Below are 49903 nucleotides of genomic sequence, written 5' to 3'. Positions count from 1 at the left end.
GTTTGATGGTTGCTCGACACTTCCATTTTACCAAGTTTTGGTTTCTTTTTGTTTGAATAAATTATGACAAAGGGGCTTCCCTAAGGTCTATTGACCTTTTGGGACAGCCCCATTTTTGTGTTTTCAGCAACAGAGCGCACTGAGCCTGAGACTCCTCACGGGATGCTACTGGAAGGGATGCTGGAGGTCATATCCGAGTTTTACAATGTCAATCTGTCCTTTGAGACACGGAAAGGAATGCGTGAGAACGCTGAACAAGGCTTCCATTGTGGCGGCCGTGCACCATTCGGTTATCGTCTTTTAAGGACAGGTAGCAAGGTGAACTATGTACTAGGGCCTGGAGAGGAAGTGAAGATTATCAAGCAGATATTTAGCATGGCGGCAGAAGGGATGGGCGGAAAGCGAATTGCTCGGATACTTAACGAACAAGGGATTCCTGTTGGCCGCAAATGGACGCCATCGACTGTCCTTTCCATCTTGGGTAATCATGCTTACCTAGGGCATCGAACGTGGAATAAAAAATCGGAGGTGAACGGCCGCAAAAACCCTCAGGCTGAATGGATAGTCACGAAAGACTGTCACTCAGCAGTGATAGAGGCGCAGCTGTGGCACCGAGCTCAAGCCCAGCTCAGTAATAGAAGAAAAAACGTGTAAGTTACATTTGCGCATCAAAACACCATTGTTTAGTCCCCCCTCTCATTCTAAGATAGAGTCATCAGGAGGGGATTTGGGATGAACCGCAAGCAGCTATTAGCTAGAGCTATAGAAGAGGGTATACCAATTACAGAGAGCAAATTACGTAGGTATATACATCTCGGCTTAATTGTTTCTGAGATTAAAGGCCGAGGACGTGCAAGAGGAACATCTGCTTTCTATACTGAGCGCACGTTAGACACACTTAAGGAAATCCATCGCTTATCAGGTATCAAACAAGAATCACTGATTTTCACTTTGTTCTGGAATGGTTACCCTGTAGCGTGGGACAAGCTTAAAGAGGCTTTACGAAGCTTTGTTTCAACAATAGAATCGACCTTTGTAGATGCTGTGACAGCGGTATCTGACCCTGATATTACTGAGTACGCTATTCGTGAACTTGCAAAAGAAGCCCTTCCTCCAAAAAGACCTGGTAGACCATCAAAAGAAAATGAGTCTGAAATGGAGCAGATCTATCTTCAACAACTGAAACATACAGAAGGAATGCTTAAGTTTGTTACTGACCTCGGCACACATAGGATGCTAACATTAGGCAACCTCATTAGTTTCTTTGATATTAATGAAGTTGCTGTACCTGCTGACCCACAAACTCTATTTAGCGAGTCGATTAAATGGACAAATCTAGATCGTATGTTCACATCCGTACTTCAAACAGAGGAACGGGATTTCATTGAGGTGACAGAAATCATCCATACTTTGAGATGGTATTGGAATGAATTAAAGGGAACGATCAATGATTCTGCAGCAAATCCTTATTTCACGCAACTTTTTGATTTGTTGGACGAGCACTATCCTGGAGGATTCGTTGCTGAAAACACTTCGTTGATAAAGTACATATTACTTGTCCTATTAGTACTGAAACAGCAGATGCCAATCAAGGACTTTCTTCAGTCAGAACAGTCTAAAGTGATATTCAGTTTAATTTGCCAACAACTTGATTCAGTTGAATTAACTCTTACTGAAGGGAGGTGATCACAGTGAGCAAAATCGGAATTGCAATAGGTGGAGGGGAAGCATTCAGCTTGCCAAGTGTTTTTGTCGGACTCATCATCGCCCTAGCAATAATCGGCTTTAAGACTGTCTATAAAAGCGTTAGATAATCTTATACTGGAACTCAATAAACCAAGCATTATGCAGGTACGCCTTAACGGTGTACCTGCTTTTTTTATGCCCAAAAACCACTATACAAGGAGCTGTTATCAATGAAAGTAGCCATTTATGTCCGAGTATCTTCAGACCGTCAAGCCGAGAAGGAACTATCCATTCCTGCACAAATCAAAGCCATCCAACGATACTGCCAGGAGCACGGGCACATTATCACTAATGAGTTTATAGAGAAAGGAAAGTCAGCCAAGACAGATGATCGCGAAGAGTTCCAAAAGATGATCGCTATTGCCAAACGTAGCAATCGACCATTCGACGCTATCCTAGTTCATAAGTTTGACCGTTTCTCCCGTAAGAGAGACGATCACGTAATATACAAGGCTCTACTGTCTCAAGTCGGCGTCAAAGTCATATCCATTACCGAGCGAACAGAAGCAGAAACGCCGCAGGACAGGCTCCTAGAGGGCATGTTAGAGGTTATGTCGGAATTCTTCAACGCCAACCTCGCTAAAGAAGTAACTAAAGGAATGACGCAGAACGCAAAACAAGGATATAGCAATGGCGGTACACCTCCCTATGGCTATAGGACGGAGCATGTAGCGTTCGGCAACCAAAAGACCAAGGCAGTATGGGTACTTGGCCCGCGGGAAGAAATCGACATAATACGTTGGATCTTCAATCAATACGCTTACGAGAACACAGGGTACAAGAAGATTTCAAACTTGCTCAATGAGAAAGGAGTGCCCACGCAGAAAGGTGGTCAGTGGTCGGCAAGTACCATCCGTGCCATCATCTTCAACGAAGCATATATTGGACGGCGATGCTGGAATAAGCAGGAGTATCAAACGAAAGGAGTTAAATGGAGGGATCGCTCTGAATGGGTTATAACGGAAAATGCGCATCCTGCAACCATTACAAAGGAGCTATTTGAACTATGCCAGACTAAGGCTAAGGATCGTCATAAAGGCGGCGGACAAACCCATAATCCTTTTCAAACCAAGCCTCACTCCCCTTTTTGGATGAGAGGCTTTTTATATTGCGATAAATGCGGTTCAAGAATGGTCGGTAACTCAACATCTACCACAAAGGTTCATGGTGGGCAGAAGTATTACCTATGTGGTGGATATATGCGTAAAGGGAAAGCATTCTGTCAGTATGTAGGTTGGAGGAAGGAGACACTGGAGAACCTTGTATCGAACAAACTACGCACCACACTTGTTCGATTGATTCTGAATGACCAGTTTGAAGAGACAATATTGCAATACCGTAGAGAATACCAGGAGAATGCCTCAACAGACGCTCTCGAAGCGGAAATCCATTTCCTTGAGAAGCGCATCAAGCAAATGGAACAAGAACTAGCCTATGGCCGCGGCAAAGCTTACTACTTAGATGCTGTTGCTGAAATGAAGCAAGAACTGCAACTTAAGGAATCTGAACTTGCCGCACTAAGCCAGTCAGTAAAATCAGAGAACTTACCAGAACACCACATGCTTACTTTGAAGGAAGACATCAGAAGGCTCATTAGCTTGCTGGATGACGATTCTCCGAGTCCACAGTCTTTACATGAATCTGCTCCCAAGTTCATAACAAGCGTCGTAGTTCATCGGGAGACGAAAATCGTCCATATCATGTTCCAGATTAAGTCGGATGAAGAGGTTTTGTATCAAAAGATATTAGTTACCGAATGGCCTAACAAGTAACCGTAGAACACGAGATGAGAGCTGTCTCTTGCATGACGGCTCTCACAAAAAGCTACTCTTCATTTAATGTTGTTGTTTCTTGGAATATAATAATATGGAGTTAACATTCTGATATTAGGGGACTGTAGGTATGAGAAAAATTAAATTTATAGTTTATGTAAAAGAAATCCCTAGTTTTGTTAAAGGTGCCACAGTGGTATCGCTTTTATCACTTCTTATTTTGAAACTGTGGTTATTTAAGATACCTGCTATTTTCCCAGGGGCTGATGACCTCGGAGATTTATATTATGAACTTTGTCTGGCAACCGCGGGTGCTGTTATCTTCTATATTGGCGTCAACCATATACCAAGTATACAAAAAAAGAAAAAACTATATGTATATATCAATAACATGATAGTTGGAAGTGTCAGCAAAACATTAATTCGTCTTTCATCTGTAATTACAGGGGATTATGGGCATGACCTAACATTAGAAAGCATATTAGCTGCTTGTAGAGTCATTGACCCGCGCAAGGAATGTACTATAGACCAAATTAAATACCCAAACTGGTATGTAGCAATTGATCGTTACTATGATGAAATGCACGAACATATCCGAGACTTACTGTTGCTTAGTGAAACACTTAGCTCTGAGATGCTTGAAGCTATCACAAATTTAGAAAACCAGTCTAATATATTTAATATTGCACGTGGAAAGTATGCAGGAAATGATTCTCTAGAAATGTGGGGACACTCGCTCCATTCTTGTCATTTGGCTTATAACAAACTATACGGTCAACTTCGCAAGGATTTCAACGGCTACTGATCGCCCTGTAACTCGTATTACATTGTGCCCTTTTACGGCACTTAATATAGTATGAGAGACTTGATAGGATTCATCGTTATGAGAGCCACTAAAGCCGATTACAGCAAGCTATACAGCCACCATGAATAGTACGAAACTGCCGATAAAATGAAAAAGAGAGAGCCCAAAAGCGAGCTCTCTCAAAATCTGTATGGAGGTGAGGGGAGTCGAACCCCTGTCCGAAAATATTGCCACACAGGCATCTACGGGTGTAGTCACAGTTTTGATGTCACCCGAGCATCGCCCCGTAACCGGCTATGCGTTGGGTCAGCCTGATTGTCTTCCTACGTCCGACCCCAGGCGGAGACCAAACGTCGTATCCCACTATAGTTGAGCCCCTATCCCAGTCACATGGGCGATGCTGAGTAGAAGCACGCTAACAGGTTATTAAGCTGCTAAAGCGTAGTTGTTTTGTGTTTTGCCATTTAATAGGCTTTAGCGTTTTAAAGTGGACGCGGCCCCACTACCCGCAACCCGCGCTCAAACTATCCCCGTCGAATCCAAGAACACCCCCGGATTGCCTTCGTAACCGCCATAGCGGTGAAGGTTAAAAGGACAAGCTGTAGAGCCAAGTTACACTTGAAATCTCTTCGTTACATTTACTAGTATACCATATGCATCGGCAAAATGAACACTATGTTCATGGAAGACAAGGTGTTACCTTCCAATACAACCAAGTTATCTAGCAATCTTCTGCTTCTCACGCAATGCGCGTTGAATATCGCGTTGTGCGTCTTTCTTAGCAGCGGACTCACGCTTGTCGTATTGTTTCTTCCCTTTACCAATACCGATGAGCAGCTTGGCGTAGCCGTTACGGATATACACCTTCAAAGGAACGACGGTGTAACCTTCTTGCTTCGCTTGGCCTAGTATTTTGGCGATTTGCACCTTTTTCAAAAGCAGTTTTCGCGTCCGAGTTGGATCCTCCGGATTGCTGCGATTGCCTTGATCGAAAGGACTAATATGCATATTGTGTACAAAAGCTTCGCCGTTCCGAATCGTCGAAAAGCTGTCGCCAATGTTGGCTTTACCTGCCCGTAAGGATTTGATCTCCGTGCCGGTCAGGACAAGACCGCATTCATATGTATCTTCAATGAAATAGTCGTGTGAAGCCTTTTTATTCTGGGCGAGTAATTTGCCATCAGCCTTTTTAGTTGCCACGTGAGATCCTCCTCCCGCACGCTAAAATGCAGGTAAATCTTGCTACAATGTGCAACCTATTGTAGCAAGATCAAGCCCGAAAAGCAAGAACCGGCGACTATCTCCGCCGCTTCTTGCTACCATCGCCGTCGTCACTCCGACGACGTCCACCCTTGGCGAGCGCGTTCACGCCGCTCGCCCAATCCATGCCGCTGCGCTCCGCAGCAGCGCCACCGCCACCGCCCGCTTGGGCTTCGCCACCAAGCGAAACCCCACGGCCACGCTCGCCGCCGCGGCCAACCCCACTGTCAGTCCGCCCTGCGCCGACTGCCTGCAACCGCTGGCTCAAGCTGCCGCCTTCGCCAATCTTACCGCCTCGGCCGCCACGTTTGTCACTCCAAGGCGTGCTTCCACCTTTACCACGGCGCGACTTTCCTTGACCTGCCGCATTCCCTTGGAAGGCCCCGCCTTGGCCTTCTCCAATCCCTGCAATGCTCTCCGCTTTGCCATCTCCGCTTCCAGAAAAGCCCTCTGCTCTTCCTTGACCTTGACCTTGACCTTGACCTCTTCCTTGTCCTTGTCCTTGTCCTCGTCCTTGACCTTGACCTTGACCTTGACCTCTTCCTTGTCCTTGTCCTTGGCCTCCGCCTTGCCCTCTGCCTCTGGATCTTCTACGACCTTGCTCTGTTCCTGCGGTTCCTTCTGTTCCACCAGCACCCTCAGACTTCCCGCGAGCCGCCATCTCAATCCGACGAGCAGCGCCATTGTCGGCACGTCCACGCTTCTTCCCTTGACCTGTCCCTGAGTCTCCTCGGTTTCCTTGATCTACTGCACCTGAGTCTCCACGTTCTTGCCCTGGAACTACCTCGCCTTGCCCAACCACAGGCTGCGTCTTAGCAAAGCCGCCTTTCCCTTTGTATCCGCCTTTGCCCTTTACTGGTCTGCCATCAGTTCCGCCCTTGCCCTTTTCTGACCTGCCGCCTGTTCCACCTTTACCTGTTTCGGGTCTACCGTCCGTTCTACCCCTGCCTCTATCGGATCCGTTCTTATCTTTTCCTCCAGCACCAGGTTTACCACGGAAGCCTTTAAACCCGCCTGCGCCATTGAACTTCCCACCACCGCCGCCACCGCGGTTATATCCGCCCTCTTTACGAGGCTTCATATCCAGCAATTCAAAATCAATCGTATGCTCATCCATATTCACACGCGCGACCCGCACCTTAATGCTGTCACCAAGACGATAAATTTTGGATGTACGTTCACCGATTAATGCATGCTGCTTCTCATGATGATTATAGTAATCATCGGTCAAATCACTCAAGCGGATTAAACCTTCAACCGTGTTATCCAGCTCAATAAACATTCCAAAGCCCGTCACGCTCGAGATAATACCCTCGAACTCTTCACCAACTTTATCCAGCATGTACTGGGCTTTCTTCAATGCTTCCGTATCACGTTCTGCGTCTACAGCAATGCGCTCCCGCTCGGAGGACTGCTGTGCAATATCATTCATACGCGAAGCTAAATAATCATGGCGCTGATCCGTTAACGTGCCACCGTTCTCCAGCACTTCACGAATAACACGATGAATAACCAAATCCGGATAACGACGAATCGGTGACGTAAAATGAGAATAGAACTCCGCTGCTAGGCCAAAATGCCCCAAACTCTGCGCATCATACTTAGCCTGCTTCATCGAGCGCAGCATCACTTTACTAATCACGGTCTCTTCCGGAGATCCCTTGATATCTTCTAATAACGCCTGCAAGGAACGCGCATGGATCGCTCCACCCTTACCTCCTCGCATCGCATAGCCAAACGTCGTGACAAACTCCATAAAGTTCATCAGCTTCTCAGGATCCGGATCTTCATGGATCCGATACAAGAACGGCACTTTCAACCATGAGAAATGCTCCGCAACGGTCTCATTCGCGGCTAGCATGAACTCTTCGATCATCATTTCAGCGACGGAGCGCTCTCTTTTGACAATATCAGTAGGCTTACCGTCAGCATCGACAAGGATCTTGGACTCTTCGAAGTCAAAATCAATCGCTCCACGCTTCATCCGCCTGGAACGCAGTCTAGCCGCGAGTTCTTCCATCCGTTTGAAGTCTTCCATTAAATACGCGTATTTCTCCACGATTTCTGGCTCTGCTTCACCGGTCAGCAGCTTGCGTACATTCGTATAGGTCATCCGTTCACTTGTTTTGATCACACTGGTAAAAATCTCATGGTTAACGACCTTCAAATCCTGGTCAAATTCCATCTCACAAGACATCGTCAACCGGTCTACACGAGGATTCAAGGAACAAATCCCGTTCGATAAACGGTGCGGCAACATTGGAATAACACGATCGGTCAAATACACGGAGCATCCGCGATTGTAGGCCTCAATATCAAGCGCAGTACCTTCCCGCACGTAGTAACTGACATCCGCAATATGCACGCCTAGGCGAACATTCCCATTTTCCAAAAGCTCCACATTAACCGCATCATCCAAATCCTTCGCATCTTCGCCATCGATAGTTACAATGGTTTTCGCACGAAGATCACGACGGCCTTGACCGATGATTTCTTCTTCCGTAATCGAATCTGGTGCTGCATCTGCTTCCGCCAAAACTTCCGCTTGGAATGCCTCAGGCAGTTGGTGTTTACGTATTATGGCCAAAATATCAACACCTGGATCATCCTTATGACCAAGGATTTCGATAACTTCACCTTCTGCCGCGGACCGTCCCTCTGGATAGTTCACAATCTTCACAACGACCTTCTGGCCCGAGACGGCCCCCATAAAAGCATGCTGCGGGATGAAAATATCCCGTGACACCCGCTTGTCATCCGCAATGACGAAGGCATACGTTTCTTGGCTTTGAAAAACACCCACAATTTGCGAATTCGCCCGCGTAATAACCCGTACGACTTCACCTTCCAGACGACCCCCGCCTTGGCTCCGCGCTGTTACTTTCACGAAAACAACATCGCCGTTCATCGCCGTATTCAGGTCGTGCGCATTGATGTATACGTCCGGGTGCTCGCGATCTTCAGGAATGAGGAATGCAAAGCCTTTCGCATGAGCCTGCAGCTTACCTCGCACCAAATTCATCCGTTCCGGGACGCCATAACGATCATTGGGGCTCCTTACGATATGACCGCTTTCTTCTAATTGATTGAGCTTTTTAATAAAATCTTTAAACTCATTCGCGCTTACAATCCCAAAATGCTTCTCAAGCTCTTTATAAGACATAGGCTTATACGCCTCTTCTTGCATCAAACTAATAATCTCTTTGTCTGTTATCATTCTCATATCACCTTCTTGTTGTTGTTGAACAAGCTTTCTCTATCGCCGTATCCGTTTCCTTCACTCCATAGTATGTCACTTCCAAGGAAACGATAAACCCAGATATATCAGCATAGACGCTCTCTCTCTTTGATCTAGCAGTAAGCCGTGAGAGGACTCCTCACTTGCTTCAACAGCTTACGTAAACTGACTACGCAGCGAATCGGCGTTTTGGTATAAGCACATGACTCATCTAACAGTGTGGAGTTCGGTTTAGGTTTTTTGGCTATGTAAGGTTTAAAATATTGCAAAAGAACGGCAAGCGCTGATTTCCTTGAAGTTAAGTATATTGGCGTTGCCAGCGAAATAATTCCTGCTGTGCGACGTTCTACCGCTAGTTTCAACGCAAGCAATCCACCCATAGAATGCCCCATAACAATCACGTTTTTGCATTTCCCTGCAAGCCCGTCAAAACTCTCCAGCACATGCCCATACCAATCCGTCCATCCGGTACGCTTCATATCCTCTGGTGTCGTGCCGTGTCCCGGCAGTCTAATCGCTTGAAACGTATATCCGTCTTCTCTCGACTGCCAACTCCAATACGAAGCACTCGCTTAAAATGAAAAAACAGCAGGAGTATAGTTCCCCTGCTGTTATCGTTTTATGTGTTTTAGCTCTTCACTACGTATGCTACGACAATGGAAAGAATGAAGAATGCAGCAGCAAGCCCCATCGTTGCGCGTGACAAAAATAGTTCCAAACCACGTGCTTTTTGTTTGCCAAATAAGTGCTCTGCGCCACCAGAAATGGCACCGGACAAGCCTGCGCTTTTCCCTTTTTGTAAAAGGACAATCGCGATTAATCCAACCGAAGCTATGATTAACAAAATTTTCATAAAGATTAACATATTAGCACCCCAATTGCCTATTCTTTGCCTTATACAACTAGCATAAGTATTTTAACATAGTTCGTCCAAGAACACAACTAAAAGCCCAATCGCAGCTTTCTCTCTAATAATCCCGATACGAGGACATCGTCGCAGGACGACTCAGCCGTCTAGCTCCCTTATTTCGTCCAAGAAAAGCACTCACCGCTTGCTTCGCACACCACAACGCGAATAACGTAAACCCGATCGCCCACACGATGGCAGGCATCCCCGTATGATTGGCTAAATTAGTCGCATCACCTGCGCTCCGGCTGTTTTGCAACGCATATACGATTAGAGAAGCTGGTCCGAACACTGACTCCTCCAAGCACAAGAACGCGAGCAGCAGGTAATAGAAGTCACGCAGCCACTTTGGCGTAAGCGCCAGCACAACAATAGTCAGGATGATAAAACCGACCAAGAACATGACACCATACCCATTACGCACGAATAAGACGAGAGACAGGATCGATAATGCTGCCGTCACTTGCAACCCAAGTCGCTGCTTCCCTCTTGCGTAGGCGGAGAACAGAAACCACGCGAACACCGAGGCCGTCATATAACCTGCCAGTGACACAGGAATGATCGCCCAAGACTTCGTGATCGTTGATAAAGTAACACCGCTTTGATTACTGTATAGTTCGATATACATAACCTTCCCCGAAAGCGCCAAAGTTACCGCTGCGTGCCCGAACTCATGTACCATCGTGTCCAGGTTCCGAAAAAAGGAAGAAGGGAGCCAGTGCGTGAGCACCGCGGAACCTATCAAAAATAAAATAGTTTTTACCCAGTTGCTCATACAGACGACGCCCCCCTGATTACATAAACGAGCAGGTGACTAGATCACCTGCTCGTTATAGTTCTATTCAGTTATCTACGAAGTAGAATTACTTGAAGTTTCTCAAGTTGTAAAATGCTTTTTTACCAGCGTATTGTGCGACAGTGAACAACTCGTCTTCGATACGAAGAAGTTGGTTGTATTTCGCTACACGGTCCGTACGGGACGGAGCACCTGTTTTGATTTGACCAGCGTTAGTAGCAACCGCGATATCAGCGATTGTGCTGTCTTCACTCTCACCAGAACGGTGGGAGATAACTGCTGTGTAACCAGCGCGTTTTGCCATTTCGATTGCATCAAAAGTCTCAGTAAGCGTACCGATTTGGTTAACTTTAACCAAGATGGAGTTACCGATGTTTTCTTCGATCCCTCTGGATAGACGCTCAGTGTTCGTAACGAACAGATCGTCACCAACCAGTTGAACTTTGTTACCCAATTTCTCAGTAAGCAATTTCCAACCTTCCCAGTCGTCTTCGGAACAACCGTCTTCAACGGTGATGATTGGGTATTTATCAACCCATGCAGCCAAGAAGTCAACCCACTCAGCGGATGTGAAGGATTTGCCTTCGCCTTCAAGGTGGTATTTACCATCTTTGAAGAACTCCGTGGAAGCAACGTCCATACCCAAGAATACGTCAACACCTGGTTTGTAACCAGCGTTTTCGATTGCTACAAGGATCGTTGTGATTGCTTCTTCGTTGGATGCGAAGTTAGGAGCGAAGCCGCCTTCGTCGCCAACAGCTGTGTTAAGGCCTTTTTCTTTCAATACGGATTTCAAGCTATGGAAAATCTCAGCGCCGATGCGAAGAGCTTCTTTGAAAGTTGGCGCGCCAACAGGCAGAACCATGAACTCTTGAACGTCAACATTGTTGTCGGCATGTGCCCCACCGTTGATGATGTTCATCATTGGAACTGGAAGTGTTTTCGCGTTGAATCCACCAAGGTAGACGTACAATGGCACGTCCAAAGCGTCAGCAGCTGCGCGAGCAACAGCCATGGAAACCGCTAGAATTGCGTTAGCGCCTAATTTAGCTTTGTTAGGTGTACCGTCAAGCTCGATCATTTTGTTGTCGATGCCAACTTGATCAAGAGCGTCTAGACCGATGATTTCAGGAGCGATGATTTCATTTACGTTCTCAACAGCTTTCAGAACGCCTTTACCAAGGTAACGACCTTTGTCACCATCACGAAGCTCAACAGCCTCGTATGCGCCTGTGGAAGCGCCTGAAGGGACGATAGCACGGCCGAATGCGCCGGACTCTAAGTATACTTCTACTTCAACCGTTGGGTTACCGCGGGAATCCAATACTTCGCGTGCGTAAACATCAGAAATAATTGTCATTGTGATAAAACACTCCTTCAATAATATAAAATAGTTTTACTTGTTTAGAATTGTTGCTCCGGTCATTTGCTCCGGCTGCTTAACTTCTAAGAAGTCTAGCATCGTTGGTGCAATATCTGCCAGAATTCCGCCATCTCTTAGTGTAACAGATTTGTCCGTCACAATAAAAGGCACCGGATTCGTTGTGTGTGCTGTGTTACGTGAGCCGTCTGCATTCGTAACGACATCGGCATTTCCGTGATCCGCTGTGATGCAGACTACGCCGCCTTTAGCTAGGACTGCTTCAACAACTTTACCTAGACACTCGTCTGTCGCTTCGATCGCTTTAACCGTTGGCTCCAGCAATCCAGAGTGACCTACCATGTCAGGGTTCGCGAAGTTCAAGATGATTACATCATGACGCTCAGCTTCTACTTCTTTAACCACTGCATCCGCTAATTCATAAGCGCTCATTTCCGGCTGCAAATCGTACGTCGCAACCTTCGGTGAAGGAATCAATAAGCGAGTTTCGCCTGGTAATTCAGCATCACGACCGCCGCTGAAGAAGAATGTTACGTGCGGATACTTCTCAGTTTCCGCTGCGCGAAGCTGTTTCAGACCGTTCTGAGCCAATACCTCGCCCAGCGTGTTATCGAGATTCTTCGGTTTGTACGCTACGAAACCGTCTACGGACTCGCTGAACAGTGTCAGACACACGTAGTAGAGGTTCTTAGCCACTTTAGGACCACGATCAAAGCCACGGAAGTCTTCATTCGTGAAGACTTGAGAAAGCTGAATCGCCCGGTCAGGACGGAAGTTAAAGAAGATAACCGCATCGCCTGATTCCACTAGTCCAACCGGCTTCTCATCTTTACCAACGATAACCGTTGGCATAACGAACTCGTCATACACCGATTTCTCATAGGATTCTACGATCGCTTTCATCGGATCTGTGTAAGTAGGGCCATCGCCATACACCATGGCGCGGTAGGATTTCTCCGTACGCTCCCAGCGTTTATCGCGGTCCATCGCATAGTAACGACCTTGTACAGTCGCAATTTTGCCTACGCCGACTTCCTCGATTTTGTTCAAAAGCTCTTCCATATACCCCTTCGCAGAATCTGGAGCCACGTCGCGGCCGTCCAGGAATGCGTGGATGTAAACTTCGCTGAACTCTTCTTTTTTCGCCAAGTCCAATAGAGCAAATAAATGCTGAATGTGACTATGTACACCGCCGTCAGAAAGCAATCCGTACAGGTGAAGCTTCTTGCCGTTTTCTTTGGCATGACGAACAGCGCCTAGAATTGTTTCATTGTCGTAAAATTCACCATCACGAATCGATTTCGAAATCCGTGTCAGATCCTGATACACAGTACGGCCTGCGCCGATGTTCAGGTGTCCTACTTCAGAATTCCCCATCTGACCTTCTGGCAAACCTACAGCCTCACCGCAAGCGGTGAGGGTTGTATGAGGGAACGTCGACCAGTAACGGTCGTAGTTCGGCTTTTTGGCATGAGCAACCGCATTCCCCTGCTCTTCCGAGCGGAGTCCGAAGCCATCGAGAATGATGAGTGCTACCGGTTTCGGTCTGGACATGTTACTTCGCCCCCTGGACGAGTTGGATGTAGGAAGCGGACTCTAAGCTCGCTCCACCTACAAGTGCGCCGTCGATGTCAGGCTGTGCCATGTACTCAGCAATGTTGTTCGGTTTTACGCTGCCGCCGTATTGGATACGAACAACATCTGCAACTACTGAGCCGTAAAGACCGCTCACCAATGTACGGATGTAACCGATCACGTCTTGTGCATCTTCAGCTGTTGAAGATTTACCCGTACCGATCGCCCAGATTGGCTCGTACGCGATAACCACTTGTGCAGCTTGCTCTGCGCTAAGACCAGCAAAAGCTGCTTCTGTTTGTACTTTACAAACTTCTTTCGTTTGACCCGCTTCACGCTCTTCCAACTTCTCGCCTACGCAAAGAATTGGTTTCAAGCCGTGTTTGAAAGCTGCAACCACTTTCTTGTTCACGATTTCGTCGGACTCAGCGAAGTAAGCTCTACGCTCGGAGTGACCGATGATCACATACTCAACGCCAAGGTCTTTCAGCATTACGCCGCTGATTTCACCTGTGAATGCACCGTTATCTTCAAAGTGAAGGTTTTGTGCGCCAACGTGAACGTCAGTACCTTTTGTAGCTTCAACAAGTGCTGGCAAGTTTGTAAAAGGGGAACAAATTACGCTCTCCACGCCTTCTACTGTGCTGCCTTTCACTTCGTTCACGAAGCTGATGGCTTCGGAAACGGTTTTGAACATTTTCCAGTTACCCGCGATAATCGGTGTTCTACTCATCGTAAGTCTCCTTTTATAGAAAAATAATTTCTTATTTGTCGTTAAGTGCTACTACGCCTGGCAATGCTTTACCTTCCATAAACTCCAAGGAAGCGCCGCCGCCTGTGGACATATGGTTCATTTGCTCAGCTAAGTGGAATTTCTCTGTTGCTGCAGCGGAATCGCCACCGCCGATAACGGTGTAACCCTCAGTTGTTGCACAAGCTTGCGCTACTGCACGTGTACCGTGGGAGAAAGGCTCGATTTCAAATACGCCCATCGGTCCGTTCCAAACAACAAGTTTGGACTTCGCGATAACATCTGCGTAAAGCTCACGCGTTTTCGGTCCGATGTCAATGCCTTCCCAATCAGCAGGAATGCCGTCAATGTCAACGATTTGCGTGTTCGCATCTGCGCTGAATTTATCCGTAACAACGATATCTACAGGAAGTAGGAAGTTTACACCCTTTTCCTTGGCTTTCTCGATAAAGCTAAGCGCTAAATCCAGCTTCGAATTGTCCAGAAGCGATTTACCGATTTCATAGCCTTGTGCTTTCAAGAATGTATAGGACAGACCGCCACCAATCAGGACGTTATCTGCAATGTTCAGGAGGTTTTCAATGACAGCGATTTTGTCTTTTACTTTGGATCCACCAACGATGGCTGTGAAAGGACGCTCTGGGTTGTTCAGCGCTTTGCCTAGAACATCAAGCTCTTTCTCCATCAATAGACCGGAAACAGCTGGAATATAAGCTGCAATGCCTGCCGTCGACGCATGTGCACGGTGAGCAGCACCGAAAGCATCATTCACGAACAAATCAGCTAGATCAGCGAAAGCTTTGGCGAGCTCAGGATCATTCTTCTCTTCACCTTCGTTGAAACGAACGTTTTCAAGCAAAAGTACGTCGCCATTTTCAAGCGCATCGACTTGTGCTTTCACGATTTCACCAACAGATACATCCGCTTTAATCACGGATTGACCAAGAAGCTCAGCCAATTTTGCAGCAACTGGCGTTAAACGAAGCTCTTCAACCACTTGTCCGTTTGGACGACCAAAATGGGCAGCAAGAATAACTTTAGCGCCTTGCTCTACTAAGAATTTAATCGTAGGAAGCGTTTCTCTGATGCGCGTATCGTCGGTGATTTGACCGTTTTCTACAGGTACGTTGAAATCAACGCGAACAAATACTCTTTTACCAGCTACTTCAACATCGCGAACACTTTTCTTATTCATCGTAAAAGCCTCCTTAAAGTTTTGCTTTAGCAAAATCTATCTTCGTAAGCATAAGCTCTGGCGTGTATGGTTTTCTTCCGGGTCTAACTTTTTCTATGTGTAAATCGCACATAAAGAGGAGAATCGCTTCTCCCCTTCATGTGGTTTTTCAGTTGAATGAAGGATATTACTTATCCTTCATTCAACCTGGATAAACGCTCTCGTCCATAGTGGACGAAGGATTCGTTTATCTTGGATGATTTATGAAATTACAGACCTTTTTTCGCGATGAAAGCTACCAAGTCAACAACGCGGTTGGAGTAGCCCCACTCGTTATCGTACCAAGAAACAACTTTCAACATGTTGTCGCCAACTACCATCGTGGACAAAGCGTCGATTGTGGAAGAAGCTGGGTCACCATTGAAGTCGCTGGATACAAGTGCATCTTCTGTGTAGTTCAGAATGCCTTTAAGAGGGCCTTCGGAAGCTGCTTTCAAAGCTGCGTTTACTTCGTCAACAGTTACGTTAACTTTAAGCTCAACAACCAAATCAGTTACGGATACGTTTGGTGTAGGAACACGCATAGCCATACCGTTCAATTTGCCTTTAAGCTCAGGAAGAACTAGACCGATTGCTTTTGCTGCACCAGTGCTGGAAGGAATGATGTTCTCAGCTGCTGCACGAGCACGACGAAGGTCTTTATGTGGAACGTCAAGAACGGATTGGTCATTTGTGTACGAGTGAACAGTTGTCATCATACCTTTTACGATTCCGAAGCTATCGTTGATAACTTTCGCGAAAGGAGCTAGACAGTTCGTTGTACATGAAGCGTTGGAGATGATTGTGTGTGCAGCTGGATCGTATTTGTCTTCGTTAACACCAAGTACGATTGTGATATCTTCGTCGGAAGCAGGAGCGGAAATGATAACTTTCTTAGCTCCACCTTTCAAGTGAAGAGCTGCTTTTTCTTTTGCTGTGAAAATACCAGTGGACTCGATTACGATTTCAGCGCCTACAGATGCCCAAGGCAGGTTCCCAGGGTCACGCTCAGCAAAAACTTTGATGGAACGACCGTTAACGATCAATTCGCCTTCTCCAGCTTCAACCGTAGCGTCTAGTTTACCGTGAGTAGTGTCATATTTAAGCAAGTGAGCCAAAGTTTTAACGTCTGTCAAATCGTTTACTGCCACGATTTGTACATCATTGCTGTTCAATGCTGCGCGGAATACGTTACGACCAATACGTCCGAAACCGTTAATACCTACTTTTGTTGTCATAGTGATTTCCTCCTAATATTACATAAATATTATATTTCAAAACGCAGCCAAGGGCATACGTTATGATGTCAACTTCTCTGCTAAACATGCTTCATAATTTCTAGGGCTGCTGCTTCGTCTGTGACAAGCACATCTTCTTGCCCATGCCGCAGTACAGAAGCGATCGCTTCACCCTTGCTCTTCCCGCCGGCAACACCAATCACAACCTCAACACGCTGCAGATCTTCCAGCCGCAGTCCGACTGTCGGCATCTTATGAACCACATTTCCTTGGCGGTCAAAATAATATCCGAGCGCCTCAGCAAGCGCCCCATCCGCTCTCAGACTGCCCGTAGTCTCAGCATCTACTTTACGTCTGCGTGCCATGACCATAGCATCTCCGATACCATGTACAACAATGCGACAACTCCGCACTGCGTTCACAACTTCCTGGATCTGCGGATCTTGAATGAGAGATTGATACGCTTCTTCTCCAAGATGATCTGGGACATGCAGCAGTCTGTATTTCCCACCTGTTTTCTTGGCCATAATGGAAGCAATCGTGTTCGCTTGCATATCCACACTTTCGCCAAGTCCACCGCGTGCAGGAACGAACCAACTGCCCTTCATTGAAGAAGATATCGCTAGGTTATTAGCGATCTGCGCCATCGTCGATCCACCGGTTACTGCGATGATATCATCTTTGGCCACATATTTACGCAGGGCGGCCGCACCAGCGCGTCCAAGCTCCTTCTTCGTAAATACCGAAGTGTCAGAATCTCCTGGGACAATGATCACGTTGGAAATGTGAAAGGCTTTGGCAATGCTGTCTTCCAAATCCGTCAGGCCAAACGCCATCTTAATGATCGGCTGCATATCCTCCAGCAGCTGACGACCAGACTCGCTGATCTTCATACCGCTTGCGTCAGATTCCAGAAGCCCTAGCTCCTTCAGGAAATCCACTTCACCGCGAAGTACGCGCTCCGTCATATCGAGTGAGGACGCTAACGTCCTTCGTCCGACAACGCCAGAAACCAAGATGTGTTGCAGAATCGAGTAGCGTTTCTTCATGATGTCCATAAGATCCGGCATGAGCTGTTTCTGAATGTCTAGAATCTCTCTCATAGGACGACTCCTAACGCTCCGATCCATTCCAGGACATTTTATGTCCCGGGTATACATTTTCTGTCCCACCCGGACGAAAAAAAAGTTCCTTGCACGATTCATATTTCGTTTCTCATTTACATTTCTTATTATAACCAATCTCAGAGCAATATTCAACATTTGTTCAAACATTTTTCGTAAGTTAGGCCTGTAAGGGCTTACCTCCTTGCTTTTTCTGGATACCTGCCTTATAATTACCCTTGCTTCTCTTTTTCTAAACTATGCGCCCGTGGTCCAATGGATATGACGTAGGCCTCCGAAGCCTGAGATAAAGGTTCGATTCCTTTCGGGCGCGTCCACTAAAAACAATAACTATGCATAAGCAGTAACCCCGAATCAGCTCCGAAGCTGATTTTTTTTGCGTTTAGTTTGACCTTTCTTGACCTTCAGACGTTTTTTCGTTATCATACTTGTAGATACTGTAAATAGTATGTAACCCAACCCCAAGGAGGTCATTCTCATGAGTTTTATTCCTATGGTCGTCGAACAGGACGCGCGCGGTGAAAGAGGATATGACATCTACTCTCGCTTGCTGAAGGACCGCATTATATTCTTAGGCACGGGTGTCAACGATGTTGTGGCGAATTCCATCATTGCTCAGTTGCTCTTCTTGGCCGCTCAAGATCCTGATAAAGATATCTCGCTTTACATTAACAGTCCAGGCGGCTCGATCACGGCCGGTATGGCCATCTTCGACACGATGCAGTTCATCAAACCAGACGTATCCACGATCTGTGTAGGTATGGCCGCTTCGATGGGCGCATTCTTGCTTACAGCTGGTGCCAAAGGCAAGCGTTATGCGCTTCCGAACAGCGAAGTCATGATTCACCAACCGCTTGGCGGCGCAGAAGGTCAAGCCTCAGACATCGAAATTCGTGCAAAGCGCATTTTGAAAATGAGAGATAACCTGAACACCATCCTAGCTGAGCGCACAGGACAAACCTTCGAGCGTATCGAGAAGGATACCGACCGCGATAATTTCATGAGTGCTAAGGAAGCAGCCGAATACGGACTCATCGATAAAGTCATCGAGCGCGTCTAATTTTATACAGATAAACAGCCTAACATCATTGCTCACCCGAGCGTTGAAGTTAGGCTGTTTTTTTCTACTTTTTATCTTCCAATGGATAGAAAATCAAATCAATCGGAAACGCTGAGCCTGCTGGAGGCGTGAACTCAATATCTAACGCATCTTCTGTACCCGTCGTACGTGCCAGTACTTCCAAGCCATCGAATGCCGTAATGACACCGGAATACGGCACAGGAATGATTTCACCATTGATCTTAAACGGCCCTTTGAACACGCCGCCTCTAGCCATGATCATCACTGCCATTTTGCGCGGCTTATCCGCATGGATTTTGTAGACCACGCCATAATTCCCGCCATTCACAACATCCATCTTCCGCATGACGTCATAGCCTTTGACGAACGGATCCGTCTTATTATCACCGATCGTTAATACGGAGGCTTTCGTGAAGCTCGAGGCATCAACCTTCCACTGAATCTCCGAAACTGGGAAGGTGCCGCGAACATGGCCGTTAAAGGAGAGTAAAGGTAACTCCTTCACCGTCGTTGTTGTCAGCATTTGATCCGTTGCGATAAAAGACATCTGCAACTCACCGTTTGTTTCGACATCATAGAACAAGTTCACGCCTTGTCCAGGGTAGAATTCAGGCAGCTTCGCATACACATAACTTGCGTGAGGCAGAACCGTCATTTCATCCGTGTACACATTATTAAGAAGGAAATCAACCGACGCTTCGCTGCCGATCAAGTTCGCATATACGGAAGGATATACTTCACCTTTATTCGTCGTTTTGATCGTAACCGGTTTATCCGTATTGTTCGTTGCAAAGATCGCCATTGTCATCTTCTTTTGCGTGCCATTGATATGATCAGCGTATAAGCGCGCTTTGCCGTTAATATTGTCCTGATACAAAATACCGCTAGTTGTAAACTCTTCCGGACTGTCGCTCACAAGCAACGTGCGCCCTTGCACTTCTTTTACTTCCTTCGGAAGCAGCGGTAATTCATTAAAATGCGACCAAATCGTCGACCAATTCGTTTTAATGAACCCACCAACCGGCTTCAAATAAATCGGGTACTCTACTTCTGATAAGTACGATTCGTTAACGACAGTCACGTAGCTTTTGAACAATTTACTCACATGGTCATGTCGATCCTTGACCGTTAAGGTTACTGGGTATTGACCTGGTTTGAAGAAAGCCTCTTGTTTACCTGTCCAATCGTAGGACGCGATACCTTCTGCATCTGGATCATAGCTCAGATCTAAATATTTAACAGGCTCACCAAGTCTGTAGGTAGGCTTCGCAGTAGCAAACTTAGCTACAGGACGAGAATTACTATCTTGATCAATATAGATACCCTCAGGCGCTTTAAAATGTACAATCTCTACGCGTCTCAGTTCACTGTTATACGTGTATTTTGCACCCATGTAATCAGCTAACCATGTCAGCTTCACGAGCAACTTGCCATTCACGATAGCGGCTACTGAATTAAAGGGTACATCTACTCCATTCGTTGTCACCGTCTTGTGATCGGAATCAAGCACAATGTTGAAGCCTGGAGGTGCCATTTGAATCGTCCGAGATAAATCATTCCACTCCACTTGAAAGCCTAATGTATCACCTAAGAATTTGGCTGGAACGAAGGTGCTTCCATCAATAATGGTAGATGGGGATTCGAGATGAATTTGCTCCTGATTCACGAATGCTTCTGACTTATCAATATAAAGTAAAATAAAGGACGAGCTTGTTGATACCGCATGTGCGGCTGGTGTTGTAATCGTACTGACTAGAAATACGAGTACAGCCAATAGGGCAATCATTTCTTTCTTTACTACATTCATTTCACTTCGGCTCCTTCTTCAAGCTTGGGATAGGCACGCCACAATAAAATATAAATAGCCTTATCCATCATGACCACGTTTATTAGACGTAGCCAAGCGAAAAAGGTTGCTTTTTCCATTAATTGTTAACAAATTTGACACTTTTCGAGCGATAGAAATGCACTCCAATAATGCAAAAAAGCCCCCTCGAAAGGTAGGCTTTTATAGGATTATTGGTTTTCCAATTCTTCCTTACTAACTAATGTGACTAAAGCGTTTACAGCCTGCTCTGCATCCGAACCTTCTGCACTTATGAAGACTTCGGTCCCTGTGCTGATCGCGAGACTCATAATTCCCATGATGCTTTTCGCATTCACTTTCTTCTCATCTTTCTCAACAAAGATCTCCGATGAAAACTTATTCGCCTCTTGAACAAACAATGCCGCAGGTCTGGCATGAAGTCCTGTTCTCAACTTCACAACGACTGGACGTCTGGACATGGAACTAATTCCCCCTAGTGTGGAGCTTATATGGATTACTATTAATAACAGCGTTACCTTATGTTTTAATATTATAGCATTTTTCCTTCAAGTACACTAGAAAAAATGCGAAAAACTTATACATACGTTGTGCAGCCCGGGCATATCTACGAATTTCGGTGTTTTTCTGCCAATTCGTCTATTTTCCGCAAGCGATGATTTACGCCTGACTTGCTGACACTGCCCGAAAGCATGTCCCCAACTTCCTTTAAATTCAAATCGGGATGCTGAAGTCTAATTTCTGCAACCTCTCTTAGCTTCTCAGGTAAGCTGTCAAGACCGATCTCCCGTTGCAGCAATCGAATATTTTCGATTTGTCTAACGGCTGCCCCGATCGTTTTGTTCAAGTTCGCTGTTTCACAGTTCACGATGCGATTCACCGAATTCCGCATATCCTTCATAATCCGGACATCCTCGAAGCGCAGCAGCGCTTGATGAGCCCCAATGATATTGAGAAACTCGATAATTTTCTCACCTTCCTTGATGTACAGCACGAACCCTTTCTTACGTTCAATGAATCGGGCGTTCAAGTCGAACTTGTTCGCAAGCTGTGTTAATGCTTTACAGTGTTCTTCATAAATCGAAGCGATTTCCAAATGATAGGAAGATCCCTCCGGATTATTGACGGAGCCGCCAGCCATGAAGGCCCCCCGAAGATAAGCTCGCTTGCAGCAATTGCCGCGAATAATGTCCTTATTAATACCCGTCGTGAAAATAAAACCCTCAGAGACGATTTTCAAATCACTGAGTAACTCCTGTACTTGACCGGGCACCCTAACAATGTACACATTATTCTTCTTTAGACGCATTTTCTTACGCACGAGTAACTCCGTGTGTGTATTATACGTCTTCTTGATCAGCGAGTAAATCCGCCGCGCAATAGCTGCGTTCTCCGTGGATACATCCAACACGACACGCTGACTCGTTAACTGAACAGCACCATTCATTCGAATAAGGGCTGATAGCTCCGCTTTTTCACAACACGGTTCCGAATCATTGATTAAGGTTAATTCTTTTTTGGTTGTTGCCGCAAAGGACAAGGGACTCACTTCTTCCTTAACAGCCAGCTTTCGACGAGCTGATAGATATGGTCACTCAATTTCTCTGCATCATGACGAAGATAGGTTCGGAATAAGACAAGACGATCTGCAATGACCCGATATCCCCTTTTCGTCACTTCATCCAAATCTAAATGGACCGCTTTCGAACCTTTTTCCGCGTATTTGGCTTGCACCTGCGGTGGTATTTCACCATTATTCACGATCACATAATCAAACAAATGCTGACCTAAATGATCATAAATCGCATCCAGATGGTCACTGACAGAATAATCATCGGTTTCACCTGGCTGTGTCATAACATTACAGATGAACAATTTTACAGCATGAGACGCAACAATTTCCTTAGCAATTCCTGGAACAAGCAAATTCGGAAGCAAGCTTGTATATAAACTGCCCGGGCCGCAAAGAATCGCATCTGCCTCGCGTATGGCTTGAACCGCTTCTGTGAGCGGTGTCACACCGGCTGGTTCAATGAATACTTTCTTGATCCGTCCATCGGCCTTCGGTATTTTGGATTCCCCAACAACTAAAGTCCCGTCCTCCATAATGGCTTTCAACACAATGGCTTGATTCGAAGCCGGAAGTACTCTCCCCCGAACAGCGAATACGCGATTCATTTCTTGTACGGCGGTAACAAAATCACCTGTAATATCTGTCAGTGCCGCTAGTATTAGATTTCCCAGACTGTGTCCAGCTAAACCCGTACCGTTTTGAAATCGATATTGAAGCATCAAAGACAATAAGGGCTCGACATCAGCTAACGATGTTAACACATTTCGAATATCTCCCGGAGGGGGCATCTGCAGCTCATTTCGCAAGATGCCGGAACTTCCTCCGTCGTCTGCGACGGTCACGATAGCTGTGATATCAACTGGCTTTTCTTTAAGTCCTCTCAGCATGACCGAGAGCCCTGTTCCACCGCCAATAACGACTATTCTGGGCTTACGCTGTAATTGTCCAAGCTCCATACTTCTTTCACCCTCTTAATTGAGAAAACCCCTATTGAAGCCATTCCAAGATGAGCGACTATAAGCGGTCTCGTTCGGCATCCCGATGACTTAGACGCACGGTCTCGGTCTCGCTGTTTCCCATGACCTTACCTAGATATTCCGTAATCGCAACCGATCTATGTTTACCTCCTGTACAACCAATGCCAACAACAACCTGACTCTTGCCTTCCTTCTTATACTGAGGCATTAAGAAATTCAGCATATCCAGAAGCTTCGTCAGGAATTCTTGTGTCTCCGACCATTTCATCACATAATCATATACATCTGGATCTTGACCCGTTTGCGGACGAAGCTGATCAACATAATGGGGATTTGGCAAGAAACGCACATCAAAGATTAAATCAGCATCAATAGGGACACCATACTTGAATCCGAAAGAGATGACATTTATAGCTATGCGATTCGTTTCTAGATTGGTGAACCGGGAAATAATTCTTTCTTTCAATTGCACTGGCTTCAAGCTGCCGGTATCAATTACCTGCGTGGCCAAACCTTTGAGTTCTTCAAGCAGCTTGCGTTCAAGACCTATTCCCTCAAGCGGCGCCCCGTCCGGTGCTAATGGATGGCGGCGACGACTCTCCTTGTAACGCTGTACGAGTGTTGCATCCGTAGCATCTAGGAATAGAATTTCATAGCTAAGCGTGTAATTCTCTTGGATGTATCGCAAGGATTCTTGAAGCGCAGTGAAAAACTCACGTCCGCGCAGATCAATTACCAAGGCGACTTTACCGATTTTACCCATCGATTGCACGATTAATTCGGCAAACTTCGGAATCAGGACGGGAGGTAAGTTATCAACGCAGAAGAATCCCAAATCCTCCATGCTTTGAACAGCAATTGTCTTGCCTGCACCCGACATTCCTGTAATGATAACCAGTTTCGGTAAAGGGTGGTTTTCTTCCATGAATGACACCTTCCTTTGGGGTGCTTTCGCAGATCAGCTTCTCTTCTGTTCATCTGCGAACCCGGTCTATAGCCTTCTATCGTAAATTCAATCCTGCAGCTCCAACAACGCCAGCATCGTTGCCAAGTGTGGCAGCAACAATCTCAACACCCTCAGCAGCTACTTCTGGTGTGAACTTGATAAATGTTTCACGAATAGGTTGGAATAGGATTTCTCCTGCCTTCGATACGCCACCGCCGATCATAAAGCGCTTAGGGTTAATCACAACAGCTAGTGCTGCCATCGAACGTCCGATATAATAAGCCGCACGATTCACGATGCGCAAAGCTACTTCATCTCCGCTCTTCGCATCATCAAACACATGCTTAGCTTCAATTTTCTCATGAAGGGCTAGTGATGTACGCTCACCGCGCTCTACCGCTTCCTTAGCCATACGAACAATACCTGTCGCGGAGGATACCGTTTCAAGACAGCCCATTTGGCCGCATCCGCACTGAATCGCTTCAATGTCAGGAACGATGGACATATGTCCAAGTTCTCCAGCCATACCTGCAGAGCCCTGATAAATTTTACCGTTAATGATGATACCGCCGCCTACACCTGTTCCAAGTGTATAGCACACGACGTTTGGAATGCCCGCTCCAGCTCCCGACCAAGCTTCGCCTAGCGCAGCTACGTTCGCATCGTTATCAATTTTAACTTGTTTACCCAGAAGTGCTTCAAGTGTCTTCTTGGCAGGAACGTTATGCCATTGCAGGTTCGGAGAGAATTTCACAATGCCTTCTGGAATATCCATGAATCCAGCCAAACCAGCGCCAATACCTGCTACTTGTTCCCACGAATAATCAGATTCTTCGACAATTTGACGGACATATTGCGCAATACGTTCAAGTACCGACTCTGCACCTAGTTCTGGTGAAGTAGGACCTTCTAACGTTTTAAGCAGCTTACCTTGCTCGTCACAAATACCTACTTTAATATTCGTACCGCCTAGATCTACACCGATATAAATTTGATTGGACATTTCAAGGTCACCTCATGAATAATCATAAAATTTTCGGAAAATTTCTGGGGTCCCCGCAAAGTAATTGGAATATGCTTCGAAGGCACTCGTCACTTTGTGGGGTTTACTTATGCTCCTGTTCCCACTATAAGACAACCCTGCCAGGAGGTCAAGATTCATCAGCACCCTGTGTAAACGAGAAAACGTGGAAAGCTTAGCCCTCCACGTTAACTGAATTGCCATACGACTTACAACGAAATACTCCAGTCGTGTACGCTGTTGCCTTCAAGGAACTTCTCTGCTTCCAACGCTGCTGCGCATCCGCTTCCTGCAGCTGTAATGGCTTGACGATACTTCGTATCTTGCACGTCACCACAAGCGAATACGCCTGGGATGTTCGTTTCTGTTGTACCCGGCTTCACAATAATGTAGCCATGCTCATCCGTGTCGATTTGTCCACCGAGGAACTTCGTATTCGGCGTATGACCGATAGCTACGAAGATACCGTCCGTTTCAAGGATTTCATCTTCACCTGTTTGGTTGTTTTTCACTTTAAGGCCCGTAACGCCTTTGTCACCCGCGACTACTTCTAACGGCGTGTTGTTAAGGGACCATTTCACCTTCTCGTTTCCACGAGCGCGGTCTTGCATAATTTTGGAGGCACGAAGCTCATCGCGGCGATGCACCAAACGCACTTCTGTAGCGAAGCGAGTAAGGAAGTTCGCCTCTTCCATAGCAGAGTCACCGCCACCAACGACGATAATCTTTTTGCCACGGAAGAAGAAACCGTCACACGTTGCACATGTACTTACACCGCGTCCGATATTTTCTTTCTCGTTCGTGATCCCAAGCAATCTAGCAGAAGCACCTGTTGAAATAATCAGTGTTTCAGTCTCGATTTCGCCCAGACCTTCTACTTGTAATTTAAATGGACGGTTTGTTAATTCTACGGAATTGACCCAGCCTGTTTTGAATTCAGCGCCAAAGCGTTCTGCCTGCTTGCGCATGTTTTCCATTAATTCCGGCCCCATAATCCCTTCGGGAAATCCTGGGAAGTTCTCTACTTCGGTAGTCGTGGTTAACTGCCCACCTGGTTCTGGTCCTTCAATAACAAGCGGGCTTAGGTTCGCACGCGCCAAGTAAATAGCTGCCGTTAGACCGGATGGTCCTGTTCCTACTACGACTGATTTGTACATATGATTTCCCTCCTAGGCGCTTCCCTGTGGAAAGCTCTCTTTAATAACATATATGTATGAAAGCCGAAGCTTTCATGATGCATCAAGCTCGGCTATCAAAGACTCGTAAACTTATTGAAAATCGCATCCATTTTCTCACGCAAACCACAGGTGTCGTCGATGAGCTTCACATGTCGACTGACCGTGGAAACCGTGACGCCATAGCGTGTAGCGACTTCCTGATAAGAAATCGTACGGCGATGCATTTTGGCAATCAAATACTCTAACGCTGCTGCCCAACCTTCAGGTTTCTGAATCTTAGGCACGTTCGGGTACACCTTCGTCAGAAATTCGACCCACAGAATTTCTAAGTCATATTGTTGTACCATATCGTAACGTTTGTGCATATGCGATAGGGCCGTTTCCATGACTCGCTGCCATGCTGAATCCCATACAGGAAGATGAGGTGAGTAGGGTGAAGCCTCTACCATGATGTCTTTATTTTCGAGATAGGCAGGTAGGGACTCGCGAATGCCCATACTTCGCAGCACGAAGATGGCAACCTTCTTCAAGTAGTCATCCTCTTTATGATCCAAAATGAAATCCTGAAGGGCGTCTCTCACTTCGTTGTCCGCAATCAAGCCAAAGGCTTGAATGACTTGAAGTTTCGTCTCTACATCGCCATGTCGCAGAGCCCAGAAGAAGGATGACCGCACAAGCGGGTCTTTCTTCAATTGATCAGGAATCCCTTGCATTGATTTCTCAAGCGCACGGAACTGCTCTTCGAACGGCAGATGGTAGTGATAGCTCCAAGTGAGCGGAAGCGCCGACTTCTCTCTGATCCGCAGCTGTTCTAAGTAGAACTTGGAAATTTCAGCACCTGGATCCAGCTTCTGAACCTGCTTCCATAAGCGATGCGCTTCAGCGAATCGACCGATATGGCAAGCAGCAACTGCCGCATAATGATACAAGCAAGGATCTGTGCCTCCGTCACCGGCCTTCAGCAGACGTTTAAACAAATGGTAGGCTTTCTCATGCTGAGCAAGAATACCCATGGTCGTTGCCAGCTTGAACACATGCTCCTGCTGAAACGGAAACGTCTTACCGAGAAGCGAGGTAAGTTCTGCAAGCTCCTTCTTGTTACCGAAATGCTGATGGAAAATCGCCATATTACATAGCGCATGCAGATTACCAGGATCGATAACCAGTACTTCTCGGATCGTTTCCATCGCTTTCTCGAACTGTCCCATATAATAATAAGCCAGTGCCAGATTGTTGCGAGCGGCTGTGAAATCAGGCTGTTTCTTCACCAATTTCTCCAGCTGCCTTACGGCTTCAGCAAACTTACCTTCCTCCAGCAACGCACGGGCCTTATCATGCTCGAACAGCCCTTCTCGACTCTTGATGCTAGTGAGAGGGGCGGGACGATCAAGCTCGTAGCTCAGCATTTCCATCATTTCTTCGGATTCGTCCATGAATTGCCCTGTTGGGTCATTCTCCAAATACCGAACCAATGCCTGTTCCGCCTGCTCGAAGTTTTCCATGTTGGCATAGTTGTTTGCCATATAAAAGTGACATTCTGTCATCTCGGGATCAATGGTTTCAAGGATATGCTGCAAAATTTGGTTCGACTCGTCATAATTGCCCACTTCGGAGAGAACTCCTGCGAGATTACAGTGATTCACAGGATTATCCTGCTCATACTCTGCAGCCCGCCGGAAATATTTCAATGCCTTATCATAATGAAACCGATCCAAAGATTGAACCGCTCTCTCGAAAAAGAATGCGGCATCCATGTTAATTGAAATAACTTTTGGTTTTGGCGCTTCGGATATGCGCTTTTTCTTTTCCATAGCAAGACACCTCCGGCAATTTGATTACCATCAAATTATACCATAGATATCCTAGAAGCCAAAAACATTATCCGAAGGTAAGATATGGTCTTTAAAGTCCTACTTAAATCAGGCTTAAAAAATGGCCTTTCAAAACCGAGAAGGTTGGACCAAATCCGAGGAACGAGGAACGGAGCTAAAAGTTTTCCGTAGGAAAACTAGCATCGGAAGCATTCACTGTAGGTGAGCCTACGTGAGTACAGCAGTTCCCGGATTTTGTTCAAGATTCGATGCCGAATCCGCTTCCTGATCCATCCTCGTTTTCAAAGGTTATTTTTAAGCATCCGAATTAAACGCCGCCGTATTTGAATAGGGAGGATAGAGACCCGCCGTCAATAATAATGCGAATCGCATCGGACAACAAAGGCGCTACGGAAAGCACATTAAACTTGTCAGAGTGCCCCTCTGGGATCGCAATGGAATCCGTAATAATAACTTCTTTAATGCTTGGGTGATCCAATCGTTGCAGCGCTGGGCCAGAGAATACGGGATGCGTAGCACAGATGTAAACATCAAGCGCACCGCGTTCTTTGAGGCTTTCCACGACATTAACGATCGTAGTACCTGTATCGATCAGATCCTCGATAATAATTGGCGTACGTCCAACAACATCACCAATCACGTGAGTAATCACGGATTCGTTGTGCTCTGGGCGTTTCTTAATCATCATCGCGAAAGGCGCATCGAGAATGTTAGCCATTTTCTCAGCAGTTGTAGCACGGCCCGCATCTGGAGATACGATGATTGGGTTGGGTAGATTCTTTTTCTTGATGCAATCACTAATCAGATCAAGCGCTGTCAGGTGATCCACTGGAATATTGAAGAAACCTTGGATAGCTGGCGCATGAAGGTCAATCGTAACAACACGAGTTGCACCTGCTGCACCGAACAAGTCCGCGACTAATTTGGCTGAAATTGGCTCACGTGGAGCTGCTTTGCGCTCTTGACGAGAGTAACCATAATAAGGGATGACAAGGTTGATCGTTTTTGCAGATGCTCTTTTCGCCGCATCCATCATGACCAGAAGTTCCATCATATGCTCATTAATCGGATGGGAGAAGGTTTGTACCAGAAACACGTCACAGTTACGAATGGTTTCTTCGTAAAGGCAATAAATTTCTCCGCTTTTGAAACGCGATAATTTGATCTGTCCTAGCGGCTGGCCGAGCTCTTTACAAATACTTTCCGCAAGCTTCGGATTCGAAGATCCGGAAAAAATTTTAACATTGTCGCTATGCATGGTTAATGGTTACCTCCGAAGGTTCATTAAATAGATTATATAGTCCTACTCATTATACATGATATGTGTCGAATTTAAAAAGTCACAAGATGTCGTTTTCGAGCAGAAAATGTGGCTATTTCGTTAAATCCAATCACTTTTAATAGCTCTCTGGCCTCATCCAAATACTGAGACAACCGTTCCGGCTGATGCGCATCTGATCCAAGCGTCACAGGAATTCCCACCTTATGACAATATTCTAGCATACGGCGGCTCGGAAACATCTCTTTACACGGATGACGCAGGCCCGAAGCATTCAACTCAATTGCCAGCCCATATTCTTTCACGGTATCCAATGCGGCTTTCTCCAACTCCCACGTATCGCGGTCTGGCACATAACCAAATCGTTTGATCATATCGATATGACCGATATAATCATACAGTCCGGTTCGGACTGCTTGCTTCACTGCCTCGTAGTATTGGGTATAAACCGCAAAAATATCCTTACCTTCCCAACCTGCCAGCTGCCTAAAATCAGAAATATCCCACTCGCCTAGGAAATGAACGGAACCGATCACGTAGTCCCATGGGTAGGCATTAATGATTGTCGCAATTTCCGCCTCATACCCTTCGACATAATCGCCTTCCAGACCGACACGAATATCAATCTGGTCCTTATATTTCTCCTTGAGCTGAAGACATTCTTCCACATAACGAGGAAGCTCCTCCATCGGCATTGCCATTTCTGGCCAATACGTTTGCGGGTCGACATGCAAAAGCGGCATATGATCAGAAAGCCCCAACTGGGTAAGCCCGATCTCAATGCCGCGTTTGACGTATTCCTCCAGTTCCCCAGAGGCGTGACCGCAGCGCACATGATGTGTATGATAATCAATCAACATCGTGAATTCACTCCAGGCCATTTACTTTATTTTTTGAAAATATAAGACTTTATAAGTTTCACGTACTAAATTGTCTTATATTTCTGGATAAACGCTCCCGTCCTTGAAGGACGGCGTAGCCGTTTATTTCGCGTGACGATTAGCCAGCTCTTTCATAATATCATCCAATGGCAATTTATTATTACGCAAAAGCACCATTAAGTGAAAAATAAGATCGCTCGCTTCATAACGAAGCTCTTCATTGTCTTTATTTTTAGCTGCAATAATGACTTCTGCTGTTTCTTCGCCCACCTTTTTAAGGATTTTGTCGACCCCTTTTTCGAAAAGGTAGGTCGTGTATGCACCCTCAGGACGCTCCGCGTCACGGGAAGCTATGACAGCTTCAAGCTCAGCTAAAATGGCAAAACGCTCATTAGTCGCAACAGGTGCAGCTTCTTCGACAGAACCTTCCACCGCGATGTTCGCCCCGAAACAGGTGTATGTGCCATTGTGACAAGCAGGCCCCACTTGTTCCACAAGAACAAGAAGCGTATCCGCATCGCAGTCGTAGCGAAGTGCTTTTACCTTTTGCGTATGACCAGAAGTTGCCCCTTTATTCCAAAGCTCCCCGCGGGAACGGCTCCAAAACCAAGTGTCCCCCGTTTGAATCGTGCGTTGCAGAGACTCGCTGTTCATGTAAGCAAGCATTAGAACCTCTTTACTTACTGCATCCTGCACGATCGCAGGAACTAGTCCTTGCGCATCATATTGAATTTGATCCACTGAAAATGTCATCGAATTTCAACCCCTTTACCTTTCAGGTCCGCCTTGACCCCGTCTATCGTTAACTCTTTATAGTGAAAAATGGTTGCCGCCAGCCCTGCATCGGCCTTGCCTTCGGTAAATACATCGTAGAAATGCTCTGCTTTTCCCGCTCCGCCAGAAGCAATCACAGGGATCGTCAGCAGCTCGGATACCGCGCGTGTCAGCTTCAAATCGAAGCCGTCTTTCGTTCCGTCTGCATCCATGCTCGTCAGTAGGATTTCGCCTGCGCCCAGCTCTTCTACGCGTTTCGCCCATTCCAGCGTCTTAATGCCCGTCGGTTTGCGACCACCATGGGTGTACACTTCCCATTCTCCCCACTCGGGATTAAACTTCGCGTCAATGGCTACCACAATACACTGGGAACCGAACTTCCGCGCGCCATCGGAAACGAGCTGAGGGCCCAGCACTGCTGCCGTGTTGATCCCGATTTTGTCCGCACCTGCGCGAAGGAGACGTTTCATGTCATCGACACTCGAAATCCCGCCGCCAACCGTGAACGGAATCGTAATCTCGCCCGCCGTTTGGCGGACAACCTCGACCATCGTCGCGCGCCCTTCAACCGAAGCCGAAATGTCGAGAAACACGAGCTCATCCGCACCTTCTTTATCATAAATCGCCGCAAGCTCTACGGGATCACCGGCATCACGTAAATTCACGAAATTTACGCCCTTCACCACTCGGCCATCCTTGACGTCGAGACAAGGGATAATTCTTTTGGCTAACATGCTCAGCACCTCCTTGAGACTCTTCATTACTTATTTACAAAGGGTTAAAAAGTTGCCCAGCAGCTGCATACCGATATCGCCGCTTTTTTCAGGGTGGAACTGCATGCCGTAGACGTTATCCCGACCTACTATCGCTGTAACAGGTTGATAGTAGTCGGTCACTGCCAACAGATCGCTCTCCCGTTCCGGCTTCACATGATAGGAGTGAACGAAATATACATGACCTTCTTCGATGCCTTTGAAAATAGGGCTCTCACTCTGCTTGTAGCTAAGACGATTCCAGCCCATGTGCGGCACCTTGTAGTCTCCGCGGAAACGCACGACCGACCCAGGCAGCAGCCCTAGCCCTTCATGTAGTCCGTGCTCCTCACTGCTAGTGAACAACAGCTGCATGCCTAAGCAAATACCTATCAAGGGCTTGCCAGACGCTGCATACTGCTTCACAACCTCATCCAGACCTGATTCGCGCAAATGCTCCATCGCATCTCCGAACGCGCCGACACCGGGAAGGATCGCGCCTTCTGCAGCTAGAATTTGCGCTGGATCTCCTGTTACAATCGCTTCATAGCCCAGCCGCTCAACCGCTTTGCTCACGCTATGTAAATTACCCATTCCATAATCAATAATCGCGATCATGCCTACAGCACTCCCTTCGTCGAAGGAACCCCCTGCACACGAGGATCAATCGATGTTGCTTCATCCAGTGCACGAGCTAACGCTTTGAACACACCTTCAATCATGTGATGCGTGTTCTTGCCATAATGAACAATGACGTGCAAAGTGATGCGCGCTTCAAGAGCAAACTTCCAAAGGAATTCATGCACAAGCTGTGTTTCAAAGCTGCCTACATTCGCTGTAGGATACTCTGCACGGTACTCCAAATGCGGACGGTTGCTGATATCAATCACCACTTGGGCCAATGCTTCGTCCATCGGGACGAATACACTCGCATAGCGTTTGATGCCTCTTTTGTCACCGAGTGCTTCACGCAGTGTTTGACCTAAGCAAATCCCAATGTCTTCAACTGTGTGATGATCATCGATTTCAATATCGCCTTTGGCATCCACTTTCAAATTGAAGTGACCATGCTTGGTGAACAAATCTAGCATATGATTCAGGAAGGGAACATCCGTTTGGATCTCCGAAATCCCTGTTCCATCCACTTCAAACTTAAGGGAAATATCGGTTTCATTTGTTTTGCGGGCTACGCTTGCTGAACGTGCTCTAACTTGATCCTGTTCCGCCATCTAGGTCAACTTCCCTTCTTTTTTAAGTCTTACCTCAACGGCACGCGCATGGCCTTCCAGCCCTTCATTCCGAGCCAATGTCATGATCATGTCGCCGTTCGCGAGTAATGCTTCCTTGCTATAGTGAATAACGCTTGATTTTTTGAGGAAATCGTCCACATTCAGTGGCGATGAGAATCTGGCTGTGCCATTCGTCGGCAGCACATGGTTCGGTCCGGCGAAATAATCGCCGACAGGCTCTGTGCTATAGGCGCCTAGGAAAATGGCACCGGCATTTTCAATGCGCGGCAGCCACGTGAAAGGATCCTGTACGAGCAGTTCACAGTGCTCCGGCGCCAAGCGATTGATGACGTCCACGCCTTCGTCGAGCGAGTCGACGAGCAGGATCGCGCCTTTCGTCGCCGTGGATACGGCAGCTATGGCTTTCTTCGGCAGCAGATCCAGCTGCCGCCACAATTCTAGCCGAACCTCTTCGGCTAGCTCGCGGGAAGGTGTCACCAGAATCGACGGTGACATCTCATCATGCTCGGCCTGCGCCAGCAAATCGGCCGCGACGTATTCAGGATCGGCATGCTCGTCAGCGAGCACGACAATGTCCGTTGGTCCGGCGATCATGTCGATATCGACGACGCCGAACACGAAGCGCTTCGCCAGCGCGACGTAGATGTTGCCTGGGCCGACGATTTTATCGACCGGCGCGATCGATTCTGTCCCGTAGGCCAGCGCGGCAATCGCCTGCGCCCCGCCTACGCGGTAGATCTCTTTCACACCCGCTTCGGCTGCTGCCACTAGGATATGCGGGTTGATGCCTTCTTCCCCCGCGGTGGACGGAGGCGTCACCATCGCGATCTCTGGCACCCCCGCGACGATCGCGGGGATGGCATTCATGAGCACGGAGGACGGGTATGCCGCCTTCCCTCCGGGCACGTACAATCCGACCCGCTTCAGCGGTCGGATGATTTGGCCCAGCAGGCTGCCGTCCGGCTGCAGGTCCATCCATGAGTTGCGTTTCTGCTTCTCATGAAACGCACGAATGTTAGCGGCGGCTTGACGCAGCGCCGCTAGGAACGCGGCGTCGACCTGCTCGTACGCCGCTTGGATCTCTTCGTCGCTGACGCGCAGCTCAGCGACGTCTACGCCGTCGAACTGCTTCGCTAGGCGACGCAGCGCGACATCTCCGTCCTGCCGCACCTCATCGATGATGCGGCGGACGGACTCATTTTGCTCAGGTGAGCCGTATTCGACTTCACGTTTTAACTGAAATTCGGAAGCTGGCATGATCCGCATTTTCATCTTCCCCTCATCTTTACTAACTAACGCGTTATAGTTTAACTGTCGGCAGTACCGCCTGCAGCATATCACACAACCGTTGGATGGAGTCGTTCTTCATCCGGTAACTCACACGATTCGCGATTAAGCGGCTCGTGATTTGAAAGATTTCCTCTTGCTCCACAAGTCCGTTTTCCTTCAAGGTTTGCCCTGTCTCAACCATGTCTACGATGCGGTCAGCTAGTCCGATTAATGGGGCTAACTCAATTGAGCCGTTCAGCTTGATCACTTCAACCTGCTGTCCTTGTTCGCGGAAATATTGAGACGCTACGTTTGGATATTTAGTCGCAACCCGCGGGTTGATGACTTGCTTCCAATCTGGTAATCCAATCACCGACATCCGGCAGCGTGCGATCCCGAGGTCAAGCAATTCGTAAACATTCCGATTTTCTTCCATCAGAACATCCTTACCCACCACTCCGATATCAGCTACGCCGTACTCTACATAGGTCGGAACATCGACTGGCTTGGCCAGAATAAATTCCATTTTCGCCCCTGGCACAGGGATGATTAAACGGCGGCCTTCTTCCAAATCCTCAGGTATAGGCAAGCCCGCTTTCGTGAACAGCTTTGCTGCTTGTTTATAGATACGGCCTTTCGGCATCGCTACTTTAAGAATGTCATCCACCGTTCCAACCTCCTCCAAACTTCCCTCATCTAGCTGAGAGGCTATTCCGTTATCAACTTGATTACTTCGTCATATCCCGCTCTATCGAGATCATTGATCTGAGCTTTCGTTATTAGCTGTGTGATGACCGCACGCGCTTCATCCTCACTTCTCTTAGCTTTCGCCAGCTGCAACGCCTCTTCACGATGCTCTGCATCGTAAGCAATCAGCACGCGACTCGGGTGTTTCACCTGCTCCTTGCCTGTTACTTCAAGAATCCGATTCGTTTTGAGCGCAAAGCCTGTAGCTGGCGCTGGACGTCCAAACTGGCTCAATAAGTTATCGTACCGGCCTCCACTGCAAACTGGGAAGCCCAAATCAGCCGCATACCCTTCGAATGTCATACCTGTATAGTAGGAGAAATCTCCAATCATCGTTAAGTCAATCACTACATGCTCGCTCACGCCATATGCTTTCAGCACATCCCACACTTCGCATAGATGTCGAATCGAGTCCTGAGCGATTGGATGCTGGGAGACCATGCGAGCCTGCTCACAAATCTCGTCGCCGCCACGAAGCCTTAGTACGCCATTCAATTCTCGCTCTACGTCTGGAGTAAGAGATAGTGATTTAATCGCTTCCCGATATCCGACATAATCACGACTAAGTAGATGCTCTTTCAGGGAAAGCTGTGCATCGGTGCGCCCGTCCAGTGTTTCTTGAAACAATCCGTTCAGAAAACCAACGTGGCCGAGGGCAATCTTAAACTTCTCGACGCCCGCGGCTTGCAACGACGCAATCGCAAGCGCTACGACCTCTGCATCTGCTTCCGATGAAGCATCACCAATCAGTTCCACGCCTGTTTGAAAGAACTCTGAATCTCTGCCCGCTTCTTCTTCAATCGATCGGAAAACATTCGAATGGTAGGAAAGACGGAGTGGAAACACTTGTTCCTTTAATAGCGATGATGCTACACGCGCGATTGGTGCTGTAAGCTCAGATCGAAGTACGAGTGTTTTCCCTTTGCGATCTAGCAGTTTGAACAGCTTCTTGTCCTCTGTGGAGCTTGCAACGCCAACTGTATCGTAATATTCAAGTGTAGGTGTAATGATCTGGTTATAGCCCCAGCGCTCCATACAGGCCAATACACGGAATTCTATATTTCTGAGTTTCGTTACCGCTTCTGGCAAATAATCTTTTGCACCTAACGGCTTTTCAAATACTTTTGGCTTCGACACCGTCTCACCTCAATAAGTAGGAGTATAATCTGTTATCATTCATATATCGTCTTCTAATTGCTTTATTGCATTAACGTGCTACCATGCTACCAAAATAAAGAATGTACGGCTATTTTAACACGTATCCTAATGACCGTCAATCCATCTCCGCCCTGTTCGGCGCCTCATTTATAGGATCATATTTGACACAACTGATTATGAAATTCGTATTAAGAATGGCATATAAACCCATATGACGTCAACTCTGATCGGAAAAGTAAAAAAGCATGCTGTCGCGGCAGCATGCCCTCTTCGGATGAATATTCATAACTAGTCTTCCTCTATTTGTCCGTTCGGTGTTTTACCACCATTCGGCGCTTGACTTCCATTTAGCCCGTTACCATTTCCATTACCGTTTCCATTTCCATTAGGTGCCTGTAATTGACCATTGCCATTTGGCGCCTGAATTTGTCCATTCCCATTCGGCCCAGGTTTTTGTCCGTTTTGACCGTTGCCATTAGGCGCTGGTGTTTGTCCGTTACCATTTCCATTTGGTGCTGGCGTTGCTCCACCATTAGGCGCTGGCGTCTGACCGCCATTAGGTACTGGCCTTCCTCCACCGTTTGGTGCTGGCGTTTGACCGCCACTTGGTCCTTGACCTTGACCCTGCCCTTGACCACCTTCTTGTCCCTTGCCCCCGCCGCCTTTACCGCCACCCTTGCCTTGGCCTTCGCCAGTGCCGCCACCGCCTCCTTGGCCTCCACTTTGCCATTTACCTCTATCTTTACCGCCGCCTTGACCCTGACCGACACCTTTAAGCTTCATATAGCCATAGGTAATCGACTCGAGCGTACGGCTATCTACTGTGCCGGTTACCGACAGCCCATGCTTTTTCTGAAAATACTTTACACCCTGAGCAGTTGCATCATCGTAGTAACCGTTAATATCACCAGAATAGCTGCCTAGTGTTTTCAGCATCCCTTGGATAACAAAAACATCTGGTCCGTGCGCCTCTTTACCGACAGCCAAGCTCGTTGTTGGCAAGGATAAAAGCAGCATGAGAGCTAGTACTACTACTCCTACACGCTTTCCTATAGACCTTCCAAAGTTACCTTTTTTCACATCTGCGATTTTACTACGATTCCATTGCTGCACTTAATCGACACCTTCCCTTTACTTTTGATTTTACTGCGACTTTACTATTCCCTATATGCCTTTTTTATTAGTCACTTTCTTCAGATTCTTTTTCTTTTACACAACAAAAAATGGACCCAACATCACAATGACGTTGAGCCCATCTTATTTACCTTACTTATACTATGCACTTCCCGACCTAATAACCTGCAGCGGATTACCTGCCACAAAGCTATGCGGTGCCACATCTTTATGAACGACTGTGCCCGCGCCAATAATTGCATAATCTCCAATTGTCACACCCGGGAGGATTGTCGAGTTGGCCCCAACCATCACATGGGATCCAATCCGTACGTCCCCTAGTCGGTATTCTTTCGTCAAATACTCATGCGCGAGTATCGTCGTGTTATAGCCAATAATCGTATTGCTTCCAATATGAATCCTCTCTGGAAAAAACACATCCACCATCACCATCAAAGCAAAAGCTGAGTGCTCACCAACCGTCATTCCTAGAACACGACGATAAATCCAATTTTTCAACCCTAAGGAAGGCGAATATCTCGTCATTTGGATAAACACGAAATTTCGCATGGCCTTCCATTTACTCACGGTTTGGTAGATTTGCCATAGCGCGTTTGGGCCGTCAACTGGATACTTTTCTGTATTCCTCAATCAGCCTTCACATCCGACGATATCCCAATTAGCGGCAACAGGTCAAACATATCATCAACAATATGATCAGGTTTGTACTGTTCTAAATAGGAGCGCCCTTTCCATGACCAGGATACACCGACGGATGTAACTCCAGCATTTTGAGCAGCTTCAATATCATAATGGCTATCGCCTACCATCATCGCTTCTTCAGCTGAACTGCCTAGCTCTTTCAGCGCTGCGAAAATACCTTCAGGACTCGGCTTTGGCTCCTTCACATCATCCACTGTCACAATAGCGCTAACATAAGAATCTAAGCCGCAAAGCTTGAGCCCCATCAACGTAGTAAGTCTGATTTTACTCGTAACAATGCCGATCTTGATACCCTTTTCGTGAAGCTTCGCCATTACTGTACGCACGTTTGGAAATTCCTTTACAAGCTCATCATGTTTAGATAAGTTAAACGTACGATACTTATTTATGATCGCTTCAACTTCATTCTTGCCCGTAAAAAATACCATTTGCTCCACTAGCGGTCGCCCCATATTAGGGATAATGAGCTCTCGACTAACGGGCTCCGGTGTTTCGCCTTCCAAGCTATGCAAGAATGATTGAACGATCAATTCATTCGTATCTACAATTGTGCCATCTAAATCAAATAGTACCGTTCGAATCATAGTTGACTCCTTTATCTGTCTCTTCCTCTTTGACTACTTTGTTTTTCTCAATCGCCAGCGTGGATACAATCGGGTCCGCATACCGCATATTGGCGTAACCTTTTTTTCTTCTAATGATAATCATGGTCACAGCCGCGATAATAATCAGCAGTGCAAGCAGCTGGGAGAATCGAATATTCCCTCCATACGTCAGCACGCCTGGTTTAAACACGACTTTCATAGGTGACCATAACGCATTCATCAATGAAGCTAACCAACCTGGCCCCGTGATGTCCAGGCTGTCTGTACGGATCCCTTCAATGAAGAAACGACCGATGGAATACCAGATGAAATAACTTAAAAATAGCTCGCCTGCCCTTAAGAACGGCCTACGGCGAAGCCAGAATAATAGCAACAGCCCTGCAAAACTCCATACCGATTCATAGAGAAACGCAGGATGATAGAACGTACCTTCAATGTTCATTTGATTCACGATAAAATTCGGCAAATGCAGACTATCTCTCAAAAATGACTCCTCTACCGGACCTCCATGAGCTTCCTGATTCATGAAATTGCCCCAACGACCGATCGCTTGTCCAACAATCAAACCAGGCGCAAGAATATCCGCAATTCGGAAGAAGTTATACCCCTTTGCCCGAATATAGAACGAAGTACCGATAATCGCACCGATCAGTGCGCCATATATCGCAATCCCACCGTGCCATATCATGAATACTTCCCATAAATTATCTTTATAGTCATCCCACTGGAAGGCAACGTAGTAAATTCTAGCCCCAATAATGGCAGAAGGAACCCCAATTAATAATAAATCCATGAAGAAGTCGGGCACGATCTTGAATCGCTTTCCTTCTCTGATTGCCAACATTAAACCAATTAAGGCTGCTGTTCCTAAAATAATGCCATACCATCGGACATGAATCGGTCCCAGGGAAAACGCAACACTTTCTAACATGGTTTCACTCCTTCATTAATGTGAGCTTTTCACAGCTATGAGAAAACCTTTATCGAGGCCATTCACGGATGAGCGACCGCGTTTAAAGTTGGTTTTATCGCCAATAGGAAAGCGGTTTTAGGGAACCGAAAACTTATACTTTCCTATGTGGTCAATCAAAATCCTCAAAATCTTCGTTTAACGATTCCGTTAACTTATTCGTAAACTGCAGCGCCGCGTTGTACCCCATTCGCTTTAAGCGATAATTCATCGCCGCAACTTCAACAATGACTGCCAAGTTTCGGCCTGGTCTTACAGGTATCGTAACGAGCGGCAAATCGGTATCTATAATCCGTGTTAGCTCCTCATCCAAGCCTAAACGATCATATTGCTTCTCTTGCTGCCAATTTTCCAATTTAACGACAACCGAGATTTTCTTCACATTACGGATCGCGCCCGCGCCGAATAACGTCATGACATTAATGATACCGACGCCGCGGATTTCAAGCAAATGACGAATCAACTCTGGCGCATTACCAGTCAGTACTTTATCTCCATTTTGTCTGATTTCTACCGCGTCATCCGCGATGAGTCGGTGCCCTCTTTTCACAAGCTCAAGCGCGGTTTCACTTTTCCCAATCCCGCTGCTTCCAGTAATCAACATACCTACACCGTACACATCAACAAGGACACCATGGATGGTTGTGCTAGGAGCAAGCTTATTTTCGAGAAAGCCAGTTAATCGGCTTGCAAAAATCGTCGTCGACAACTGTGTTCTAAGCACCGGCAAGTCACGTTTAGTCGCCTCTTCAAGCAGCTCCACGGGAACTTCTAGTCCTCGCGTTACAATAATACATGGCGTTTCCTCAGGAGCACACAACTGCTCAACCCGATTTCTCCGAACGCCAGTCGTCAACATTTCAATAAACGTAATTTCTGTCTTCCCAAGCATCTGAATACGCTCTTTGGGATGGTAATTGAAATATCCGGCCATCTCAAGACCAGGGCGATACAAGTCACCTGTTGTAATAGGACGCTTCAGCCCGCCCTCACCTGCTAACACTTCCATATGTAGCTGTTCCATCATTTCGGAAACCTTTACTTTTTTGGCCATTGTCCTAACTCCTTCGAATTTGCTTATGTACCATGTGCTTGTCATGTTGCACGCAGGTTTCCAATAGTTTCATCGTAATAGAATACCTAGTTTAAATCAACTGTAGCATACACAACTTCCATAATAAAATAGAAAGACCAGCCGATAACGGCTGGCCTTTCAGTACAATCCTATAGGTTAGGGTTAACCAAGATGGAAAGTGTTGTTTCTTTATCGAAGAAATGAACTTTGTTCATATCAAGTGCCAATTTAACATTTGTACCTTCTTTGATTCCGGAACGACCGTCAACACGAGCGATTACTGTGTTAGCGCCGATACCGTTCAAGTACAAGTACATTTCGTGACCCAAGTTCTCAGTCAATTCAACATTTACGTTGAATACTGTGTTCGGGGAAGCTTCCAAGAATACTGGCTCTTCGTGAATATCTTCTGGACGAACTCCCAGAATCACTTCTTTGCCAACAAATCCTTTGTCTTTAAGAACTTGTGCTTTACCAGCTGGAACTTCAACATTAACAGTACCTGCTTTGAAGAATACGCCGCCACCTTCTGATGTCAATGTTCCGGACATGAAGTTCATGGATGGGGATCCAATGAATCCTGCAACGAACATATTAACTGGGAAGTTGTAGATTTCTTCTGGTGTAGCTGCTTGTTGAATAATACCTTTATCCATAACAACGATACGATCGCCCATTGTCATTGCTTCGATTTGGTCATGCGTTACGTAGATTGTCGTAACACCAAGACGTTTTGTAAGTTTTGTGATTTCCGCACGCATTTGTACACGAAGTTTCGCATCCAAGTTGGAAAGCGGCTCATCCATTAAGAATACTTGTGGCTCACGAACAATCGCACGACCCAAGGCAACACGTTGACGTTGACCACCGGAAAGCGCTTTTGGCTTACGATCAAGCAAGTGAACGATATCTAGAATTTTCGCTGCTTCGCGAACGCGAGCATCGATATCAGCTTTTTTGAATTTACGAAGTTTCAATCCGAATGCCATGTTTTGATAAACAGTCATATGCGGATAAAGAGCGTAGGATTGGAATACCATCGCGATATCGCGATCCTTTGGAGCTACGTCATTTACAAGGCGGTCTCCGATGTAAAGTTCACCTTCAGTGATTTCCTCTAAGCCTGCGATCATACGAAGAGTTGTGGATTTTCCGCAACCGGATGCACCAACAAGTACTACGAACTCTTTGTCAGCAACTTCAAGATGGAAATCTTTAACTGTTGATTCTTCTGCACCAGAATATCTTTTAACGATATGATTTAAACGTACGCCTGCCATGATTTCATTCCCCCTACAATTTATCTTTCAAATACTTTGTTCATCAACATTTCTATATACACATCTTACCCTACGAACGGAGGACTGACTATGCACAATCCCTACAAAAAAATCACTTTCTTTTCGTTACTTTGTACAATAGCAAGGCCAGACGTACCAAAACCGCATGATTAAACGTCCTAACGTCCAGTCCAGTCTCGTTTTTGAACTTGTCCAACCGATATAGCAATGTATTTCGATGAATATATAGTTTCTTAGCTGTTTCACTAACATTACAGTCTAGTGTAAAGAAGTGCTCCAGCGTCGTTACCGTTTCGCTATCCAGCACATGATCTGTGCCGTGGAGCACCTGCTCCAGGAATTCGGTTTTCTCCTCTTCCTCAATGAGGTGCAGCAGCTTCTCAAGACGAAGCTCCCAACGCAAATGAATAAAGCTGCCTACGTGGAAGGAGCGGCCCAGCATGATGGTCTCACGCAGCTTTAGCACGGTGGCGAACATGGACTTCGCCGGCTTCACAGGGAAATCAATGGCTAAGTGGCATTCGCCTACCCATTCATTTGCCAACATCTCATACAAGCCTGAACCTAGTGCATCGAGCGTTTGCTCAACACTCTCTTCCTCGTCTCCATCTCGTTCCTCACTGCCGCTGGTAATAAGGACTTCTGGCGCTAAGATCAACCACTCCTTCTCTAGCAATGGAATTAGAATAATCTCCGCTTCGAAGAACGATTCCAATAACTTCTTAAGCTCTGTGTAGGAAACCCGTTGATTCTGAGGATAGTCCCCATATAACAGCAGCGGAATTTTAGTTGAATATAATGACGATTGCGAAGCAAGGGCATCGGGCAACTCAGCATGGCTAGTCCCACGTTCCATTTGCTGTAGCAGCCACTCTCTTAATTGATTCGACTTTCTTTCATCTTCTGACAGATAAGAGCCGAATTGCTTCTTTTCCACCGTTTGTTTGGATTCAATCGTTAATTCGACAAGTTTGCGTTCAGATACAGACAGCTTACTCCCATCCATTTGCAGGACACGAACCTCTTTATGCTCCTGGGAAACGAAGAAAAGTACTTCCAGACCCCGGTTAACACTTCGATTGAAACCTTCCTGGCGCTCTCCCTGATCCTCAACAAGCTGGTGCCAATCGGACTCAGGTATCAGGCTTATCTGTATTGGCGACTGTAAAACCGCTTCCAATCGCTCTTTAACATGCTCCCAAATCATCTGCCTTCACTCCTTATTGCCAATAGCATCTTCTATATTTTTCTCTCTATTGTATCATATGTATGCCCACTCCTGTGAATCGCGAGAAACCCTCCTGCGAAATTGGCAAGAGGGTCCTCATTAAAGAAGTTCTATTTAATTACGCGGCGAGCTGTTACGTAGTGATCAGCCCACCACTCTTTATTAATGGATGTGAATTTCACGCCGCCTTCACCATACGTATGAATCATCATGCCGTTACCTACATAAATACCAACATGTCCGATGTTTTTGCCGGAATCCACCGTTGTGAAGAAAACCAAATCTCCGGTTTGCAAATTGCTTTTGCTAACGAATGTACCTTCTTTAGCTTGATCACGAGAAACACGAGGCAGTGTAATTCCGTATTCAGCAAACACGGTTTTTGTAAAGGAAGAACAGTCCATCGTTTTGGTTTGGCCATATTTTGCACCAAAATCATAAGGGGTTCCAAGATATTTCTGTGCGGTTAGGACCACCTCAGCTTTCAAACGATCCTTAGCAGAAAGAATGCTTCTTCCACCAATAAAGCTCCCCTTAAAATCACTTACATTACGGGTGATAACTTCGTCATTTTTCTTGGATGCCATGACCATTTTCCCTTGGCCCACATAGATCCCAGCAAATGTTGGCTTGGAGCCACTACCAAAGAACAAGATGTCACCTGGCTCTGCTTTATCTATTTTCGTAATTTTCGTTGATTTCATGTTGAATTGACCCGCTAAGGTTCTAGGTACTGTGTAATTTAACGTTTCATAGACATAATAGATCAGTCCTGATGAATCAAATCCTGCAGAGGGTGTTTCATCACTTTTGGAGTAATCGACGCCAACCATTTTATTAGCCAAAGAAACAGCATCCATATCATCATTTGCCGCGGCATAGGCGGAAACAGCAGTTGTCGCTGATAATGCGATCGTGATCGCAGCGGTAATTCCTAATGTGCGGTGTGCAAGACTCTTTATCATGGTATCTCCTCCTGTAAGGGGGCTCTTGGGTGTATTGGGTAAAACGGAAACCTTCTAAGTCACTAGAACTAGATTACCATGGTTATGTAAAGTCTTTCATTTCTAAAATGTTTCCTATCATCCATGACATTGGCAATGATGCCAATACCTTCATCACATTGGACCCTTTTCTATGAAATCAATAGGAATAATACAACTTCATATCCGTATATATTCATATTTTTCATGGATTTGGAAATAATTGTAGTAGCACTTTTGGGATTTATTTTCGATAGCTATGGAGGTGACAAGCATGAAAGATCATAACCATTATCCAACCTATGATGTCATGGAAGAAAGCAAGGAATGGGATGCACACACCAGATCCATTGTGAATGCTCGGCTCGTTCGTGAACATGCTTACGGATATATAACATTCGTTGAGGCGGAAACGCTTCGGGCATGGTGTTCGCTGCTTATGGACGATCATCGCGGAGAAATCATTCAATACGTCATCAACCATATCGATCAGGTGTTATCGGAAAATAGAGGAGAAGGACAACGTAAAGTGGGCACACCTCCGATTCGAATACTTTTACGTCAAGGACTCAAAGCGATCGATGAAACGGGATGGTTCGCAAACAGTCAGCCTTTCTTTCAATTAGATGAAACGAACCAACGGAACATTATGCTACAAATCAGTAATTACAGTTATCCACCGACGAAAAATTGGGACGGCATCCCTCAAAAAGTCTTATTTCAGAAGCTTCTTCAACTCAGTGTCGAAGCCTACTACGCTCATCCTTTGGTTTGGTCGGAAATTGGGTTTGGAGGACCTGCTTATCCTCGTGGATACACACTAAATAGTCCTAGCCAATTAGAGTCTTGGGAGGCTGCGAAACGATCATGAAGTGGCGCTATGAAGATGAAACGGTGGATATTGTCATCGTAGGAGCAGGTGCTGCTGGAGGCGTTCTAGCCAAAGAGCTCAGTGAAGCTGGACTCGTAGTCGTTGTGATTGATGCGGGGCCTTGGCGTGAACCTGAGAAGGATTTCGCAAGTGATGAGCTCAGTATGAAGCGTTTAGCATGGGAGGATACACGTCTTGCTGATGGTGCCCAGCCATTCGTCACAGGAAGGCATCAATCAGGCATGGGGATTGGCGGTGGTACTCAGAACTTTACGGGCATTTTTCTGCGATTTCATGAATCTGATTTCAAAACAAAGTCTATTGATGGCGTTGGGGAAGATTGGCCCATTCATTACAAAGACTTGGAGCCCTACTACTCGAGAATAGAAAAAGAAATCTCCGTATCCGGACCGAAGCATTTCCCTTGGGGAAACTTTCAAGGACCCTATCCCTTACCAGAGCTAGATTCACTAAGCCCGAATGCCCTTCTATTCCACAAAGGTTGTAAATCACTAGGTATTCAATCAGCCCCTACTCCTTTGGCTATTCTGTCTACGCCTTTAGAGGGGCGCTCTGCCTGCACGAATCGCGGCTTCTGCCTTCAGGGTTGTATGCCTAACGCGAAATTTAGCACCTTGATCGTACAAATTCCTAAAGCGGTTCAGGCTGGCGCAGAAATTCTAGCGGACTGCAGAGTCACTCAAATTGAAGTGAATGCGTATGGACACGCTTGCGGGGTTCTCTTTGTCCACGAAGGCTCTACCTATCGTCAACGGGCCAAAACCGTTATCCTTTGTGCACATGCGGTAGAAACACCTCGCTTGCTTCTTCACTCCGCCACAACTCAGTTCCCTGATGGATTAGCAAATTCCAGCGGTTGGGTAGGCCGAGCGATTATGACACATAGCAGCAACGACGTTTACGCCAAGTTCGAAGAGGAAGTCCGATTGTACAAAGGAACGCCCGTACTGGCCTCCACGCAAGATTTCTATGAAACGGATCCACGCAGAGGCTTTGTCCGCGGCTATACCTTACATGCTCACGGCTCAAGGCCTATCGAGATGGCAGATGGCTTTCGGAAAGCCACTGAAGCCCCTCTATGGGGATCATCATTCAGACAAGCTATGCAGGATTACAACTTCTATGGCCGTCTCAAAATGGTAGGAGAAGTGCTGCCTGCCTGGAACAATCACGTAGCGCTTTCTGATGAAAAAGATGAATTTGGTATGCCTGTCGCTTCCTTGACCTTCAATTACTGTGATAACGATCTCAAACTACTTAATCATGCTGTTGAAAATATGAAGCTGATTCTTCGAGCTGCCGGTGGAGAGATCTCTTATGTCGTTCCAGAGACGCAGCATCTAATGGGTGGATGCCGTATGGGTAATGATCCTACGACATCAGTAGTTAATTCGTTTGGACAAAGTCATGACATTCCTAACTTGTTCATATGCGATGCTAGCTTATTTGTCACCTCTAGCGGAGGCAACCCCACGCTTACCGTAATGGCCCTAGCAGCGCGTACAGCCGATTATATCATTGACCTTGCAAGCTCCTGATTGTTATCCTTACATCATGAGTAGTTAAAAGGAAGGAGTCTGTGATCAATGGCCATAGCTGAATTTACCATCATCCCTATCGGAACAGCCACAACTAGCCTTAGCGGCTATGTAGCTGATCTTCATAAAGAGTTAGAACGTCACGCCGATATCCACTTTCAAATGACACCCATGGGCACCATCCTGGAAGGGTCCCTAGACCGTCTATTCGAGGTCATACGTGCCGTCCACGAGGTACCTTTCTTGAATGGCGCTGCGCGTGTATCCACTTCCATCAAAATCGATGATCGCCGCGACAAGCCCGCCTCCATGGAACAAAAAATGCAGTCTGTCGCAGACAAGCTCTGAACAGCACAATCCGAACAGCAAAAAAGCATCCTGCAATAGGATGCTTTTTCTTTATATAATGAAAAAAAACTACGACTGACCAATTAACATACAGAACTTGTTTTCTGCCTCTTTAAGGTATTTTGCTGGATTTTTTCTGAAGCGACGACGCTTGGTTGTTTCCTGTAACCGTAAGGACCACCGTTGTCTTTCGGTTTGAAAAGTTTCATAGGTTATGCTTTGGAGTCTGCCTACTAAGTTCTTCTGTTGGAGTGCGTCATCAACAAATACAACAAATTCTCCCGAGCGAACAATATACTCGTTCCAACTCCGGAGTCCTGTCATTCGCCGATGGCGTGTTTTCGTTTTTCGGAAGAATCTCTCGTGATCATTATTCGTCCGGGGTACATGTGAATGGTCATAACAAGTAAAAAGCCCTTTCCAAAATCCTTTCGTATAACTTTTCAGATTAGAAATCATAATCTGATCAGTTTCTTTGGTATAGGTCAAATCTACCCATTCTAGCAAACACTGCATGTGAAATCGTACCGAATCACTGCTTTGATCGTCAGTTGGATTCAATATTTCTGCTACGTACTGGAGTGGGAGTGACCAGCGTTTTACATCTTCGTATAGTGAGCTGAATTCACTAAGTTTACTGAATATTCTGATTATGTTTTGAAGTAGAGAGGGCTCTTTTTTTACTCAGGCAGCTTTCAAGCGATGCCTGAATTGCTTCTGATGTCTCATAGATTCGAAGACCTGGCAGATCCAAAGGCGGATTACCATCTTCCAAAAGAACGGAACGTACCGCAGCCAAATAGTCTCTTGCAACTTCGGCTTCTTCGGAGTCATTTTGGTCTAGCTTTCTTTCAATTGCACGAATGCCGCGGAGACTTTTCTTTATGCCCGTTTTTAATTTTCGATCTAGATCCACAATAGGCTTAGCAACATCTTTTAAATAGTGATATTGACAGTACTGATACGGGACTTCAGGAAGAAGTGATTCCATAGCAAGACGAATAGACTGCTGTCCGTCTGAAACGATACCGATGATGGGAAAACCTAAATCGATAACAGGTTGAATGAGGCTCTTCAGTTCTTCAGCCGAACTACTCTTTACGCTTTTTGCGACGAGAATTGTCCCACTGAAAACTTCTCGAATGACATAAAGGGTCTCATTCCCTTTCTCAGGCTGGACACCGTCCATGGAGATCATAATTCCGCCGTGTTGATTGACAACGTGTTGAAGTTCATCTTTCACAAATTCAGTCACACTCGAACGTAACAGTGTTAGATAGCGTTCATACAATCTTTGCGAATTACGCTCCGATGTGGACACACCGCGCTCCGTAAGTTCTTCGGTAATTTCAGCAATGGTCATATGTTGTTTAAAGCGAAGTTGACCAACTAAGGCAAGCACGTCAAAGCCATATGAAGTATGCTTCATAGCAAGCAACGCTGCTTCCGCGGATTTGTAGTATGTTTTTGGGTAGGCACAGTTTGCATTAGAACAAACATAGGCCATGCTCCAAGCTTGAATGACACCGTTTAGTGTAGAGATATTTTTCTTCCAAGCCGTATGACTTCGCTTCAGTTTTGCTCCGCAGTGAACGCAGCAAGAAAATTCGGGCTGAAAGTATATTTTTCTTTCAGGAGTGATCCGGTTCTTCGGTAATGGCATGAGAAAAACCTCCATTAAAGTATGTCTTAAATACTTCAACAGAGGTGGCTGGAAATCCTTGTTAGTTGATTGGTCAGTCGTAGAAAAAAAAAAAAAAAGACCCTACGGTCTTGTACATTTGCTTATAAAAGTGAGTCATGTAGGATTCGAACCTACGACACCCTGATTAAAAGTCAGGTGCTCTACCAACTGAGCTAATGACTCGTAGGGAAAATGGAGGCTGATGGATTCGAACCACCGAACTCGAAGAGAGCAGATTTACAGTCTGCCGTGTTTAGCCACTTCACTAAGCCTCCAGATACGAGATACCCGTATTGCCTTAGCAATACAACCATCTCAATGGCTTTGGACGGAATCGAACCGCCGACACGAGGATTTTCAGTCCTCTGCTCTACCGACTGAGCTACAAAGCCAAAATATTATTTATAGCATGTCCTACATTAAATGTAATAAGAAATGGCGGAGCTGACGGGATTCGAACCCGCGGTCTCCTGCGTGACAGGCAGGCATGTTAGGCCACTACACCACAGCTCCATGCTACAAAAAGGTTAACCATAATAATGGTGCCGTCGAGAGGACTTGAACCCCCAACCTACTGATTACAAGTCAGTTGCTCTACCAGTTGAGCTACAACGGCATAAAGATGGTGGAGGCTGACGGGATCGAACCGCCGACCCTCTGCTTGTAAGGCAGATGCTCTCCCAGCTGAGCTAAGCCTCCATCTGGTGTTTGGTTTTATGGTAGCGGCAGAGGGGCTCGAACCCCCGACCTTACGGGTATGAACCGTACGCTCTAGCCAGCTGAGCTACGCCGCCACATAAAAGTGTATATATATTTGGAACTGGCGGAGAGAGAGGGATTCGAACCCTCGCACCACTTACGCAGTCTAACCCCTTAGCAGAGGGTCCCCTTATAGCCACTTGGGTATCTCTCCAAGATATATATACGATTCAGGAATAGTATTCCCTGAAAACTAGATACGAAACTCACGTAAAGTTAGATTACTTAGGAATTTTGGTTAAGCCCTCGACCGATTAGTATTCGTCAGCTGCATACGTTGCCGCACTTCCACCTCGAACCTATCAACCTCGTCGTCTACAAGGGGTCTTACATAC

At 46.4% G+C, this 49903-nt stretch carries 45 protein-coding genes, 9 tRNA genes, 1 rRNA gene, 1 other RNA gene and 1 pseudogene; 10 read left to right on the top strand and 47 right to left on the bottom strand.

Annotated elements, in window-relative coordinates; translation table 11 throughout:
* Window positions 1–177 precede the first annotated feature (177 nt).
* The 5 genes from AC58PQ_RS25940 (at window position 178) to AC58PQ_RS25920 (ending at window position 4323) form a co-directional block, all read left to right on the top strand.
* The gene (locus AC58PQ_RS25940; RefSeq protein ID WP_497246677.1) at window positions 178–654 is read left to right on the top strand and encodes a recombinase family protein; all 477 of its coding nucleotides are present in this window, start codon (window positions 178–180) and stop codon (window positions 652–654) included.
* Window positions 655–732: 78 nt separating this feature from the next.
* Complete coding sequence (locus AC58PQ_RS25935) at window positions 733–1686, top strand: hypothetical protein (RefSeq protein ID WP_497246675.1); 954 nt, start codon at window positions 733–735, stop codon at window positions 1684–1686.
* A 5-nt stretch (window positions 1687–1691) separates the two neighbouring features.
* Window positions 1692–1814 (top strand): hypothetical protein, encoded by a 123-nt coding sequence (locus tag AC58PQ_RS25930; RefSeq protein ID WP_497246673.1) that lies wholly within the window; start codon window positions 1692–1694, stop codon window positions 1812–1814.
* A 102-nt stretch (window positions 1815–1916) separates the two neighbouring features.
* A complete protein-coding gene (locus AC58PQ_RS25925; RefSeq protein ID WP_497246671.1) occupies window positions 1917–3518 on the top strand; it encodes a recombinase family protein in 1602 nt (533 codons plus the stop codon).
* A gap of 130 nt (window positions 3519–3648) precedes the next feature.
* On the top strand, window positions 3649–4323 hold the full coding sequence (locus tag AC58PQ_RS25920) for a hypothetical protein (RefSeq protein ID WP_497246669.1): 675 nt from the start codon (window positions 3649–3651) through the stop codon (window positions 4321–4323).
* Window positions 4324–4511: 188 nt separating this feature from the next.
* Here the strand turns inward: AC58PQ_RS25920 and ssrA are convergent.
* The 12 genes and pseudogenes from ssrA to AC58PQ_RS25860 all read right to left on the bottom strand — a co-directional run bounded on the left by ssrA (window position 4512) and on the right by AC58PQ_RS25860 (window position 17785).
* Window positions 4512–4876: a transfer-messenger RNA gene (gene ssrA / locus AC58PQ_RS25915) on the bottom strand.
* Between the two features lie 164 nt (window positions 4877–5040).
* Window positions 5041–5523: an SsrA-binding protein SmpB gene (smpB, locus tag AC58PQ_RS25910; protein WP_057310204.1), complete on the bottom strand. Its 483-nt coding sequence runs from the start codon at window positions 5521–5523 to the stop codon at window positions 5041–5043.
* Between the two features lie 97 nt (window positions 5524–5620).
* Window positions 5621–8800 (bottom strand): ribonuclease R, encoded by a 3180-nt coding sequence (gene rnr, locus AC58PQ_RS25905; RefSeq protein WP_497246667.1) that lies wholly within the window; start codon window positions 8798–8800, stop codon window positions 5621–5623.
* A gap of 134 nt (window positions 8801–8934) precedes the next feature.
* Window positions 8935–9348: pseudogene (locus AC58PQ_RS25900) on the bottom strand (alpha/beta hydrolase); the annotation flags it as partial.
* Window positions 9349–9449: 101 nt separating this feature from the next.
* Window positions 9450–9686, bottom strand: a complete 237-nt coding sequence (gene secG, locus AC58PQ_RS25895) for a preprotein translocase subunit SecG (protein ID WP_056611230.1) — start codon at window positions 9684–9686, stop codon at window positions 9450–9452.
* Between the two features lie 103 nt (window positions 9687–9789).
* Complete coding sequence (locus tag AC58PQ_RS25890) at window positions 9790–10503, bottom strand: M50 family metallopeptidase (protein ID WP_497246665.1); 714 nt, start codon at window positions 10501–10503, stop codon at window positions 9790–9792.
* Between the two features lie 88 nt (window positions 10504–10591).
* The gene (eno, locus tag AC58PQ_RS25885; protein ID WP_497246663.1) at window positions 10592–11884 is read right to left on the bottom strand and encodes a phosphopyruvate hydratase; all 1293 of its coding nucleotides are present in this window, start codon (window positions 11882–11884) and stop codon (window positions 10592–10594) included.
* Between the two features lie 36 nt (window positions 11885–11920).
* On the bottom strand, window positions 11921–13459 hold the full coding sequence (gene gpmI / locus AC58PQ_RS25880) for a 2,3-bisphosphoglycerate-independent phosphoglycerate mutase (RefSeq protein WP_497246661.1): 1539 nt from the start codon (window positions 13457–13459) through the stop codon (window positions 11921–11923).
* A gap of 1 nt (window position 13460) precedes the next feature.
* Entirely contained in the window at window positions 13461–14213 is a 753-nt protein-coding gene (gene tpiA, locus AC58PQ_RS25875) for a triose-phosphate isomerase (RefSeq protein WP_497246659.1), read from the bottom strand.
* Window positions 14214–14244: 31 nt separating this feature from the next.
* Window positions 14245–15426, bottom strand: a complete 1182-nt coding sequence (locus AC58PQ_RS25870; protein WP_497246657.1) for a phosphoglycerate kinase — start codon at window positions 15424–15426, stop codon at window positions 14245–14247.
* Between the two features lie 248 nt (window positions 15427–15674).
* On the bottom strand, window positions 15675–16682 hold the full coding sequence (gene gap / locus AC58PQ_RS25865) for a type I glyceraldehyde-3-phosphate dehydrogenase (RefSeq protein WP_497246655.1): 1008 nt from the start codon (window positions 16680–16682) through the stop codon (window positions 15675–15677).
* An 80-nt stretch (window positions 16683–16762) separates the two neighbouring features.
* Complete coding sequence (locus AC58PQ_RS25860) at window positions 16763–17785, bottom strand: sugar-binding transcriptional regulator (RefSeq protein WP_497246653.1); 1023 nt, start codon at window positions 17783–17785, stop codon at window positions 16763–16765.
* Window positions 17786–18047: 262 nt separating this feature from the next.
* Between AC58PQ_RS25860 and AC58PQ_RS25855 the strand changes: the two genes are divergently transcribed.
* Together AC58PQ_RS25855 and clpP are read left to right on the top strand one after the other, a co-directional pair.
* Window positions 18048–18119, top strand: a tRNA-Arg gene (locus tag AC58PQ_RS25855).
* A gap of 165 nt (window positions 18120–18284) precedes the next feature.
* Window positions 18285–18866 carry an ATP-dependent Clp endopeptidase proteolytic subunit ClpP gene (gene clpP / locus AC58PQ_RS25850; RefSeq protein WP_028555559.1) on the top strand — a complete coding sequence of 194 codons (582 nt, stop codon included), beginning with the start codon at window positions 18285–18287 and terminating at the stop codon, window positions 18864–18866.
* Window positions 18867–18930: 64 nt separating this feature from the next.
* Here the strand turns inward: clpP and AC58PQ_RS25845 are convergent, their stop codons facing one another.
* From AC58PQ_RS25845 to AC58PQ_RS25725, 25 genes are all read right to left on the bottom strand, one after another.
* A complete protein-coding gene (locus tag AC58PQ_RS25845; protein WP_497246651.1) occupies window positions 18931–20694 on the bottom strand; it encodes a stalk domain-containing protein in 1764 nt (587 codons plus the stop codon).
* 209 nt (window positions 20695–20903) lie between these two features.
* Window positions 20904–21173, bottom strand: a complete 270-nt coding sequence (locus tag AC58PQ_RS25840; RefSeq protein ID WP_028555561.1) for an HPr family phosphocarrier protein — start codon at window positions 21171–21173, stop codon at window positions 20904–20906.
* A 146-nt stretch (window positions 21174–21319) separates the two neighbouring features.
* Window positions 21320–22252, bottom strand: a complete 933-nt coding sequence (gene whiA / locus AC58PQ_RS25835; RefSeq protein WP_065851303.1) for a DNA-binding protein WhiA — start codon at window positions 22250–22252, stop codon at window positions 21320–21322.
* A gap of 5 nt (window positions 22253–22257) precedes the next feature.
* Window positions 22258–23241: a gluconeogenesis factor YvcK family protein gene (locus AC58PQ_RS25830; protein WP_477593211.1), complete on the bottom strand. Its 984-nt coding sequence runs from the start codon at window positions 23239–23241 to the stop codon at window positions 22258–22260.
* Window positions 23242–23299: 58 nt separating this feature from the next.
* Window positions 23300–24187, bottom strand: a complete 888-nt coding sequence (rapZ, locus tag AC58PQ_RS25825) for an RNase adapter RapZ (RefSeq protein ID WP_497246649.1) — start codon at window positions 24185–24187, stop codon at window positions 23300–23302.
* A 76-nt stretch (window positions 24188–24263) separates the two neighbouring features.
* Window positions 24264–25211 (bottom strand): ROK family glucokinase, encoded by a 948-nt coding sequence (locus AC58PQ_RS25820; RefSeq protein WP_497246647.1) that lies wholly within the window; start codon window positions 25209–25211, stop codon window positions 24264–24266.
* 227 nt (window positions 25212–25438) lie between these two features.
* Window positions 25439–26386, bottom strand: a complete 948-nt coding sequence (gene trxB, locus AC58PQ_RS25815; protein WP_497246645.1) for a thioredoxin-disulfide reductase — start codon at window positions 26384–26386, stop codon at window positions 25439–25441.
* 95 nt (window positions 26387–26481) lie between these two features.
* Window positions 26482–28218, bottom strand: a complete 1737-nt coding sequence (locus AC58PQ_RS25810; protein ID WP_497246643.1) for a tetratricopeptide repeat protein — start codon at window positions 28216–28218, stop codon at window positions 26482–26484.
* 328 nt (window positions 28219–28546) lie between these two features.
* Window positions 28547–29497 carry a ribose-phosphate diphosphokinase gene (locus AC58PQ_RS25805; RefSeq protein WP_497246641.1) on the bottom strand — a complete coding sequence of 317 codons (951 nt, stop codon included), beginning with the start codon at window positions 29495–29497 and terminating at the stop codon, window positions 28547–28549.
* A 74-nt stretch (window positions 29498–29571) separates the two neighbouring features.
* On the bottom strand, window positions 29572–30378 hold the full coding sequence (hisJ, locus tag AC58PQ_RS25800) for a histidinol-phosphatase HisJ (protein WP_497246639.1): 807 nt from the start codon (window positions 30376–30378) through the stop codon (window positions 29572–29574).
* Window positions 30379–30501: 123 nt separating this feature from the next.
* Entirely contained in the window at window positions 30502–31152 is a 651-nt protein-coding gene (gene hisIE, locus AC58PQ_RS25795) for a bifunctional phosphoribosyl-AMP cyclohydrolase/phosphoribosyl-ATP diphosphatase HisIE (RefSeq protein WP_497246637.1), read from the bottom strand.
* On the bottom strand, window positions 31149–31907 hold the full coding sequence (gene hisF, locus AC58PQ_RS25790; RefSeq protein ID WP_173120425.1) for an imidazole glycerol phosphate synthase subunit HisF: 759 nt from the start codon (window positions 31905–31907) through the stop codon (window positions 31149–31151). The genes hisIE and hisF overlap by 4 nt, the downstream gene beginning before the upstream one ends.
* Window positions 31908–31937: 30 nt before the next feature.
* On the bottom strand, window positions 31938–32543 hold the full coding sequence (gene hisH, locus AC58PQ_RS25785; RefSeq protein WP_497246635.1) for an imidazole glycerol phosphate synthase subunit HisH: 606 nt from the start codon (window positions 32541–32543) through the stop codon (window positions 31938–31940).
* 2 nt (window positions 32544–32545) lie between these two features.
* Complete coding sequence (gene hisB, locus AC58PQ_RS25780; RefSeq protein ID WP_497246633.1) at window positions 32546–33154, bottom strand: imidazoleglycerol-phosphate dehydratase HisB; 609 nt, start codon at window positions 33152–33154, stop codon at window positions 32546–32548.
* Window positions 33155–34441, bottom strand: coding sequence for a histidinol dehydrogenase (hisD, locus tag AC58PQ_RS25775; RefSeq protein WP_497246679.1), 1287 nt, complete (start codon window positions 34439–34441; stop codon window positions 33155–33157).
* A 34-nt stretch (window positions 34442–34475) separates the two neighbouring features.
* On the bottom strand, window positions 34476–35111 hold the full coding sequence (hisG, locus tag AC58PQ_RS25770) for an ATP phosphoribosyltransferase (RefSeq protein WP_065851290.1): 636 nt from the start codon (window positions 35109–35111) through the stop codon (window positions 34476–34478).
* Between the two features lie 41 nt (window positions 35112–35152).
* On the bottom strand, window positions 35153–36328 hold the full coding sequence (locus tag AC58PQ_RS25765; RefSeq protein ID WP_497246631.1) for an ATP phosphoribosyltransferase regulatory subunit: 1176 nt from the start codon (window positions 36326–36328) through the stop codon (window positions 35153–35155).
* A 309-nt stretch (window positions 36329–36637) separates the two neighbouring features.
* Window positions 36638–37462, bottom strand: a complete 825-nt coding sequence (locus AC58PQ_RS25760; protein ID WP_497246629.1) for a peptidoglycan-binding domain-containing protein — start codon at window positions 37460–37462, stop codon at window positions 36638–36640.
* Between the two features lie 162 nt (window positions 37463–37624).
* The gene (locus tag AC58PQ_RS25755; RefSeq protein ID WP_497246627.1) at window positions 37625–38113 is read right to left on the bottom strand and encodes an acyltransferase; all 489 of its coding nucleotides are present in this window, start codon (window positions 38111–38113) and stop codon (window positions 37625–37627) included.
* The gene (ppaX, locus tag AC58PQ_RS25750) at window positions 38110–38769 is read right to left on the bottom strand and encodes a pyrophosphatase PpaX (protein ID WP_497246625.1); all 660 of its coding nucleotides are present in this window, start codon (window positions 38767–38769) and stop codon (window positions 38110–38112) included. Before ppaX ends, AC58PQ_RS25755 begins: the two co-directional genes overlap by 4 nt.
* Window positions 38747–39721, bottom strand: coding sequence for a prolipoprotein diacylglyceryl transferase (lgt, locus tag AC58PQ_RS25745; protein ID WP_497246623.1), 975 nt, complete (start codon window positions 39719–39721; stop codon window positions 38747–38749). The genes ppaX and lgt overlap by 23 nt, the downstream gene beginning before the upstream one ends.
* A gap of 151 nt (window positions 39722–39872) precedes the next feature.
* The gene (gene hprK, locus AC58PQ_RS25740) at window positions 39873–40814 is read right to left on the bottom strand and encodes an HPr(Ser) kinase/phosphatase (protein WP_477593196.1); all 942 of its coding nucleotides are present in this window, start codon (window positions 40812–40814) and stop codon (window positions 39873–39875) included.
* Window positions 40815–40984: 170 nt separating this feature from the next.
* Entirely contained in the window at window positions 40985–42115 is a 1131-nt protein-coding gene (locus tag AC58PQ_RS25735) for an ABC transporter ATP-binding protein (RefSeq protein WP_497246621.1), read from the bottom strand.
* Between the two features lie 112 nt (window positions 42116–42227).
* The gene (locus AC58PQ_RS25730) at window positions 42228–43343 is read right to left on the bottom strand and encodes a PucR family transcriptional regulator (protein ID WP_497246619.1); all 1116 of its coding nucleotides are present in this window, start codon (window positions 43341–43343) and stop codon (window positions 42228–42230) included.
* A 131-nt stretch (window positions 43344–43474) separates the two neighbouring features.
* Entirely contained in the window at window positions 43475–44329 is an 855-nt protein-coding gene (locus AC58PQ_RS25725; RefSeq protein ID WP_497246617.1) for an NlpC/P60 family protein, read from the bottom strand.
* A 292-nt stretch (window positions 44330–44621) separates the two neighbouring features.
* On the opposite strand from AC58PQ_RS25725, the gene AC58PQ_RS25720 reads away from it, so the two are divergent.
* From AC58PQ_RS25720 to AC58PQ_RS25710, 3 genes are read left to right on the top strand one after another with little or no spacing between them, the layout of a single operon-like run.
* Window positions 44622–45218: a gluconate 2-dehydrogenase subunit 3 family protein gene (locus AC58PQ_RS25720; RefSeq protein WP_497246615.1), complete on the top strand. Its 597-nt coding sequence runs from the start codon at window positions 44622–44624 to the stop codon at window positions 45216–45218.
* Entirely contained in the window at window positions 45215–46777 is a 1563-nt protein-coding gene (locus AC58PQ_RS25715; RefSeq protein WP_497246613.1) for a GMC family oxidoreductase, read from the top strand. The genes AC58PQ_RS25720 and AC58PQ_RS25715 overlap by 4 nt, the downstream gene beginning before the upstream one ends.
* 48 nt (window positions 46778–46825) lie before the next feature.
* Window positions 46826–47125, top strand: a complete 300-nt coding sequence (locus AC58PQ_RS25710) for an MTH1187 family thiamine-binding protein (RefSeq protein ID WP_497246611.1) — start codon at window positions 46826–46828, stop codon at window positions 47123–47125.
* A 634-nt stretch (window positions 47126–47759) separates the two neighbouring features.
* On the opposite strand, the gene AC58PQ_RS25705 is transcribed toward AC58PQ_RS25710, so the two are convergent.
* The 10 genes from AC58PQ_RS25705 to AC58PQ_RS25660 all read right to left on the bottom strand — a co-directional run.
* Window positions 47760–48788 (bottom strand): transposase, encoded by a 1029-nt coding sequence (locus AC58PQ_RS25705; protein ID WP_497246609.1) that lies wholly within the window; start codon window positions 48786–48788, stop codon window positions 47760–47762.
* A gap of 131 nt (window positions 48789–48919) precedes the next feature.
* Window positions 48920–48992 (bottom strand) — tRNA-Lys (locus AC58PQ_RS25700).
* Window positions 48993–49002: 10 nt separating this feature from the next.
* Window positions 49003–49084: transfer RNA gene (locus AC58PQ_RS25695), tRNA-Tyr, on the bottom strand.
* 44 nt (window positions 49085–49128) lie between these two features.
* A tRNA-Phe gene (locus tag AC58PQ_RS25690) sits at window positions 49129–49201 on the bottom strand.
* Window positions 49202–49245: 44 nt separating this feature from the next.
* Window positions 49246–49322, bottom strand: a tRNA-Asp gene (locus tag AC58PQ_RS25685).
* Window positions 49323–49349: 27 nt separating this feature from the next.
* Window positions 49350–49425: transfer RNA gene (locus AC58PQ_RS25680), tRNA-Thr, on the bottom strand.
* A 7-nt stretch (window positions 49426–49432) separates the two neighbouring features.
* A tRNA-Val gene (locus AC58PQ_RS25675) sits at window positions 49433–49508 on the bottom strand.
* Between the two features lie 18 nt (window positions 49509–49526).
* Window positions 49527–49603: transfer RNA gene (locus AC58PQ_RS25670), tRNA-Met, on the bottom strand.
* A gap of 27 nt (window positions 49604–49630) precedes the next feature.
* Window positions 49631–49722 (bottom strand) — tRNA-Ser (locus AC58PQ_RS25665).
* A gap of 80 nt (window positions 49723–49802) precedes the next feature.
* A 23S ribosomal RNA gene (locus AC58PQ_RS25660) occupies window positions 49803–49903 on the bottom strand; the annotation flags it as partial.

Source organism: Paenibacillus sp. J22P143 (assembly GCF_059692035.1).
This window is presented reverse-complemented; position numbering and strand designations above follow the sequence as displayed.

What these genes read in the sequence shown, in the direction of transcription:
- AC58PQ_RS25870 (WP_497246657.1), bottom strand. Translation starts at nt 15,426, where the DNA reads ATGAATAAGAAAAGTGTTCGCGATGTTGAAGTAGCTGGTAAAAGAGTA.
- AC58PQ_RS25940 (WP_497246677.1), top strand. Translation starts at nt 178, where the DNA reads ATGCTGGAGGTCATATCCGAGTTTTACAATGTCAATCTGTCCTTTGAG.
- AC58PQ_RS25830 (WP_477593211.1), bottom strand. Translation starts at nt 23,241, where the DNA reads ATGGAGCTTGGACAATTACAGCGTAAGCCCAGAATAGTCGTTATTGGC.
- AC58PQ_RS25860 (WP_497246653.1), bottom strand. Translation starts at nt 17,785, where the DNA reads ATGAGAGAGATTCTAGACATTCAGAAACAGCTCATGCCGGATCTTATG.
- AC58PQ_RS25805 (WP_497246641.1), bottom strand. Translation starts at nt 29,497, where the DNA reads ATGCATAGCGACAATGTTAAAATTTTTTCCGGATCTTCGAATCCGAAG.
- AC58PQ_RS25710 (WP_497246611.1), top strand. Translation starts at nt 46,826, where the DNA reads ATGGCCATAGCTGAATTTACCATCATCCCTATCGGAACAGCCACAACT.
- AC58PQ_RS25920 (WP_497246669.1), top strand. Translation starts at nt 3,649, where the DNA reads ATGAGAAAAATTAAATTTATAGTTTATGTAAAAGAAATCCCTAGTTTT.
- AC58PQ_RS25935 (WP_497246675.1), top strand. Translation starts at nt 733, where the DNA reads ATGAACCGCAAGCAGCTATTAGCTAGAGCTATAGAAGAGGGTATACCA.
- AC58PQ_RS25890 (WP_497246665.1), bottom strand. Translation starts at nt 10,503, where the DNA reads ATGAGCAACTGGGTAAAAACTATTTTATTTTTGATAGGTTCCGCGGTG.
- AC58PQ_RS25810 (WP_497246643.1), bottom strand. Translation starts at nt 28,218, where the DNA reads ATGGAAAAGAAAAAGCGCATATCCGAAGCGCCAAAACCAAAAGTTATT.
- AC58PQ_RS25820 (WP_497246647.1), bottom strand. Translation starts at nt 25,211, where the DNA reads ATGTCCAATCAAATTTATATCGGTGTAGATCTAGGCGGTACGAATATT.
- hisD (WP_497246679.1), bottom strand. Translation starts at nt 34,441, where the DNA reads ATGCGGATCATGCCAGCTTCCGAATTTCAGTTAAAACGTGAAGTCGAA.
- rapZ (WP_497246649.1), bottom strand. Translation starts at nt 24,187, where the DNA reads ATGGAAGAAAACCACCCTTTACCGAAACTGGTTATCATTACAGGAATG.
- secG (WP_056611230.1), bottom strand. Translation starts at nt 9,686, where the DNA reads ATGTTAATCTTTATGAAAATTTTGTTAATCATAGCTTCGGTTGGATTA.
- hprK (WP_477593196.1), bottom strand. Translation starts at nt 40,814, where the DNA reads ATGGCCAAAAAAGTAAAGGTTTCCGAAATGATGGAACAGCTACATATG.
- AC58PQ_RS25715 (WP_497246613.1), top strand. Translation starts at nt 45,215, where the DNA reads ATGAAGTGGCGCTATGAAGATGAAACGGTGGATATTGTCATCGTAGGA.
- hisH (WP_497246635.1), bottom strand. Translation starts at nt 32,543, where the DNA reads ATGATCGCGATTATTGATTATGGAATGGGTAATTTACATAGCGTGAGC.
- AC58PQ_RS25705 (WP_497246609.1), bottom strand. Translation starts at nt 48,788, where the DNA reads ATGCCATTACCGAAGAACCGGATCACTCCTGAAAGAAAAATATACTTT.
- gpmI (WP_497246661.1), bottom strand. Translation starts at nt 13,459, where the DNA reads ATGTCCAGACCGAAACCGGTAGCACTCATCATTCTCGATGGCTTCGGA.
- AC58PQ_RS25735 (WP_497246621.1), bottom strand. Translation starts at nt 42,115, where the DNA reads ATGGCAGGCGTACGTTTAAATCATATCGTTAAAAGATATTCTGGTGCA.
- rnr (WP_497246667.1), bottom strand. Translation starts at nt 8,800, where the DNA reads ATGATAACAGACAAAGAGATTATTAGTTTGATGCAAGAAGAGGCGTAT.
- hisJ (WP_497246639.1), bottom strand. Translation starts at nt 30,378, where the DNA reads ATGTTGATTGATTATCATACACATCATGTGCGCTGCGGTCACGCCTCT.
- AC58PQ_RS25845 (WP_497246651.1), bottom strand. Translation starts at nt 20,694, where the DNA reads ATGAATGTAGTAAAGAAAGAAATGATTGCCCTATTGGCTGTACTCGTA.
- hisF (WP_173120425.1), bottom strand. Translation starts at nt 31,907, where the DNA reads ATGTTAGCCAAAAGAATTATCCCTTGTCTCGACGTCAAGGATGGCCGA.
- hisB (WP_497246633.1), bottom strand. Translation starts at nt 33,154, where the DNA reads ATGGCGGAACAGGATCAAGTTAGAGCACGTTCAGCAAGCGTAGCCCGC.
- AC58PQ_RS25925 (WP_497246671.1), top strand. Translation starts at nt 1,917, where the DNA reads ATGAAAGTAGCCATTTATGTCCGAGTATCTTCAGACCGTCAAGCCGAG.
- ppaX (WP_497246625.1), bottom strand. Translation starts at nt 38,769, where the DNA reads ATGATTCGAACGGTACTATTTGATTTAGATGGCACAATTGTAGATACG.
- gap (WP_497246655.1), bottom strand. Translation starts at nt 16,682, where the DNA reads ATGACAACAAAAGTAGGTATTAACGGTTTCGGACGTATTGGTCGTAAC.
- trxB (WP_497246645.1), bottom strand. Translation starts at nt 26,386, where the DNA reads ATGTACAAATCAGTCGTAGTAGGAACAGGACCATCCGGTCTAACGGCA.
- lgt (WP_497246623.1), bottom strand. Translation starts at nt 39,721, where the DNA reads ATGTTAGAAAGTGTTGCGTTTTCCCTGGGACCGATTCATGTCCGATGG.
- AC58PQ_RS25725 (WP_497246617.1), bottom strand. Translation starts at nt 44,329, where the DNA reads ATGATAAAGAGTCTTGCACACCGCACATTAGGAATTACCGCTGCGATC.
- AC58PQ_RS25720 (WP_497246615.1), top strand. Translation starts at nt 44,622, where the DNA reads ATGAAAGATCATAACCATTATCCAACCTATGATGTCATGGAAGAAAGC.
- tpiA (WP_497246659.1), bottom strand. Translation starts at nt 14,213, where the DNA reads ATGAGTAGAACACCGATTATCGCGGGTAACTGGAAAATGTTCAAAACC.
- hisIE (WP_497246637.1), bottom strand. Translation starts at nt 31,152, where the DNA reads ATGACATTTTCAGTGGATCAAATTCAATATGATGCGCAAGGACTAGTT.
- eno (WP_497246663.1), bottom strand. Translation starts at nt 11,884, where the DNA reads ATGACAATTATTTCTGATGTTTACGCACGCGAAGTATTGGATTCCCGC.
- clpP (WP_028555559.1), top strand. Translation starts at nt 18,285, where the DNA reads ATGAGTTTTATTCCTATGGTCGTCGAACAGGACGCGCGCGGTGAAAGA.
- AC58PQ_RS25840 (WP_028555561.1), bottom strand. Translation starts at nt 21,173, where the DNA reads ATGTCCAGACGTCCAGTCGTTGTGAAGTTGAGAACAGGACTTCATGCC.
- AC58PQ_RS25730 (WP_497246619.1), bottom strand. Translation starts at nt 43,343, where the DNA reads ATGATTTGGGAGCATGTTAAAGAGCGATTGGAAGCGGTTTTACAGTCG.